Source organism: Brachyspira aalborgi (assembly GCF_008016455.1).
Taxonomy (GTDB): domain Bacteria; phylum Spirochaetota; class Brachyspiria; order Brachyspirales; family Brachyspiraceae; genus Brachyspira; species Brachyspira aalborgi.
Genome location: NZ_SAXU01000001.1, coordinates 1,903,162 through 1,960,832, shown reverse-complemented (window position 1 = coordinate 1,960,832; position 57,671 = coordinate 1,903,162). Strand labels below are relative to the sequence as shown.

At 27.8% G+C, this 57,671-nt stretch carries 55 protein-coding genes and 2 tRNA genes (2 of these 57 only partly in view); 31 read left to right on the top strand and 26 right to left on the bottom strand.

Annotated features, from left to right (window positions below; genetic code table 11):
• On the bottom strand, positions 1-270 hold the 5' end (the start) of the coding sequence (gene ligA, locus EPJ79_RS08820) for an NAD-dependent DNA ligase LigA (protein ID WP_147739211.1). 1,722 nt of this gene lie to the left of the window's left edge; the window shows 270 of its 1,992 coding nt (coding positions 1-270); it begins with the start codon at positions 268-270; its stop codon lies beyond the left edge, outside the window.
• A gap of 220 nt (positions 271-490) precedes the next feature.
• On the opposite strand from ligA, the gene EPJ79_RS08815 reads away from it, so the two are divergent.
• The 4 genes from EPJ79_RS08815 (at position 491) to ptsP (ending at position 4,849) form a co-directional block, all read left to right on the top strand.
• Positions 491-1,885, top strand: a complete 1,395-nt coding sequence (locus tag EPJ79_RS08815) for a CCA tRNA nucleotidyltransferase (RefSeq protein WP_147739210.1) — start codon at positions 491-493, stop codon at positions 1,883-1,885.
• Positions 1,886-1,889: 4 nt separating this feature from the next.
• Positions 1,890-2,663 (top strand): type III pantothenate kinase, encoded by a 774-nt coding sequence (locus tag EPJ79_RS08810; RefSeq protein WP_147526296.1) that lies wholly within the window; start codon positions 1,890-1,892, stop codon positions 2,661-2,663.
• 138 nt (positions 2,664-2,801) lie between these two features.
• Entirely contained in the window at positions 2,802-3,068 is a 267-nt protein-coding gene (locus EPJ79_RS08805; RefSeq protein ID WP_021958846.1) for an HPr family phosphocarrier protein, read from the top strand.
• Positions 3,069-3,085: 17 nt separating this feature from the next.
• Entirely contained in the window at positions 3,086-4,849 is a 1,764-nt protein-coding gene (ptsP, locus tag EPJ79_RS08800) for a phosphoenolpyruvate--protein phosphotransferase (protein ID WP_147739209.1), read from the top strand.
• A 104-nt stretch (positions 4,850-4,953) separates the two neighbouring features.
• On the opposite strand, the gene EPJ79_RS08795 is transcribed toward ptsP, so the two are convergent.
• Complete coding sequence (locus EPJ79_RS08795; protein ID WP_147739208.1) at positions 4,954-6,417, bottom strand: S41 family peptidase; 1,464 nt, start codon at positions 6,415-6,417, stop codon at positions 4,954-4,956.
• A 199-nt stretch (positions 6,418-6,616) separates the two neighbouring features.
• Between EPJ79_RS08795 and EPJ79_RS08790 the strand changes: the two genes are divergently transcribed.
• Entirely contained in the window at positions 6,617-8,170 is a 1,554-nt protein-coding gene (locus EPJ79_RS08790) for a bifunctional metallophosphatase/5'-nucleotidase (RefSeq protein WP_147739207.1), read from the top strand.
• A 330-nt stretch (positions 8,171-8,500) separates the two neighbouring features.
• Here the strand turns inward: EPJ79_RS08790 and EPJ79_RS08785 are convergent, their stop codons facing one another.
• Together EPJ79_RS08785 and EPJ79_RS08780 are read right to left on the bottom strand one after the other, a co-directional pair.
• Positions 8,501-10,189: an ABC1 kinase family protein gene (locus EPJ79_RS08785; RefSeq protein WP_147739206.1), complete on the bottom strand. Its 1,689-nt coding sequence runs from the start codon at positions 10,187-10,189 to the stop codon at positions 8,501-8,503.
• 46 nt (positions 10,190-10,235) lie between these two features.
• Positions 10,236-10,550 carry a phasin family protein gene (locus EPJ79_RS08780; protein ID WP_147527226.1) on the bottom strand — a complete coding sequence of 105 codons (315 nt, stop codon included), beginning with the start codon at positions 10,548-10,550 and terminating at the stop codon, positions 10,236-10,238.
• A gap of 207 nt (positions 10,551-10,757) precedes the next feature.
• On the opposite strand from EPJ79_RS08780, the gene EPJ79_RS08775 reads away from it, so the two are divergent.
• Positions 10,758-11,972 carry a DUF6175 family protein gene (locus EPJ79_RS08775; RefSeq protein WP_147527373.1) on the top strand — a complete coding sequence of 405 codons (1,215 nt, stop codon included), beginning with the start codon at positions 10,758-10,760 and terminating at the stop codon, positions 11,970-11,972.
• A 10-nt stretch (positions 11,973-11,982) separates the two neighbouring features.
• Positions 11,983-12,528, top strand: coding sequence for an epoxyqueuosine reductase QueH (locus tag EPJ79_RS08770; RefSeq protein WP_147739205.1), 546 nt, complete (start codon positions 11,983-11,985; stop codon positions 12,526-12,528).
• Between the two features lie 88 nt (positions 12,529-12,616).
• Here EPJ79_RS08770 and EPJ79_RS11680 read toward each other — a convergent pair whose 3' ends face one another.
• Positions 12,617-12,784 (bottom strand): hypothetical protein, encoded by a 168-nt coding sequence (locus tag EPJ79_RS11680; RefSeq protein ID WP_021959261.1) that lies wholly within the window; start codon positions 12,782-12,784, stop codon positions 12,617-12,619.
• Between the two features lie 156 nt (positions 12,785-12,940).
• On the bottom strand, positions 12,941-13,147 hold the full coding sequence (gene rpmE / locus EPJ79_RS08765; protein WP_021959260.1) for a 50S ribosomal protein L31: 207 nt from the start codon (positions 13,145-13,147) through the stop codon (positions 12,941-12,943).
• Positions 13,148-13,346: 199 nt separating this feature from the next.
• On the opposite strand from rpmE, the gene EPJ79_RS08760 reads away from it, so the two are divergent.
• From EPJ79_RS08760 to EPJ79_RS08695, 14 genes are all read left to right on the top strand, one after another.
• A complete protein-coding gene (locus EPJ79_RS08760) occupies positions 13,347-14,381 on the top strand; it encodes a hypothetical protein (protein ID WP_147739204.1) in 1,035 nt (344 codons plus the stop codon).
• Between the two features lie 4 nt (positions 14,382-14,385).
• On the top strand, positions 14,386-14,940 hold the full coding sequence (locus EPJ79_RS08755) for an NUDIX domain-containing protein (RefSeq protein WP_147739203.1): 555 nt from the start codon (positions 14,386-14,388) through the stop codon (positions 14,938-14,940).
• 522 nt (positions 14,941-15,462) lie between these two features.
• The gene (locus EPJ79_RS08750) at positions 15,463-16,233 is read left to right on the top strand and encodes a PorT family protein (protein ID WP_147739202.1); all 771 of its coding nucleotides are present in this window, start codon (positions 15,463-15,465) and stop codon (positions 16,231-16,233) included.
• A 264-nt stretch (positions 16,234-16,497) separates the two neighbouring features.
• On the top strand, positions 16,498-18,282 hold the full coding sequence (locus tag EPJ79_RS08745; protein ID WP_147739201.1) for a hypothetical protein: 1,785 nt from the start codon (positions 16,498-16,500) through the stop codon (positions 18,280-18,282).
• Between the two features lie 12 nt (positions 18,283-18,294).
• The gene (locus tag EPJ79_RS08740) at positions 18,295-20,337 is read left to right on the top strand and encodes a hypothetical protein (RefSeq protein ID WP_147739200.1); all 2,043 of its coding nucleotides are present in this window, start codon (positions 18,295-18,297) and stop codon (positions 20,335-20,337) included.
• A 23-nt stretch (positions 20,338-20,360) separates the two neighbouring features.
• A complete protein-coding gene (locus tag EPJ79_RS08735; RefSeq protein ID WP_147737033.1) occupies positions 20,361-20,627 on the top strand; it encodes a hypothetical protein in 267 nt (88 codons plus the stop codon).
• A 247-nt stretch (positions 20,628-20,874) separates the two neighbouring features.
• Positions 20,875-21,375: a zinc ribbon domain-containing protein gene (locus EPJ79_RS08730; RefSeq protein WP_158634365.1), complete on the top strand. Its 501-nt coding sequence runs from the start codon at positions 20,875-20,877 to the stop codon at positions 21,373-21,375.
• A gap of 114 nt (positions 21,376-21,489) precedes the next feature.
• Complete coding sequence (gene rsxC / locus EPJ79_RS08725) at positions 21,490-22,800, top strand: electron transport complex subunit RsxC (RefSeq protein WP_147739198.1); 1,311 nt, start codon at positions 21,490-21,492, stop codon at positions 22,798-22,800.
• 9 nt (positions 22,801-22,809) lie between these two features.
• Positions 22,810-23,907, top strand: a complete 1,098-nt coding sequence (locus tag EPJ79_RS08720; RefSeq protein WP_147739197.1) for an RnfABCDGE type electron transport complex subunit D — start codon at positions 22,810-22,812, stop codon at positions 23,905-23,907.
• Entirely contained in the window at positions 23,907-24,479 is a 573-nt protein-coding gene (locus EPJ79_RS08715; RefSeq protein WP_147739196.1) for an RnfABCDGE type electron transport complex subunit G, read from the top strand. The genes EPJ79_RS08720 and EPJ79_RS08715 overlap by 1 nt, the downstream gene beginning before the upstream one ends.
• A 21-nt stretch (positions 24,480-24,500) precedes the next feature.
• Complete coding sequence (locus EPJ79_RS08710) at positions 24,501-25,055, top strand: CD3072 family TudS-related putative desulfidase (RefSeq protein ID WP_147561931.1); 555 nt, start codon at positions 24,501-24,503, stop codon at positions 25,053-25,055.
• A 22-nt stretch (positions 25,056-25,077) separates the two neighbouring features.
• Positions 25,078-25,866, top strand: a complete 789-nt coding sequence (locus tag EPJ79_RS08705) for a substrate-binding periplasmic protein (protein ID WP_147739195.1) — start codon at positions 25,078-25,080, stop codon at positions 25,864-25,866.
• An 18-nt stretch (positions 25,867-25,884) separates the two neighbouring features.
• Positions 25,885-26,562, top strand: coding sequence for an amino acid ABC transporter permease (locus tag EPJ79_RS08700; RefSeq protein ID WP_147739194.1), 678 nt, complete (start codon positions 25,885-25,887; stop codon positions 26,560-26,562).
• Positions 26,550-27,272 carry an amino acid ABC transporter ATP-binding protein gene (locus EPJ79_RS08695; protein ID WP_147739193.1) on the top strand — a complete coding sequence of 241 codons (723 nt, stop codon included), beginning with the start codon at positions 26,550-26,552 and terminating at the stop codon, positions 27,270-27,272. The genes EPJ79_RS08700 and EPJ79_RS08695 overlap by 13 nt, the downstream gene beginning before the upstream one ends.
• 14 nt (positions 27,273-27,286) lie before the next feature.
• Here the strand turns inward: EPJ79_RS08695 and EPJ79_RS08690 are convergent, their stop codons facing one another.
• The 5 genes from EPJ79_RS08690 to EPJ79_RS08670 all read right to left on the bottom strand — a co-directional run bounded on the left by EPJ79_RS08690 (position 27,287) and on the right by EPJ79_RS08670 (position 31,974).
• Positions 27,287-28,360 (bottom strand): N-acetylmuramoyl-L-alanine amidase, encoded by a 1,074-nt coding sequence (locus EPJ79_RS08690; protein ID WP_147739192.1) that lies wholly within the window; start codon positions 28,358-28,360, stop codon positions 27,287-27,289.
• Complete coding sequence (locus EPJ79_RS08685) at positions 28,353-29,678, bottom strand: CHAT domain-containing protein (RefSeq protein ID WP_208745265.1); 1,326 nt, start codon at positions 29,676-29,678, stop codon at positions 28,353-28,355. Before EPJ79_RS08685 ends, EPJ79_RS08690 begins: the two co-directional genes overlap by 8 nt.
• Before the next feature lie 32 nt (positions 29,679-29,710).
• Positions 29,711-30,454 (bottom strand): NYN domain-containing protein, encoded by a 744-nt coding sequence (locus EPJ79_RS08680; RefSeq protein ID WP_147739191.1) that lies wholly within the window; start codon positions 30,452-30,454, stop codon positions 29,711-29,713.
• A gap of 119 nt (positions 30,455-30,573) precedes the next feature.
• Positions 30,574-31,725, bottom strand: coding sequence for a peptidase M30, hyicolysin (locus EPJ79_RS08675; protein WP_147739190.1), 1,152 nt, complete (start codon positions 31,723-31,725; stop codon positions 30,574-30,576).
• Positions 31,726-31,734: 9 nt separating this feature from the next.
• The gene (locus tag EPJ79_RS08670) at positions 31,735-31,974 is read right to left on the bottom strand and encodes a hypothetical protein (protein ID WP_147527653.1); all 240 of its coding nucleotides are present in this window, start codon (positions 31,972-31,974) and stop codon (positions 31,735-31,737) included.
• 145 nt (positions 31,975-32,119) lie between these two features.
• Here EPJ79_RS08670 and EPJ79_RS08665 point away from each other — a divergent pair, with 145 nt between their 5' ends.
• Positions 32,120-33,745: a peptide ABC transporter substrate-binding protein gene (locus EPJ79_RS08665; protein WP_147739189.1), complete on the top strand. Its 1,626-nt coding sequence runs from the start codon at positions 32,120-32,122 to the stop codon at positions 33,743-33,745.
• A gap of 70 nt (positions 33,746-33,815) precedes the next feature.
• Here EPJ79_RS08665 and EPJ79_RS11765 read toward each other — a convergent pair whose 3' ends face one another.
• The 8 genes from EPJ79_RS11765 to EPJ79_RS08630 form a co-directional block, all read right to left on the bottom strand.
• Entirely contained in the window at positions 33,816-34,016 is a 201-nt protein-coding gene (locus tag EPJ79_RS11765) for a hypothetical protein (RefSeq protein ID WP_208745264.1), read from the bottom strand.
• Positions 33,988-34,359, bottom strand: coding sequence for a hypothetical protein (locus tag EPJ79_RS08660; RefSeq protein WP_208745263.1), 372 nt, complete (start codon positions 34,357-34,359; stop codon positions 33,988-33,990). Before EPJ79_RS08660 ends, EPJ79_RS11765 begins: the two co-directional genes overlap by 29 nt.
• A complete protein-coding gene (locus EPJ79_RS08655; RefSeq protein ID WP_147529595.1) occupies positions 34,346-35,278 on the bottom strand; it encodes an SAM-dependent methyltransferase in 933 nt (310 codons plus the stop codon). The genes EPJ79_RS08660 and EPJ79_RS08655 overlap by 14 nt, the downstream gene beginning before the upstream one ends.
• A gap of 100 nt (positions 35,279-35,378) precedes the next feature.
• A complete protein-coding gene (locus tag EPJ79_RS08650) occupies positions 35,379-36,185 on the bottom strand; it encodes a hypothetical protein (RefSeq protein WP_147739188.1) in 807 nt (268 codons plus the stop codon).
• A 17-nt stretch (positions 36,186-36,202) separates the two neighbouring features.
• On the bottom strand, positions 36,203-36,658 hold the full coding sequence (locus tag EPJ79_RS08645) for a hypothetical protein (RefSeq protein ID WP_147739187.1): 456 nt from the start codon (positions 36,656-36,658) through the stop codon (positions 36,203-36,205).
• Positions 36,655-37,314 (bottom strand): hypothetical protein, encoded by a 660-nt coding sequence (locus tag EPJ79_RS08640; protein WP_147739186.1) that lies wholly within the window; start codon positions 37,312-37,314, stop codon positions 36,655-36,657. Before EPJ79_RS08640 ends, EPJ79_RS08645 begins: the two co-directional genes overlap by 4 nt.
• A gap of 95 nt (positions 37,315-37,409) precedes the next feature.
• Positions 37,410-37,482: transfer RNA gene (locus EPJ79_RS08635), tRNA-Lys, on the bottom strand.
• A gap of 72 nt (positions 37,483-37,554) precedes the next feature.
• Positions 37,555-37,628 (bottom strand) — tRNA-Ile (locus tag EPJ79_RS08630).
• 184 nt (positions 37,629-37,812) lie between these two features.
• On the opposite strand from EPJ79_RS08630, the gene flcA reads away from it, so the two are divergent.
• A complete protein-coding gene (gene flcA / locus EPJ79_RS08625; RefSeq protein WP_147739185.1) occupies positions 37,813-41,154 on the top strand; it encodes a periplasmic flagellar collar protein FlcA in 3,342 nt (1,113 codons plus the stop codon).
• A 77-nt stretch (positions 41,155-41,231) separates the two neighbouring features.
• Positions 41,232-42,254, top strand: a complete 1,023-nt coding sequence (locus tag EPJ79_RS08620) for a sugar kinase (RefSeq protein WP_147739184.1) — start codon at positions 41,232-41,234, stop codon at positions 42,252-42,254.
• A gap of 25 nt (positions 42,255-42,279) precedes the next feature.
• On the opposite strand, the gene mutS is transcribed toward EPJ79_RS08620, so the two are convergent.
• Entirely contained in the window at positions 42,280-44,937 is a 2,658-nt protein-coding gene (gene mutS / locus EPJ79_RS08615; protein WP_147739183.1) for a DNA mismatch repair protein MutS, read from the bottom strand.
• 427 nt (positions 44,938-45,364) lie between these two features.
• Between mutS and EPJ79_RS08610 the strand changes: the two genes are divergently transcribed.
• The 7 genes from EPJ79_RS08610 to EPJ79_RS08580 all read left to right on the top strand — a co-directional run bounded on the left by EPJ79_RS08610 (position 45,365) and on the right by EPJ79_RS08580 (position 51,160).
• Positions 45,365-46,366, top strand: coding sequence for an LPP20 family lipoprotein (locus EPJ79_RS08610; RefSeq protein WP_147739182.1), 1,002 nt, complete (start codon positions 45,365-45,367; stop codon positions 46,364-46,366).
• Between the two features lie 24 nt (positions 46,367-46,390).
• The gene (locus tag EPJ79_RS08605; RefSeq protein WP_147739181.1) at positions 46,391-47,029 is read left to right on the top strand and encodes a hypothetical protein; all 639 of its coding nucleotides are present in this window, start codon (positions 46,391-46,393) and stop codon (positions 47,027-47,029) included.
• A 69-nt stretch (positions 47,030-47,098) separates the two neighbouring features.
• On the top strand, positions 47,099-47,686 hold the full coding sequence (locus EPJ79_RS08600) for a hypothetical protein (RefSeq protein ID WP_147739180.1): 588 nt from the start codon (positions 47,099-47,101) through the stop codon (positions 47,684-47,686).
• A 22-nt stretch (positions 47,687-47,708) separates the two neighbouring features.
• On the top strand, positions 47,709-49,100 hold the full coding sequence (locus EPJ79_RS08595) for an ankyrin repeat domain-containing protein (RefSeq protein ID WP_147739179.1): 1,392 nt from the start codon (positions 47,709-47,711) through the stop codon (positions 49,098-49,100).
• A gap of 34 nt (positions 49,101-49,134) precedes the next feature.
• Positions 49,135-49,920 (top strand): zinc ribbon domain-containing protein, encoded by a 786-nt coding sequence (locus EPJ79_RS08590; RefSeq protein ID WP_147739178.1) that lies wholly within the window; start codon positions 49,135-49,137, stop codon positions 49,918-49,920.
• 31 nt (positions 49,921-49,951) lie between these two features.
• The gene (locus EPJ79_RS08585; RefSeq protein ID WP_147739177.1) at positions 49,952-50,608 is read left to right on the top strand and encodes a DUF4234 domain-containing protein; all 657 of its coding nucleotides are present in this window, start codon (positions 49,952-49,954) and stop codon (positions 50,606-50,608) included.
• A 3-nt stretch (positions 50,609-50,611) separates the two neighbouring features.
• Positions 50,612-51,160, top strand: coding sequence for a hypothetical protein (locus tag EPJ79_RS08580; RefSeq protein WP_147544572.1), 549 nt, complete (start codon positions 50,612-50,614; stop codon positions 51,158-51,160).
• A 92-nt stretch (positions 51,161-51,252) separates the two neighbouring features.
• On the opposite strand, the gene EPJ79_RS08575 is transcribed toward EPJ79_RS08580, so the two are convergent.
• From EPJ79_RS08575 to EPJ79_RS08550, 6 genes are all read right to left on the bottom strand, one after another.
• Positions 51,253-52,803 carry a pentapeptide repeat-containing protein gene (locus tag EPJ79_RS08575; RefSeq protein WP_147739176.1) on the bottom strand — a complete coding sequence of 517 codons (1,551 nt, stop codon included), beginning with the start codon at positions 52,801-52,803 and terminating at the stop codon, positions 51,253-51,255.
• Positions 52,804-53,100: 297 nt separating this feature from the next.
• The gene (locus tag EPJ79_RS08570; protein WP_147739175.1) at positions 53,101-55,257 is read right to left on the bottom strand and encodes a tetratricopeptide repeat protein; all 2,157 of its coding nucleotides are present in this window, start codon (positions 55,255-55,257) and stop codon (positions 53,101-53,103) included.
• Positions 55,241-55,564 carry a YggT family protein gene (locus tag EPJ79_RS08565; protein WP_147544566.1) on the bottom strand — a complete coding sequence of 108 codons (324 nt, stop codon included), beginning with the start codon at positions 55,562-55,564 and terminating at the stop codon, positions 55,241-55,243. The genes EPJ79_RS08570 and EPJ79_RS08565 overlap by 17 nt, the downstream gene beginning before the upstream one ends.
• A 9-nt stretch (positions 55,565-55,573) precedes the next feature.
• A complete protein-coding gene (locus EPJ79_RS08560; protein ID WP_147527575.1) occupies positions 55,574-55,906 on the bottom strand; it encodes an STAS domain-containing protein in 333 nt (110 codons plus the stop codon).
• Between the two features lie 81 nt (positions 55,907-55,987).
• On the bottom strand, positions 55,988-56,770 hold the full coding sequence (locus EPJ79_RS08555) for an exodeoxyribonuclease III (RefSeq protein ID WP_147739174.1): 783 nt from the start codon (positions 56,768-56,770) through the stop codon (positions 55,988-55,990).
• A gap of 189 nt (positions 56,771-56,959) precedes the next feature.
• On the bottom strand, positions 56,960-57,671 hold the 3' portion of the coding sequence (locus EPJ79_RS08550; protein ID WP_147526373.1) for an NCS2 family permease. It continues 599 nt past the right edge of the window; only the last 712 of its 1,311 coding nucleotides appear in the window; the start codon falls outside the window, past its right edge — the gene reads right to left on this strand; its stop codon occupies positions 56,960-56,962.

Here is a 57,671-nt window from a genome sequence, read left to right as displayed (position 1 = left end):
TTCATTCATAACATTTGAAAGAGAATACATTGCAATTGGATGCTCAAACTTTTCAAACTTTTCTAAAATCATTCCGCCGACTTTATTCGTAGGACTATTTTTATCTTTGAATTGTGGGAAATCTCTCTCCAAATTTTCAAGCTCTCTAAAAAGTTTATCGTATTGATAATCTTCAATTTCGGGATTATCGTCCGTGTAATAAAGTTTATTATGATAATTAATCTCTTCGGTTAATTTTTTTATTCTGTTTTTTGCTTCTTCTATATTCATAATTAATATTCGTCCTTAATTTTTTATACTTTTATTATATTAGATTAATTATTAGAATACAATATATAATCAATCTCTTATTTGTCGTTGAAAGACTATTTATATTACAAAGCAATCAAAATAAAATATATTTTTAGCTTTCTTTTATACTCTATTAATTTGTAATTAATGTAAAAATGTATATACTATATAGTTAAAAAGATTAATAGGGATTTATAATTTGGAGAAAATATTTAACAATATACCCGCACAGGTAAAAGAAATAGCGAGAATATTGAATACGAAAGGGTTTCAATGTTTTTTAGTCGGCGGTTCGGTTAGAGATTCTATTATGGGATTTATTCCAAAAGAATACGATATAGCCACGAATGCGAAACCTGAAGATGTTCAAAAAATATTTAAATATACCGTGCCTACGGGAATAAAGCATGGAACGATTTTAGTAATACTTGACGATATGCATGTAGAAATAACGACTTTCAGAAGCGATGGAAATTATAGCGATGGACGGCATCCCGATAAAGTAGAATATACGGCGAGCATTGAGGACGATTTGCCAAGAAGAGATTTAACTATTAACGCGATGGCTTATAATGTTTTAGACGGAAATCTTATCGATATGTTTGACGGAGTTAAAGACATTGAAAATAAAATTATTCGTTCGGTTGGAAATCCTTATGAAAGATTTTCAGAAGACGGATTAAGAATAATGCGAGCTATAAGATTTGCGACAAGATTAAATTTTGATATAGAGAAAGAAACTTTTGATGCAATATGTCATTCTACGGAAATGTTAACTTCTATAGCTTATGAAAGAATAAGAGAAGAGTTTAACGGAATTTTAGTTTCCGATAATCCTTTTAGAGGATTGGAATTATTAAGAAAAACGGGAATACTCAACTTAATAATGCCCGAACTTATGCAAGGTTTTGGAGTCTCTCAAAATAGATTTCATAAATACGATGTTTATTATCATATACTTCATACTATACAAGCGGTTGAGCCTTTAGAAACTGAAGAGTTAACTTTATTAGTTAGATTATCGGCTTTATTTCATGATATAGCAAAACCTATGGTTCAAAAAAAAGTTTCAAAACAAGAAGAGCCTGTTTATTATAATCATGAAGTCGTAGGTTCAAATATCGCTAAAAAAGTTATGAAGAGATTAAAATATTCAAATGCGGAAATAGATTTTGTCACTCTTTTAGTTAGGCATCATATGTTTTATTATCAGGATGAATGGACTGACGGAGCGGTTAGAAGATTTATGAAAGCGGTTGGAGTAGAAAATATAAAACCTTTATTAAAATTAAGAGAAGCGGACAGAATTGGAAGCGGAAACAGAAAGGAGAAAGAAAGCAGAGCGATACCTAAATTATTGGCAAGAATAGATAAGATAATCGAAGAAGAAAACGCTATAACGGTTAAAGATTTGAAAATCAACGGAAACGATTTAATGAAAGAGTTTAATTTAAAACCAAGTCCGATTGTAGGAAAGATATTAAATTATTTGCTTGAATTAATATTAGACGAACCAAATTTAAATAGTAAAGAATGTCTCATTGAAAAGACGAGACTTTTTTTAGAAGAAAATAATATAAAAAAAGAGGAATGAAAAAATGTATCTTATAGCCGATATAGGAAATACGAGAATGAAATTAGCCGTATTCGACAAAAGCCATAATCCTTTATATTTTAATGTGAATAGTTATAATATAAGGCATATACTATCGACATTAAAAGAAGTAAAAGACAATTACAAGATAGACAAAGTATTTTATAGCAGCGTTTGTTTTGATAGAAACGATATATTTGTCTCTTCAATAAAGGATGTTTTGAAAAAAGATGTTTATAGAGTAACTTATAAAGATGTAAAATTGAAAGGCAATTTATATGAGCCTAAAGACGCGGTTGGAATAGATAGACTTCTTGCAACATACGCTTCAATATGTTTTGAAGGTTATAATAAAAACGAAAGATACGCTTCGATAGTTGTCGATATGGGAACGGCAACGACTATAAGCGTTATGACTTCGGATTTTATATTTTTAGGCGGAATGATAATGAGCGGAACAAAAACGAGTTATAAAGCTTTATCGAGCAGAACTTCTTTGCCTTACCATGAAATTGGTCCTATAGAATCGATTCCTAATCCTTTAAATAATAATACTAAAGACGGAATTATGTCGGGAGCAATATACAATACTATTGGAAGCGTAAATTATGGAGTTAATGAAATTAAAAAAAATATAAAAGAAAAGTATAATTTAAAAAGCAAAATATTTTTAACGGGCGGAATATCGAATTTAAAATTACTTAAATGTAAAATATATCCTTATTTGGTAATGCAAGGAACTTATTTTAATATGGTTGATAAAAAATACGGTAGATAAAGAATTATAATAAAAAGAAAAATTTATAATTATTGTCTAAAGTAATCTTTAATATTATCAAATTTGACAAATAATAAAAAATGGTTATACTTTAAAATATAAAAAAAATATGATTGAATAAATCAAGGAGTATATTAAATGACTACGGGTAAATTTACAATACAAAATGAAACGGGACTTCATGCGAGACCTGGAAACGAATTCGTTACATTTATAAAATCGCTATCAGGATGCAAAGTGGAAGCTGAAAACGAAGCTGGAAAAAGAGTAAATGCGGCTTCTCTTTTAAAAGTTCTTTCTTTAGGCGTTAAAAAAGGCTCTGTTCTTACGATTTATTGCGATGGCGATAATGAAAAAGAGGCGTTAAAGAAAATAGAAGAATTTTTATCTAACTTAAAAGATTAATTTTTGGAATATATTTTATGGAAAAAAGAATTACTGGAATAGCCGTATCGCCTGGAATAGCAATAGGAAAAGTTTATTTATTTGAAAAAAAAGAAGTTGAAATAAATAAATGTCCTTGCAAAAATCCCGAAGAAGAAAAGGCAAAACTTATAGAAGGCAGAAATAAAACAAAAGAGCAATTGCAAAAAATAAGAGAAACTACAGCAAAAAAAGTTTCAGAGGAAAAAGCCGCAATATTTGACGCTCATATTACTTTGCTTGAAGATGAAGATTTGCTTCAAGAAGTAAACGATATAATAAACGATGAAAAAGTTTCCGCCGATTACGCTTTATCGAGAGGAATTGAAGTTTACAGACAAATATTAAGCGATGTTCAGGACGAATATTTGAGAGAGAGAGCGGGCGATTTAGCCGATATAGCGGATAGATGGATTAGAAATTTGCTTGGCGAGAAAATATTAGAATTATCCGAAGTTTCCGAAAATTCAATAATCGTAGCGAGAGATTTAACTCCTTCGGACACGGCGAATTTAAATTTAGAAAATACTTTAGGTTTTATAACAGAAATAGGCGGCAGAACTTCCCATACTTCTATTATGGCTAGGTCTTTAGAGATACCCGCGGTTGTAGGCATTGGAAGTATAATTAAAGAAATTAAATCTATTTCAAATAAAGGCAACGATTTAAGCATAATATTAAACGGAAATACGGGCGGAGTAATTATAGAGCCTACCGAAAAATCTATAGAAGAATGCAAAAAATTAAAAGAAGAATTTGATAAAAGCAGAGCGCTATTAAAAGAATATGCGCATAGAGACGCCATATCAAAAGACGGAACAAAAATAAGAGTTTACGCTAATATCGGCTCTCCTGCAGATTTGGGCGGAGCTTTAAAAAACGGCGCTGACGGAATAGGGCTTTATAGAACTGAATTTTTATTTATGGAAAATACCGATTTTCCTACCGAAGAAGAACAGTTTAAAGCTTATAAAGAAGTAGTTGAAGCTATGAGCGGACACACCGTTACAATTAGGACTATGGATATAGGCGGCGATAAACATTTGCCTTATTTGGATATGCCGACAGAAGAAAATCCAGCTTTAGGTTGGCGAGCTTTAAGAATATGTTTAGACAAACCAGCTATTATAAAAACTCAATTTAGAGCATTATTAAGAGCTTCCGCTTTTGGAAAAGTAAAAATAATGCTTCCTATGATAGTTTCTATAGAAGAATTGCGAAAGGCTAAAGCGATATTTAACGATTGCAAATTGGAACTTATAAAAGAAAATATAACTTTCAACGAATCTTTGGAACTTGGAATAATGATAGAAACTCCTTCCGTTATATTTAGAGCAGAAAGTTTTGCAAGAGAATCCGATTTCTTTTCAATTGGAACTAACGATTTGACTCAATATACTTTGGCTTCGGATAGAGGAAACGAAAAAATCGCCTCAATTTGCGACCCTTATAATCCTTCCGTTTTAATAGCTATAAAAATGGCTATAGACGGCGCTCATTCAAGCGGAATAATTATTTCAATGTGCGGAGAGCTTGCGGGAGATTTGCTTGCCGTTCCTTTGCTTTTCGGACTCGGATTAGATGTATTTTCTATGTCGGCGATATCTATTCCCGAAGTTAAAAAAATGATTATATCTTTGGATAAAGCGGAATGCGCTATGCTTGCAAAAAGAGTTCTTACTCTTTCAACTTCCGAAGAGGTTAAAGCGGAGTTATTGCGATTTATGGAAATACATGAAAGAGGCGATACTATAAGTTATTGATTTGATTTAATTTTATATAATTTAAAATTGTAGAGAGGCTATTAAATTTTTTAACAACCTCTCTATTTTATTATGATAAATGATAAATAATTGGCTAATTTATTTTATTCGCTTTCATTATACCAATTTTCTCTCGGCTCTTCTTTATCTTGCGGCGGTTCTTTTCCGTTTTCAAGATAATTTATAGCCGCTTTTAATTGTTTATCGTATCGCATATCTACTATTTCATTGTAATTACCTAAATTGCGTTCGTTATATATTAATCGCTCAAGCAAATAATCGCTCGGGATAATATTTTTATTTTTCAATTCTTCTTTAAATCTAGGCAAAGCCGTAGCGTCCGAATTTTCGTTAGGATATCTCTTAACATAAGAAGATATTTGTCCGCTCTTTCTCAATTCGGTTAATGCCGTGATATCTAAAGCGCTTAATTTTTCTTCGACAACCACATAATCGGGCGTTATTCCTTTTCCATGTAATCTTCTGCCGTTAGGAGTATAATAATGAGCTACGGTAAATTTGAAAGAAGTATTATCTCTCGAATCTAAAGGAAGCACATATTGAACGCTAAATTTTCCAAAAGTCGTCTCGCCCAAAAGTTTTGCTCTTTTATTATCCTGCAATGCGCCAGCAAGAATTTCGGAAGCCGAAGCGCTATATTGATTAACCAAAACAAGCATATCGCCTTTAGTCCATTCGTCTCCTTTTCTTGAAGCAAAATAATCTTGATTCTCGTTTTTCGTTCTTCCTCTCGTATAAACTATTTTTCCGTCAGATAAAAACTCTTCAACTATATTTATTGCCGTGTCTAATCTTCCGCCTGGATTATTTCTTAAATCTAAAATCAATTTTTGCATTCCGCTTTTCTTTAAATCTTTAAGCGCTATGTCAAGTTCTTTTGAAGTGTCATCACCGAAATTCGTAATTCTTATATATCCGATAATCTTATCAAGCATTCTATATTTTACGCTTTTTATTTCTATTAAAGCTCTCGTTAAAGGAAATTCTATAGAATCGGGAACTCCATCTCGAACTATAGTTAGAGTTATTTTAGTGCCTTCCTTTCCTCTCATTATATTTGCCGCCGTATCTACAGCCATATCTTTAGCGCTTTTGCCGTCAATAGCGATAATTATATCGCCTGGAAGTATTCCCGCTTTCTCTCCTGGTCCATCCTCTATAGGAGCTACAACCAAAAGTCCTTTATCGGGTTGTTTTGAAATTGAAAGTCCGACTCCTCCGTATTTGCCCGACATTTCTGTATTTAAAGCTTCGTTTAATTTTTCGTCAAGCAAAAAAGTAAAAGGGTCGTCAGTCGCTTCGAGCATTCCTTTTATAGCTCCATACATTAATTTTTTTGTAGTCACATTATTCGTATCTACAAAATTTTGTTGAAGCGTTGCAAAAACTTTTTGAAACAATCTGCTATAATAATAAAAATCATTATCCGACTGGGCTTTGCCTTGTTGAGCTATTGCCATTGAAGGACTTTTAAAATTGAAAAATGAAATTGCCAATACAAAAATTAGTAAAAATATCCATAAAGCTCTTTCTTTATTTTTTATCATAATCTACTTTCCTTTTTAATGAATTTAATAAGTTTTATATATAAAATAAATTATATCATATAATGTAAAAAAATAATATATAAAAATTATTATAAATTAAGAATTTTTAATTAATTTTACGGTTTTTTATTGACAATAATATTATATGAAATATACTTTAATCTATAATAAATTGAATATTTTTTTAAGGAGAATAATTATGATTAAAAAATTTATTTATGTTTTAATTTTTACTATTATATCTGCATTCGCTTTTTCATGCGGACAAACAAAGAAAAGCGATAACTCGGGAAATCTTACAATAATACACATGAACGACACGCATGGAAGAGACGAAGAAGAAATTATAATCACGAAAGGAGATAATCCTCAAACTAATCATAAATACGGAGCGGCAAGAAGAGCTGCTTATATAAAAGAAATCAAAGCGACAAACGATAATGTTTTAATTTTGCATGCGGGCGATACGATTACGGGAAGCGTTTATTCAACGGTTTTTAAGGGTAGAGACGAAGTCGATATAATGAATATGATTGGAGTTGACGCTGCGACTATAGGAAATCATTTTGTAGATTATGGGCTTGAAAATTTTACCGAAATAATGAAAGAAAGAAAATTTCCAACATTGTCGATTAATATAAAAAATAAAAATGATAATAGTTTATATGCTACGCCTTATATTACCACAAATATTAACGGTTTGAATATTGCAATAATAGGTTTAACTACAACCGATGCTGTTTATAATCCCGAATATATTAAAGATTTGATTTTTGAGGAAGAGATAAAAGCGTTAAAAGATTTTATTAAAAAGACGCCTTTGCATAAAACTAACGATATTACAATTCTTTTAAGTCATATCGGGCATGAAGCGGATAAAAAAGTCGCCGAAGCTATGCCAAACACTTTTGACATTATAATCGGAGGACATAGCCATACGGAATTAAAAGAAGCGGATATAGTTAAAGGAACTCCGATAGTTCAAACGGGTTATTATGGAATGAATTTAGGACATATTGATTTGTCTGTTTCAAACGGAATTGTAGATAAAGCAAATTTAATTTATAAACTAATTCCTATGGACGAAAATATAAAACAAGATAGCGAAATGTTAAAATTTATTGCCGAAATGAAAGGAACTATCGATAAAGAGTTTAAAGTAAAAATAGGTTCTTTGCCTTTTGAATTGCAACATGCGGGAATAAGGTCTAATTCGATGGCACTCGGAAATTTTGCATCCGATTTGGTAATAGATTCTTATCCTAATATAGATATAGTTTTAATGAATTCTGGAAGTTTAAGAACGCCTTTAAAAAAAGGCGATATAACATTGGGAAATATTCAAAACGAATTTTTTCCTTTCGATAATGAGGTTATAATAGTTTCGTTATCGGGAGCGGATGTTATTGAAATGTTAAAAATTTCAGGAAAAAAGAGAGGAGCTGGAGCTTTCTTGCAACTATCTAAAGGAATGGAAGTAAAATATAACGGCGAAAATGGAGATTTGATATATGCAAAATTAAACGGAGAAGATATAAATCCCGCTAAAGATTATAATATAGCTTTATCAAGTTTCGTATTTTTAGGAGGAGACGGATATACCGATAGCGAAGGAAACGCCATAGCGAAAAAAGGAAAAAATATAGTTATGACGGGAAACGATATAAGAGACGCTATGATTTCAAAAATAAAAGAACTTAATAATATTCCGCAATCTTATATAGACGAAAATCCGAGAGTTATGTTTGAATAAATTCTATTTTTATGTAATGTTAAAAATATGTATTAAATGTATTATTAAATTTAATAAAATTGCAAAAGTTTATAAATTTAAGAATTTTTTCGATTTTTTTACTTGATATTTACTTTAAAAGTTTTCATAATTTTAGGCGATTAAAAAGTTTGATTGTTTGCGATGTCGAGAAGTAGTAGATTGCTTCGGACTTTCTCCTATCAATTACGGGAAAAATTAATTGTTTCGGCAGAGCCTTGCAATAATGATAATACTACAAACCTTAAGTATTCCGTTTTGAATTCTATAGTGGATTTCTTCGTCTATAAATATCCTCGTAACGAAAATATATTAGTAATTATTCTTATTCCTATTAATATACTTCTTTATAAATCTGCTTATTATCATGATAAAACCCATTATTCCAGATATTACAAAACCAATAATTCCAATTATCGAAACGCCATGAATTAATGGAGGAATTTTTGCGCTTAAAATAAACGCGCTTGAAATTATCAATGAAGCCAAAACTATTGAATAGCTTAATCTATCAGCCAAACCGTCCAAAGTGCTTGATAATATATCGAGTTTTTTATGCTCAAGTTGAACTTTCACGCTTCCTTTTTTTACCATTTCAATAAAGTCGGATAAATCGGAAGGAATATTTTTCAATACTTTAGAATAATCCAAAATTAAATTTTTAGACTGCTTAAAGATATTGTCGGGTTTTAATCTGTCTTTAACATATCTTAAAGCGAAAGGTTTAATATGTTCTATTATTTTTAAACTTTTATCCAAATTTCTTGCCACGCCTTCAAGCACGATTAAAGATTTTATTAAAAGCATAATATTGCTTGGCAAACTCAATTTAAACTCTCTTATAATATATATAAGTTCGTTAAATATATCTTCCATATTTATATTATCTAAAGGCATATCTATATATTTGCTTATAAAAACAAAAATCGCCGTATTGAACTCTTCTATATTTGTTATTTCGTTATGATTGCATAATTCGAGTATCGATTTTGATAAAGTTAAATAATCGGCGGAGCTTATGCTAACAATAATATCCGAAAAAGCGTCTTTTGAATTCGGAGGAATAAATCCTATCATTCCAAAATCTATAAAACATAAAACATTATTTTCTAAAGCCATTAGATTTCCAGGATGCGGGTCCGCGTGAAAAAATCCAAGCATAAATATTTGCTCTAAAACCGCGTCTACTCCTATTGAAACGAGTTTTTTTCTATCGTATTTTGTATCGTCTGGCGATATATCCGAAATTTTTATTCCGTCTATATATTCCATAGTTAATATATTTTTCGTGCTGTAATCTTCGTATATTTTCGCTATTTTTACATTTTTATTTTTTTCAAAATATTTTGCAAATTTAATCGTATTGTTTTTTTCAAAATTAAAATCTAATTCCTGTAAAAGTTGTCCTTTAAAAGCCTTTATAAGTTTTTGAGGTTGCATAAAAGCGTATTCTTCGTTATGCTTTTCCAAAATATTTGAAAGCCATACTATAATTTCTATGTCGGTTAATATTTTATCTTCTATATCGGGACGCTTTACTTTTATCGCTACCTTCTCTCCGCTTTTTAAAACGGCTTCATGAACTTGAGATATTGAAGCACTTGCTTTAGGCGTTCTTTCAAAAGATTTAAAAGCTTCGTCTATAGTTTTTCCAAGTTCTTTTTCAATTATATTAATCGCTTCGTTTTCGTCAAAAGGTTTAACATGATTTTGTAGCTTGCTTAATTCGTCCGTTATATCTTTAGGAAGTATATCGTTTCTGTTTGATAAAATCTGTCCAAGTTTTATAAAAGTCGTTCCCAATTCTTCAAGAGCCATTCTTAATCTCTGCCCTCTGCTATATTTTCTTAAATCCAATCCTTTATATTTTATGTTGACTTTTGAAATTGGTTTATTGACTATTTTAAGTATTGGAGTTACGGCAATTATATCTCTGAAACCGTAAGCTATTATTATTGATATTATTTCTCTAGTTCTATTTATTGATTTTATATTAGCCACTTGAAAGTTTTCCTAATTATTTTATATATTGATAAAAATTAATATATTATTGGGCATTATTTTTATTTATAGAAGATTTTAATTCCTCTAATTCTTTTTTTATAGATTCGTATTCTTCTTTTTTGACATATCCCATTTTATCTATTGTCGTTTGCATTCTTTCGTCTAAATATTTGCCAACCTCTTCTCTCGTTTCATTTGCTTTTGACACCATATCTTTTACAAATTTTTCGCCTTCTTCCGCGTCCATATTAGCGTCTTTTATAAACTCTCTTGCAATCTCTTCAACTTTTTCTTTGCCTTTAAGCATTACGCCTATTCCCGCATAAAATCCTTTTTTTATATCGTCCGACATTCCCATATTATTCTCCTTGATTAATTTTTTATTTTTAATATTATTACCTTTAATAAAAAAGTCAATATTAAAAAACCGTTAGCATTTTAAAAGTAAAATAATTGTAATATAACATTTTCTATATTAATTATAATTTTTATTTAACAAATTATTTATTGCAAAATTATATCTTTAATTATAAAATTATAAAATCAAAAAATAGGTTTTTATTAAATGAAAAAAATATTAATTTGCATAATTATATCGATTATTTTTATTTCATGCTCAACGACTTCAAAAAGTAGCTCAAGCGGAGCTTATGTAGGCGAAGAAACGGGAGGAATAGGAATAGTAAATAATTGGAAAAATCCCGATTTCAAAGGCGGAAAAACTACAAAAATAACGGCGGAAGGTTTTGCTATGGCGGATGGCAGAGGAGATGCAAACGCTATAGAGAGAGCGATTGAAAGCGCAAAAAGAAACGCCGTAGAGCAAGCGGTAGGTTCTATAATTCATGGCGTGGCTTCTGTAGGAAATAATAAATTATTGGAATCAAAAATATACGAAAATACTACAGGTTATATTTCTTCTTATAAAGTGTTGGATATAAATAAAAATACTTCTATTTGGCATTCTAAAATAGAGGCTGTTGTCGGAGTCGATATGATTCAAGATAATTTGCAAGCTATGGGAATATTAATGGATAGAAAAAATATGCCTTTAATAGTAGTTTTGGTTATAGACGAAAACGGAGAGTTAAGCGAATCTTTTAATGTTCAATTAGAAAAAAATATGGGTGATAAAGGTTTTAAATTTGTAAGCGCAAGTTCTTTAAGAAAAATTATGAAAGGAGAAAATATAAATTATTCTGATAATTCTTCGGTAGCGATAAAAAAAATAGCCGAATCTACAGGAGCGCAAATAGCGATAGTCGGAAAAGCGAGAGCCGCTTATTTTACTACGATACAAGGAACTGCAATGAAAAGTTATAGAAGCGATGTCGCCATAACTGCAATTAATATTTCCGATTATTCAACTATAGCGAGAGCGACTCATCAAACGGGAGGAGTAGGCGGAAGCGATAAGGACGCTTATTCTATAGCGCTTGTAAAATCTGCAAATTCAATATCGGACGATTTTATTAATCAAATTGTAAATAAATGGCAAAGCGAAGTTCAAAACGGAACGGAATATACTATTTATGTTTCGGGGCTTGATTTTGACGATTCAATCGATTTTGAATACGCACTTAAAAAAAATATAGGCGATATTAAAAATGTTTATAATAGAGGAGTTTCGGGGGATTCCTCAAGATTTGTAGTTCAATATGTCGGCACAAGTAGAAATCTTGCAGTAGATATTAACGCCAAAGCAAAAAATATGGGCTATCAAATAATAATAAACGGTTTTGACGATAAAACAATTACTTTAAAAGCTTCTAAAAAATAAAGGCTATAAAATGAAACCAAAATTAGTTATTCATACATGTTGCGCGGTTTGTATGTGCTATCCAAAAACTCTGTTTGAAAATGAAAATTATGAAACGATATTTTATTTTTATAATCCAAATATTTATCCGATTAAAGAATACGAAAGAAGAAGAGACGAGTTTATAAATTATGCAAAATCTTTTAATATAGCCATTCATATAGAAGAAAATCAAAAATATATTGAGAAATGGTATAGCGATATAAAAGGTTTTGAAAAAGAACTTGAAAAAGGAGCGAGATGCAATATTTGTTTTAAGCATAGAATAAATAAAGCTTTTGAATATGCGAAAAATATAAACGCTCAATATGTGACAACCGTTATGACTGTAAGTCCTCATAAAAATAGCAAGGTTATAGAAGAGATAGGAAATTCTTTAGCCGAAAAATATTTTCCGATTAAATATTTGCATGTAGATTTTAAGAAAAAAGACGGATTTAAAAAAACTAATATGATAGCAAACGAAGTTGGACTTTACAGACAGAATTATTGCGGATGCGAGTTTAGTATGAGATAATATTTATAGTCAACATAATATAAAAATTATAGAAATAAAAAAACCAACTGCAAAAAGAATACAATTGGTTTTTTAATTAAAATAGAAATTAAACATATACATCCAATACATTCCCTATACTGTTATTTTGCTCTTTCGATATAATATTTGCTATTTTATCGCTTAATTGAGCAGAATTATAAACATTTAACCCCGCACTACGCATATGCCTAGTCAAAGGAAACATTTTAGATGAATAAATAGAGTTCACTTCCATGTTTAACCCTCCTAATAATTTATTCACTTAATTATTTTCGGAATTTTATTTTAAAATTTTAGTTTTATTGTAATATTTTTAATATAAATGAAATAAGCCTATAAAGAATCTTAAAGAAGCTTTATAGACTTTGAAACACGAATAAAGAAATTTACATTATTGCTTTTTAATACCGTATCGTTTATTAAATTTATCCACTCTTCCCGCAGTGTCGAGAATTTTTTGTTTGCCTGTAAAAAATGGATGGCAATTATGACAAATATCGACATGCAAATCTTTTTGAATGGAACGAACCTTAAAATTAGCTCCGCATGCGCAACTTACTTGAGTTTCATAATATTGTGGATGTATATCTTTTTTCATTTTATATTCTCCAAAATTTAATAATCAATCTTTTAATTTTATTAAAATAATGAATAATTATATTATTAATTTAATTTTATTGCAATAGCATAAATATTAAAAATTTCATACTCATAATAATTTAATTATATTATCTTGACAAAATTATTTTTTAGTTTATTATAACCGAAATACATTTTATTTTTTTAAGGACAGTATCGTGTTTAATTATTTTCAAAAGAGTAAGAGAAGAAGAAATATCTTAAATAAAATAAAATCAAATAGAATAATTATAAATAAATTTCAATCGCCGCTTGGAATCGTTCCGAGCAAATATGCAAAACCAAAAGAAGGATTTTATTTTGAATCAAAAGATAAAGAATTGTATTCTTATAGAATTTCCGTTTCTGCAAATAAAATTCCTTATTTATTTTTAAAATTAACAAAATTATTTCCGTCTTATTCAACTATGGTTATAGAAAGAATAAGCGAAGATATTAATAGAGATTTCGATATAATGATGAGCGACCCAGATATTTCTATGTCTGAAATAAAAAATATATTTAAAAGATATAAAGAATTATGGGTAGAATGCGGATTTGTCGGTTTTGGTATTATAGACGAAAGAACAGAATTTGAAGTTTTTATTAATTTAGATAAAGAAGTAATAATAAACACTCCTTACAAAAATGTAAATAATATTAATTTTATACTTGATTATTTTAATCTATTAAACGAATATCCTTCTTTTATTAGCGATTATGAACATTGGCATTATCCTTTATCTTCGGTAGTTTCTTATGAAGCGGTATCGGAAAGCGATGAATATGTATTTGATTATTACGATATTATAAATAATTTAAAGCATCTTTACGGATTTTCTACGATTAATTTTAACGAAAGAACGATAAGAAAACAGCCTAAATGGTGGAATGTTACCGTAAAATGTCTTGGCAAATGCAAAAAAATATCTTCAATTTCAACTTATTATATTGTGGCAAATACGATTGAAGAGATGGAAACATTAATAGACGAAAAAATGAAAACTATGAATATAGAAAATTATTATATATACGATTTTTATAATGTAGAACCTAAAGATTATAATTCTAATTGTTTTCATTTAATCGATATTAAAAATAACGATTTTGAAAAAGCGCCTTTTGGAATTTGGGCTGAATCGGATATCTTTATTTATAAAACTAAAAATATAACTTCTTATTTTATTAATAAAAATTATTCGATAGCTTTTTAATTTTATGGATAAACTTAATTTTAAAAAACTTGACTGCGCCGAACATATAAAACATCAATTTAAATATTGTCCTTTTTGCGGAGAGAAAGATTCTTTAATTTTTGATAATATAAAAATTTTTAACTGCGATAAATGTAAGAGAAGTTATTTTATAAATCCCGCTTCCGCCGTTGGAATAATAGTCGACACTCCAAAAGGAATAGTTTTCGTTTTAAGAAAATTTGAGCCTAAAAAAGATTTTATAGTTATGCCTGGAGGTTTTTGCGAACCTTACGAGAGAATAGAAGATTCGATTAAAAGAGAATTATTTGAAGAAACTTCGATAAAATTAGATAAAGTTAATTTTCTTATGAGCGGAAGCAACGAATATATTTACGAAAAAATAATGTATGTTACATCCGACATTTATTTTTATGCAAAATTAAATTATATTCCAAAAGTAAAACCTTCGGACGATGCCTCTAAAGTTATATTTATAAAAAAAGAAAATATAGATTTCGATAAAATAGCCTTTGAATCCTCAAAAGAAGCCTTAAATTTTTATTTTGAAAATATATAAAAACGCTTGATACATCTTTAAATTAAAAATATTTAAATTAATTATATTGACTTTATTTTTAAAAGATTGTATAATAGTTAATAAATATTTAAATTATTTTGTTGACAAAAATTTTTAAATATTTTATAATATTGTTAAATTAAATTAATCAATATTGAAAAAAAATTAAAATAAACTATTGACTAATTTTTTAAATGTTGTATAATTTAATTGTAAAAGTATTTGCCGAGAAATCGGTAAGGAAAGTTTGATATGAAAATCATAACAAATAACAATACTGTAAATTTGTTAAGCAAAGCAAAGCAAAGCAAAGCAAAGCAAAGCAAAGCCATAATTATATCTTAAATAATAATTTTAAATTTTATATATTTCAATTTTTAAAGGCATTTAAATTTTTAAGTGTCTCAATTTTATTGCATAATTTAGTTAAATCTTTTTTAACTTCAATCAACTTTGATAACTTATCGAAAAGCGATTTTCGTTTGGTTATAAATAAAAAATATTTTAAAAAGGAGTATTAGAATGAAAAAAATTAAAAAATTTCTTCTAACAATTGCAATGACGATGATTTTTAGCGTATCGGCATTTGCGGCAAGTGGGTTCGAGTTTTTGTTTCAGTTGGCTGGAGGAGCTGGAGTTGTAATTCCGAATAAGGAAGCTAAAGATTTGGGCATTAAGGGAACTTTAAGCGCCGATGCGGATGTCAGCGCTCAAATCGGTTATATGTTCCAAGTTAAAGACGGTTTTGGAATAAGCGTTTTGGGAGAATTGGGTTATAGCTTTGATGGATATTCAATGGGATATGGCTCTGGAGCAATATCTAGCGGTAGCGTTGGCGGCGGCAATACAACTTATAGCGCTGAAGCTAGTCTTTCTATTGAACAACTCTTTCATAGCTTCAAATTAGGACTATTGCCTAAATTCAATATTGGTTTTGGAGGAAGACATGGACTTGCTATAGGAATTGGCGGAGGAGTTAAAATTCCTCTTGCTGGAAATATGTCAATGACTTCTACTATTGCAGTAAACGATGTGGCTAGCGACGCAGGGATTAAAACGGAAGATAAAATTACCCTTTCAAGACAAGATATAACCGATTTGTTTTCGCCTTCAGTTATCGGATACATGAAAGTGACTTTTGATTATTATTTATTCTTTACGGATAATATAGCAATGAACTTTGGTTTATATTTAGGCGGAGATTTTGCTCCTAAACAAAAAGAAACAAAAATCGGAGGAGATGCATTTGATATTGGGCTTCAATTAGGATTTAGATTTGGTCCAAAAGCTTAAAAATCTTTTTCAAAATTTTTTATATAAATTCTAAAACACTTGATTTGCGGTTTATACTTAATTGTATAAACCGTTTTTTATGTATTAATTTCATTCTTTTTGAGAAAAGCGAATAAAAAATCAGCCTATAAAACTATGAAACTTAAAAAATTCAACTATTATTATAGCATAATAATCAATATAAAATATTTCAAGTTAGATATTCTTTTTACCGATAAATTATTATAATAGTGTTTTATAATTTTTAATAAGGTAGACTATTTTATGAATAAAAATCAGAAAATAATAAAAACAATTTTAAGTTTGATAATATCGTTTCTAATAATTTTTATAGTCGCAATGTTTGCAAGAGCGGCAAGCAATAGTATATTGCCTTCAAATAGTAAAGTTTCGGTTTTTATAAACGATTATCTTGATATGATGATGCAAATGATGGATAAAGCTGCGGTAAAAATGAATGTAAAAAGAAATACCGTTTCAGAATATCAAATTAATTTAATAAGTCAGTCAATTTCGGATTATGTCGGTTATAGCATGTATCAAACCGCCGATATTGTTAAAAATTATAATCCTAATAAATCATATTCTAAAAAAGAACTTGAAAAATATAAAAGCGATTATTATAAAATGACGGTTGAAAATCCTTATTTAAGAGGAATGACGGTTTTTGCAATAGACGGAAAAATGAGACTCAATTTATATTTGTCTAAAAATAAATCATGGCCTCTTGAACTTCAAGATAATTTAATTAAAGAGATAATAAAAAAAGGTTCTTTGGTTTTAAATGCGACAAACGAAAACGCTTTTTATATAATGGAATATATTAAAAATAATCATGGAGAGATTATAGTCGCCACAAGAAACGATTATTCTTATGTGTCGGATATTGCAATGTATTATCAGGTAGCGGATAAGAGATTATATGTAAGCGATTCGAGAAATTTAATTTATAATGTTAGAGAATCTATAGGCGACAATACTATAGAAAAAGTTTCAAGCGTTATAAATAGATTTGCATATTATAAAAAACAACCAAGCTTTATAGTTAATGATTCGCTTTCTGTTTCTATGATAGGCAAAGAATATCCAAATTATTTTGAGCTTATAGTTTTAGCTTTAACGGCGCTTATAATATTATTCTTTCAGTTAATCTTAAACGGTATAATTAATTTCTTTAAATATATTATGCAAATTAAACATAATAGAGATTATCTTAAAAATATTCAAGCGGAAGGAGAATTATTAGAAAATATAGACGAAAGCATAATAAATGTAAAATTGCCGAAATCTAATCCTCAAGAAGATATTCCCCCGATAGTTGAAAAAGTTTATTATAAAATCCCCGAAGAATATAAAGAAATTAATAAAGAAGATAAATTTAATATAAAAAAAGAAATATCTAATATAGTTTCAAATATAAAAAATGGAATTAGTAAAAAAGACATTGAAGAAAAAATTGAGGATAAAAAAGAAGACAACAATATTGAAGCGTTAATTCAAAACGAGGATATAAATATAGACAATATTAATTTATCCGAAGAATACAAATTAGAAAAAGAAAATTCTGAAAATAATTTAACTGAAATAATAGAAGATATTAGCGATATAAATAACGAATATCTTACATTCAAAGAAGACGGAATAATAGACGAAATTGAAGAAGAATATACTATAAATGAAGAATTTGAAGATTTGAAAATAGAAAATATTACTTGCGATAATTTGAGTTTAGAAGAAGAAAAAGAATTATATAGCTTAAAAAAAGAAATTGATAATGAAGAAAATTTAGAAAATAATTTTAATTCTGAAGAGATTATAGAAAATGTTGAAAATAAATTTGAAGAAAATAATAATGTCGATGAAGATATATTAAATTCATATAATAAAGTTTTATCTGATAACGAAGAAAAAACTTTTGACGAAAAATCTGCAGAAGAAAAAGATTATAAAAAAGATAATGTGGAAGATGTTTTTGCAGCTTTCGATAAAATGCTTTCTTCTATAATAAACAAGGCGGAAGAAGATGCAAAAAGCATAATTAAAAAGTGATAAGGTTATTCTATGTTTGATAAAAATAATAATGTTTCAATTTTTGTATATATAGCTATTTTATTAAACGCGATAATAATAGCTTTATTTATTGCTTTTGTATTCGGATTAAAAAAAGACGCTTTCGATGTCGACACTAAAAAATTAGATAGAAGTTCTTTAATATGTCAAAATAGCGTTCTTAATTTAGTTAATGAATACGATAAAAGAATTAATAAAATACTTGAAAGTTATCCTTTTGACGATTTTTTGCAAAGAATTATTTTAAGCGGAATAGATAAATCAGAAAGAGATAAAATAATTTCAATATTCAGAAGCGGACATTACGCTTTTGATACTGTGGCTTTATATTTGCCCGATGGAAAAACTGTTTTTTCATCGCCCGATAAAGCTAAAAGAATAAATATTTATAATTATAAAAATTTTGATAATTTGGTTTTCTTCGATAAAGATTATGACGGAGTTTATTTTGTTAAATCAATTTCTAACGAAAAAGGAATTAAAATCGGCTATATAGTCGCAAGCGTATTTAAAAAGATTTTTGAAAATACTTCATATAATTTAAACTTTGTAGTTTTGCCAAGCGGAGTAGTTTATTATAATCCAGCGATTGATATTAACAGCATTTCTCGAGATACTTTAACTCAATATATGGAAAAATCTAATTCAAAAACTATTAATATAGATAATTCTTCTTATCTTTTGCATTCAAGCAAAGTGAAAGGAATAGAAAATTTTTCTATAGGAATATTGGAACTTAATGTTCCGATTGTTCAAAAATATTTAAAATATGTTTTATTATTAATTTTATCATCTTCTTTTATATTTTTAATCGTTTCGGTTTTATACGATAGAAGAAAAATTATCGCTGAAAATCAAGGCGATATATACGATGAAGAAGAAGATTATAATATAAACAGTATCAATTTTAATGTCGATGAAAAAAATGAAAACGATTTTGAACTTTTAAGCGAAGACGATATTAATTATTTAAATAATATAAATCTTGAAGATATTTTTAAAGAAGAATACGAAGATAAAAAAGAAAATATTGAAGAGAAAAAAGAAGAAGAAAAATTAATATTAGACGATTTAGAAAATTTTGATATGCCAGAAGACGATAAATTCGATGAAAAATTTGACAATGAAAATAATAACGAAATTGAAAATAAAGAAGAAATAGAAGATAAAGGCGACAACGAAGAGATAAAAAATAACGATATAGATTTAGACGATTTGGAAGAATTATATAATCATTTGGAAGATATGGAAAAATTGGACGAGAGAGAAGATAATATTGCAGAAAGCATAGATGAAATTGAAGATATTATTAACGATGAGGAGGACATTTTGATAAGTCATGGTTCTATTATTGAAGATGAAATAACAAAAGAAGAAGACGAATATTTTTCTTCAAGCGAGGCTTTTAATATTCCTCTTAATAAAGATTTTCTTCTTGGCGATGAAATCGATTTAAATAATATTGATAATATTGACGAAAGTTATAACGGAGAAGTTGTAAAAAAAGCGAATGAAAACGATACTTTTGATAAAGAAGATTTAACGGACGAAGAATTATATAATCCCGAAGAAGTTCCTAAAGTTCCAGACGATTATTATAGAGAAGCGGAAGAAAAAGTTAGAGAAAATATGACGGCTTCTTGGAAGAAAGTATTAAAATCGATAAGAGGGAAAAAATTTGTCAATAAAAATATGAATGAAATTTTAAGTTGGATAAAAGAGCAGTCTGGATTAGATATAGTTCATTGCGCTATGCTTAATAAAGGCGAGGATGAAATTTATAGAGTTTCGGATTCTAAAAATTTATCCGATTCTACAAAAGAATTATTAAAGATAGACGAAAACGAAGGATTATTTAAAAAGATACTTTCGCATAACAGAACTTTGTATGTGTCAGACCCTTTTTCTTCAGATTCGTTAAAAGATAAATTTGATATTAGCGACAGAGAAAATATATATCATTTGATTTTTATTCCCGTTCAAGATGAAGAAGGAAAATTAAAATCGTTTTTTATAGGTTTATCGGTAAATTAAAATTATAATTAGAGGTTAGTAGAATGGAATATATTATAGTCGTTTCCGCTTTTATTGTAATTGGAATAATAGTGAGTTTAATATTTTATAAGATACTTCATTTAAAAGTATTCGGCGGATTTGTAATGATGTTTATAATAGCGACTGCGGGAGCTTTATTAGGTTCTTATTATATTCCGAGAATAAACGAGATTGTGGAATATATTAAAATAAATTTATCGTCTGCAATTTTAGGTTCTATAATTTTAATCATATTGCTTTATATATTTACTCCGAAATCATTAAAATAGAGTTGCCATGTTTATATAGCAAAACCGATTTAAAAAATAGTTAATAATATTTTTATAAATCAAAACGACTTATTTTAAAAAAGTTTTATCTTTACAAAATGCCTGACTTTCTTTACTGATAATAATTAATATATTTTTAAAAGCTATATTATATACTACTTTACTATTATATTTTTATAAAATAAATTTTGACAAATAAAAATATTCTGTTATAATATATTATAAATAATTAATGAAGGATTATATTATGTTTTGTAAAAATTGCGGTAATGAAATTAAAGAAAACTCTTCATTCTGTGATAAATGTGGAAATCCGATATCTGATACAAAAACGAATAAAAAATTTTTTAATAAAAAGGTTTTAATATTTTTTATTTGTGTTATAATATTGATTATATGTATTTGTATTATACCCGATTTTGTAAGAAGTTTTAATATAGGTTATAAACAATCTCACTATATTAGCACTATTAAAAATGGCGTATTTCTTGAAAATAGAGATGTTACTGTAGGGACTATGTTAGAAGCCATTCTTACAGATATAAAATGGGAGACTATAGTCGCTGCAGACAACAATTACTATGTTAATGTTAGTGGAAATTTGAATAACAACAATGTATTAATTCAATTTAAAATATTGCAAGATGACCATTGGGCTGTAAATGCTTTTGAAATGAACGGTAAAGCTCAGCCTGTGTATAATATACATAATGAGATGTATGATTTATATTTAAAAACTATTGAATAGATAATAAAGATTGTGAATTTAATAGTTTTTACTTATTTTTTAACCTAATAAAGAAGTAGTTTTTAGGTTCTTTCTACTACTAAAAAGGACAATTTTATAAAGAAGGATTATATTATGAAATTAGCGAAATTTCGTTTTGGCGGAGTGCATCCTCATGACAGCAAAAATACTGCTAATATAGTTTCCTCAAATATGGAAAATCCTCCGAAAAGCGTTCTTATTTCTATGGCTCAACATATAGGAGCGCCCGCTAAATTATTGAAAAATAAAGGCGATAAGGTTGAAAGAGGAGAACTTATAGGAGAAGCAAACGGTTATGTTTCGGGAAATGTTTCTTCTTCGGTTAGCGGTTCTGTAGCTTCGGTAGAAATAGCTCCGCAACCGCTTGGCAGAGGCGCTAACGCTTTGCTTATAAATGTAGAGCCTAACTCTTATAATTTGCCGTATGATGAGAAATCAAATTTTATGTCTTTATCTGCAGAAGAGATGTCGGATAAAATAAAAAAGGCTGGCATAGTCGGTATGGGAGGAGCTACTTTCCCTGCGAATGTTAAAGTTGATGGAGCTTCTAAAGGAATTTGCGATACTTTAATTATAAACGGTGTGGAATGCGAACCTTATATTACGAGTGATTATAGATTGATGCTTGAAAATACGGAAGATTTATTTAAAGGAATAGAAATATTAAGAAAAATAATTCCTTCCGTTAAACGAACGGTTATAGGAATAGAAGCGAATAAACCAATAGCAATAGAAGAAATGTCAAAAACTGCAAAAAATTATAATGTGGAAGTAATGGCTTTAAGATTAAGATATCCTCAGGGAGCTGAAAAAATGTTAATTGACGCTGCAACGGGCAGAGTCGTTCCCGTAGGAAAATTGCCTATGGATGTTAATGTTTTAGTCGTTAATGTAGCCACTTTATACGCTATTTATGAAGCTGTAGCGAAAGATAAACCTCTTATGGAAAGAATGGTTACAATTTCTGGAGATGCGATTAAAGAACATAAAAATTTATGGATTCCTTTGGGAACGCCAATTTCTACAATAGTCGATAATTGCGGAGGATTGACTGCAGAAAATGTTTTAATATTGGCGGGCGGTCCTATGATGGGAGCGAGTGTTCCAAGTTTGGAGCAATGCGTAAACAAAGGAACAAATTCTTTATTATTTTTTAATAAGGATAAAATGCCTAAAGAAGTTGAATATCCTTGTATAAAATGCGGAAGATGTTCGGATGTTTGTCCTTTAAAACTATCGCCTACGGAAATCGCTCATACGGCGAAATCGAAAATAAGCGAAAGATTAAACGATTTAGATATAGCGACATGTTTTGAATGCGGATGTTGTTCTTATATATGTCCTTCAAAAATTCCATTGGTTCAATGGATTAGATACGGTAAAGATTTATTAAGAAGATTTTAAGGAGATAATATGAATTTTTATACTGAATCGTCTCCTCATATAAAAGACGGAGATACTACACAAAAAATAATGTTAAGAGTTATCATAGCTCTACTGCCCGCTATCATTTATAGCGTAGTTATATTTGGTAATAGAGTTATAATTTTATATTTGACTTCTATTATAACCTGCGTATTATCAACTATAATAGTAAAAAAAGTTAGAAAAAAATCAATACTGCCCGATTACGCTTCTATAATTACGGCATTGCTTTTAGTAATGACTTTGCCGTCTACCGCGACTATTACAATGGTTGTTATTGGCGGAGTTATTGCAATAGTATTTGCAAAAGAAGTTTTCGGCGGTTTGGGTTCCAATATATTCAATCCCGCTTTGGTTGGAAGGGCTTTTTTACAAGTAGCTTTTCCCGCTCAAATGACGCAATATCCACTTCCTGTTCGAGTTCCTTTTTTAGATATTTTTGATAATATTGTTAAAGGAGTCGATTTAGCTATTTCGGGGGCGACTCAATCTATAGAAGCTGTCGGCGCTTTAACTTATGCGACTCCGTTAACATTTATGAAATTCACTTATGCAGAAAATATAAGTTCTTCGTTAATAGAGCAGATAAAATTTGAATCTCATTATTATCTTCAAATGTTTTTAGGAAGCACGAGCGGAGCGATAGGAGAAACTTCATTTTTGCTTTTGCTTATAGGAGGAATATTCCTTTTAATTACAAAAACTATAGATTGGAGAATTCCTTTGGGAATGTTTATTTCTTTAGTTATAACGAGTCTATTATTAAATTTGGCTATGCCTGGAAAATTTGCATCGCCTATATATCAAGTTTTAGCGGGAGGTTTCTGTTTAGGAGCTTTCTTTATGGCTACAGATATGGTTACATGTCCATCGAGTCATTTGGGAGCTTGGATATATGCTTTATTAATAGGATTGGTTCTTGCAATATTAAGGGCTTTTGGTTCTTCGCCCGAATATACAATGTATTCTATATTAATAGGAAATATGTTTATGCCTTTAATAGCTATGCTTACTCGTCCGATGCCTTTCGGAAAGAAAGAAGCTATTGAAATACAAAAATCTCAAAAAGACGGAGGAAAACAATAATGAAAAAAGAAGTTAGTTATAAAGCGGTTATTTCTGTTACGATTACGGCGTTAGTTTCTGGATTTTTGCTTTCGTTTGTATTTTCTTCTTTTGAAAAAGATATTTTAGCGAATAATGAAAAAACGGTTTTGGAAGGAGTTAAAGCAGTTATAACAGATTCCGATACTATCGAAGGTCCTTTAACTGAAAATTCAACTTTCACATATTATATAGGAAAAAAATCTGACGGTTCAATATCTGGTTATGCAATTATTTCTTCCGCAAAAGGCTATAACGGAGAGAATAAAATTTTGGTTGGATTTGACGCTGAAGTTTCAAAAGTTACGGGAATAGTTATTACGGAACAGTCGGAAACTCCAGGACTTGGCGCAAAAATAGTAGAAGATTCTTTTAGAAATCAATTTAAAGAGCAAAGTTCTGTAGTTCCTCTTTATGTCGTAAAAGGAATAAAACCTGAAGAAGCGGGAGATAGCGAGATAGCGGCTATAAGCGGAGCTACAATTTCAAGCGCGAGCGTAGTCGATGCGGTTAATATAGCGAAAGACGAAGCGGTAAGTTTGTTTTTGGAATAATACTATCATAAGAGTTATTTAATGAAAAGAGCTAAAAAAATTGTTTTAATATCTCATTGTTATTTAAATGTAAACGCCAAATTAGAAGGAATAGCTATAAATAGTTCGGCGTTGAAACAATTAATAAATATTTTAATGGAGAATGATTTTGGAATCATACAACTTCCATGCGTAGAGCAGCATGTATGCGGTATAAAAAGATGGAGTCAAGTTTGTAATCAGTTAGATAATCCACATTACAGAGAAGAATGCCAAAAACTTTTAAAACCTATAGTAGAACAAGTTATTGATTTTTATAATAATGGTTATATAATTGTTGGAGTTATAGGAGTAAACGGGAGTCCTAGCTGCGGAGTAAATTATACTTGCATAGGTGATTGGGGAGGAGAATTTGGTAAGGAATATGGTTTTGAAAATAAATTATCTTCTGTTAAAATGAAAAATAAATATGGCATAATGATGGATGAGTTAAAGAGACTTTTATTAAATGCAAATATAGATATTCCTTTTATTGGTTTAGACGAGCTTAATCCAGAAGATGCAAGAGATTTAATTTTAAAAGAATTTAATATATAAAATTAAAATTAGGAGAAATTTTATGAGCAAAAAAATTTTATTATTAATTATATTAACTGTAATTGGTTGTAATAAAACTAAAGAATCGAGCAAGGACAATTCTTTACAAAATGTTTTAGAAAAAGGAATATTTGGATATGGAAATTGTCCAGAATATCCTCCTTTTTCATTTATCAACGATAAAGGCAATATAGAAGGCTATGATGTCGATTTTGCAAGTTATATAGCGTCTAACATAGGGGTAAAATCGGAGGTTAATAATATACCATGGGAAAGTCTAATTGTTGCCTTAAATCAAAAGCAATATGACGCAGTAATTTCTGCCATAACGCCGTTAGAAGCTCAAAGTGCAGGCGAATTGGTTGACTTTACTATACCGTATATAACTTTAAATGAAATAATAATAACTAAAAAAGATAATAATGATATAAACGGAAAAAAAGATTTAGAAAATAAAATAATAGGAGTTCAAGATAGCACAAGTGCTTCTATAGCGGCAGATATGCTTTCGGAACAAGGGATTAAAGTTAAGGAAATAAAAAAATATGATAGAAATGCTAATGCGGTTGCCGATTTAAATAATGGCAGGATAGACGCTATAGTAGTGGGAGAAGCTTACGCAGCTACATCGGCTAATAATGATTCAAGTATTAAAATTATAAATGACCCAATAAATTCGGCGGATGTGGTTATTGTATTAAGAAAAGGAGATGAAGAATTAAAAAATGTATTGAATAACGCTATAGAACAATTTATATCAAGCGACTATAATAAAACAATATTAAAAAAATGGATACCTTTCAGGGATTAAATAAGTTTTTGCGTTTATATGTATAAATTAGATTTTTCAGTTATGATTCCTTTTATTCCTATACTTATAAGAGGATTGAGTATATCTTTATTAATAGGTATTTGTTCTTTTTTAATAGCAGCATTATTATCTATAATAGTCGGATTATTAAGATATAATAAACCTAAAAATATATTTATGATAATAATTTATTATATATTGGGGGCTTATATAGAGATTTTTAGAGGAACTCCTCTTTTAGTTCAATTATTTATATTTTATTTTGCTTTTCCTAGTATTGGCATAACGATACCCGCTATATTGGCAGCTATAATTGCTATGTCATTAAATAGCGCCGCTTATTATTCTGAAAATGTTAGAGCTTCTATAATGTCTATAGATAATGGGCAATATGAAGCCGCTAAAACTTTAGGTTATAATAAATTACAAACAAATCTTTATATTATATTGCCTCAAGCCATAAGAATAGCCATTCCTCCGTTTATGAACGGTTTTTCAACAATAATCAAAGAAACCTCCATAGTATCTACGATTCCTATAGTAGAACTTATGAGAACAGGAAATCAAATATATGCAAAAAACTTTAGGTCTTTTGAAATATATGTAACATTAGCATTAATATACTTTATGGTAAACTATCCTATTACTTTTTTAGCAAAACATATTGAAGCAAGGTTGTCTAAATGGATTTCTTAATAAGGATAGAAAATATAAAAAAATCTTTCGGAGATTTAAATGTATTGAACGATATATCGTTTAATGTTTCTAAAGGAGAATCTGTCGCTATAATAGGTCCTAGCGGATGCGGAAAAAGCACGCTATTAAGATGCATAATAGGATTAGAGAAAATAGAAAATGGAAATATATATATTAATAATCAAGAGATAAATTATAATAGGGAAAATAAATTAAAAATTGGACTTGTGTTTCAGCAATTTAATCTATTTCCTCATTATACCGTTGGAGAAAACATTTATAAGCCTTTGAAGGTGGTTTTAAAATATCCCAAAGACGAAGCTATAAATAAGGCTAGAGAATTATTAAAAAAAGTAAAATTAGAAGATAAATTTAACCAATACCCTAATATGCTTTCTGGCGGACAAAAGCAGAGAGTCGCTATTGCAAGGGTTTTGGCAATGGACCCTGAAATTATTCTTTTTGACGAGCCTACATCTTCGCTTGACCCAGATTTGACTAAAGAAGTGTTTTCGGCTATTAATCAACTTAAAGAGGATAATTTTACAATTATGTTGGTAACGCATCAAATAAGAGCTATAAAAAGTTTTGCTTCTCGAGTAATATTTATAAATAATGGAAAAATATCTGCGGACGGCAATGCTAAATATATTTTAAATGAATGCGATAAATACGATTTGAAAATGTTTTTAGAAAAAGTAGAGTTTTAAGACTAATTAGTATTTTATCTTCTAAAAAGATTATTATTTTTTATATAATCAAATTTATCATTTACAATATTATCCTCTATAAAAATATTTGTAAAAAAACTTTTCTGCAAGAAATTCTGCAATTTTTCCATATATTCCGCTTCATTCATTTTCTTAATTTTTTCATTCAAAGCTCTTATAATAGCAAAAGTTTCATTATCAATATTTCCGTCAATTTTTTTCGGTCTAAAATGGCATTGAAAAGCGTATAAAACTTTTCTCGATTCAAAATCCCATTTATTATTTGTAGGCATACTCGTATAACCGTATTTTATAAACTCTTCTTTAATGTCTTTTATTTTCGCTCTTCTAAATTTTTTATCATATAAAAATTTTCTATAATCTTTTTCGTCATACCACATTCCTAAATTATATTCGTCATATAATCTTTTCCAAGGAAATTTTGGTCCTGGGTCTATTTTTCTGTAAGGGGCAACATCCGAATGTCCTAATATGCGATAAGGTTTTATATCGTATTTTTTGACAAGTTCTTTAAGCAAATATGCTACTTTTTCTATTTGGCTTTCTTCATAATCTATATATTCATTATATGAAAGAAAATATCTATTCTCTCTCTGCCTTCTTGTCATTCTTCTTAATTGAGCGGGAGTATTTGTGACTTTTCTTTGAAAACCTAAATTAACTATTTCAATTCCGATTGAACTGTCGTTTATGCTTCCTCTATTTTCAAACATAGTTATTCCCGCATGCCAAGCTCTATTGCTTTCTTCAACAAGTTTATATATAGGTTCTTCTTCTTTAGTCGTTATTAAATAATGGGAAGAAACTCCATGTGAAGTTAATACTTTAAGAGAAAGCTCATCGTCTAAAGCCGTATAATGCAAAATAATATATTGTATTCTCAAATTATAAGCAGCCGATTTATAAATTGTAGATATTTTAATCGGATTATCAATTTCATTACTAGTATTTATCGTATTTATATTATTAATATCTTTTATATAATTTTTAGGGCGAAGTAAAAAAAATGAAATAGAAAATATTATTAAAATATATATTATAATTTTTTTAATAAATATATTAAACATAAGCGGGAACTCCGTTGAATCTATAACGCATAAAACCGTTGTAAAATTCTTTAATTTCCAAATACGCCAAATAATAAGCTTGCGCCGTATTTATTCTTGTATGTTTATGAAATAAATTTAAATAAAAACTTTTAATAAAATCGATATAGATTCCGTCCGCTAAACTTCCCGTTCCCGATATTACCGTCCTTACTCCAGAAGAAAGAAGAGATTGAATTAATTTATTATTATTTTCTTCCATATTGCAAGCGTTAATAAATATTAATGAAGGCGGATTTTCCAAAGCGTTTATAGAGTTTAAAATATAATCTTCGCTTAATTTTATTCCGTTAGAATATCCATGCGTTATTATATGAACGATATCGTAATTTTCCAAAACTTTAATAAAATCAAAATAATTATGCTCTTTTCTATATAAGTCAATATTTATATCTTTATTTAGTTTAAATGAATTAATTATTTCAATTTCATTTTTATCGTTTTTTATATTTTTATCGGGAATTGAGATTATAGCCATTTTATTATTATTTTTATTTTTCAAATTATTATTATGTAAAATATTAACGGCGTTTGTATAAGAAAAAATTATTTTTTCAGAAATAAATTTTTTATCATAAGCGAGTATTTCTAAAGGAATATTATAAGTCTTTTCGTCAAGATGCAAATAAACTATTCTAAAGCCTTCAAGCAAATGTTTTCTAAATTCTTTTTCGGGAATAAGCATATTCATTAAATAACTTCCGATTTCGATATATTTATCAGAATTATCGTTTTCGCTATTTGAAGTTTTTAATAATCTTAAATATTCTTTATAAATACTTTTATAAGCTTGATAATCAAATTTTTTCGTATATTCGGCAATATAAAGCGAAGGATAAGTTTCTATAGCTTTATATTTAAAAATATCGTTTTCTTCTAAATCATTTTCTACCTGACAAGAAAAAAAAGTTTGAGAGATATTTTCGTTTAATAAAGCAAGTCCGTTTTTTAATTTCAAAAAAGTTTTATTATCAATTTCGTATATAGAAAAATCTTTATATTTTTTATCTAATTTATAATAGATTCCTCTTCTTCTTTTATAGTTATCGGTTATTTTTATATATAAAAAATATTCATTATTTTTTTTATTCAAATCATTTAAATCAATTTCATAATATCCGTAAAGTTTATTTTTTTCTTCTTCGTATAAAAATGCGTTTATAATATTTCCGTTTTTAATTAATTTTTTTATTTCGGAGTTTTTTAATTTTATATATTCCGAATTTTTAGAAAAATATTCTCTATTTTGAGTTATTATATAAGATTTTATTTCTTTCATTTGCATTCTTTATAATTTTAAAATAATTAGATTTAACTAAAATTATTTCTCTTTAAAATATTTAAAATAAGTTTTTCATTTATTAGACCATCAATATGTTCTTCTAGTGAAGTTCCTATATGATTGCCCATTGGATTCAATATAAAATCTATACCTTCCCTTCTTGCTATTTTAGAAGCTGGAACAAAATCGCTATCTCCTGAAATTAAAACTATTTTATCAACTAATTTTTTATACGATAAAGAAGCTATATCTACCGCTATTTTCATGTCGATTCCAGACTGTTTTAAGTTTAAAATAAAATCTTCCTCGACTAAATCTTCAAATTTAATTGAAAAATTATCTTTTTCCATTCTAATATTTTTTATTATATTTTCAATTTTAGAAGGTTTTATAGTCCATCCATATTGTTTTTTTAATTTTCCAAGTCTCAAAGCGACTTTTCTATTTTTTCTTAATTCGTTAAATAACTCTATTTTAAATTCATATTCTTTTGTTTTTGAAAAATCTATACTTTTACCAGTTTTAGGATTATGCTCTTTATTATCGTATGGAAAACAATCGTAAAAAAATAATCTGTATAGATAACAACAATAATTTTCAGTTTTTTTTCTTTTTTCGTTTTTGCTTGCAAGAACTATAGAATATAAGTCTTTTACAACTTCTTTGGCATTATCTTTTGAAAAACTAAAACTATAATCTATTTTTTTTCTATAATATTTATATCTTTTTAGAAAAAAAGAACCATCTACCAAAACAGCTACCTTAATATCCATAATATAAAAAAGATTCAGGGTTTAGCTTTCCCAATATGTTTAGGAGCTTTTATACCTGAACCAGATAATATATTGTATATATTTTGACAAAAAAATCAATAACATAAATATAAAATTTTTTAATAATAAGAATTGACGATTAAATATCTGTCTTTTCCTTTAGCGTTAATATCGGGATTATAAACTATATAAATATTATCTCCAAGCTCTACATATCTTAAAAGTTTATCGTCAGAAATAAAATCGCCTTGCACATAAATAGCGGCTCCTGGCGACATAGAAAAATTATAAGCGGTAGTTATTATTTTAGGTTTTGTTTCTATTAATCCTTTATAACCGTATAATCCGACTTTATCGTTATTATAATTTGCCTTTAGCCAAGTCGCATAAAGTTCGCTCCAATCTTTAAACTCTTTTATATTTTTATTCGCCGCATACAAAATCGCTTTATAAGTTCCTCTATATTCTTCGGGAGCGTTTGCAATATCTTTGTAAATTTCAAAACCGTTTTTTGAATGAAGTCCAAGCCAATACATAAAAAGCGAAACTGTAGCATATTTATGAATCGTATAACCTCCGCTCCAATTTATAAAATAATCTCCTTTCGTTATCAAATACATCGAATCATTATTATAATAATTTAATCTATTATTTGGCAAAGTGCCTCTATAAGAAATAACCGCAGTTTCCGATAAAGCCTCGTCAACCCAAATATCGAAAGATTTATTATTTTCTCTTATCTTGCTATAATGTATAACATGTTGAAGTTCATGAGCTATAGTATTTATAACTGAATCAATATTTTCCCAACCGTTTATATAATCTAAAAATATAATATTTTTTTCTTCGTTAGTAATTCCGTCTAAAATAGAATAACCTTGCATATAAGGTTTATCTCCGCTAAAGCCTCCGTTAATATCCATTATCAATAAAATTAATTTGCCTTCAAGTTTGCCAAATAAATATTCTTCCATATCGTAAACTCTCATTGTTTCAAGCAGAATATTTTTTAATCCTTTATATTCAACTTTTAAATCGTTTTCCAAATATAAATCTATTTTTGAAGTGGAATATATATTTTTTGCTTTTATCTTTTCTTTAGAATAATTATTATTTATATATCTAACGGCGTTTAAAATTTTTTCTTTATTATCGCCCGAATAAATTTGATAATTTTTTTTATCGTTTAATATGTCGTTTAAATTAGAATGAAGAAGTAAACTATTTAATAATAGAATAAAAAATATAAATAACTTTCTACAATTTGGCATAGAATAAATTTAAGCTAATGCGCTAAAAGCTCTAACCGAAGCTATATCTATTCTTAATTGCAATATATATTTCTTTCCGTCTTTTCCGATTGCATAAGTATATCTGCTTGAAAGAGGCGACAAAGAGGAATTTTGATTTATATTTTGGCTCGTATTTTTAACCTGTTTTATAGTTTCAGTATTTGGTTTTGAAGCTAAAGATTGTATTTTTATAGCCGTATTATTTGAAGAAATATTATTTATAGTCATTTCAATACTCCTTTTTTATTTGGAATTATTAATATTATTAACGGAAATATAAAAAAACTCTTTATAATTTTTAATAATTTTTTATTGACTAATAATTTATTTAATTGTAGAATAATATTATAAAATAAAAATTAAGGATTTCATCATGAAAAAGAAAACTCTAATTTATTCGTTATTTATCTTCGTATCGTTTTTATCTTTAATATTATTATCTTGCGGAGATAAACATAGAGATGGCAAAGCGATTTATATTAATGTAGGTTCAGAGCCTAGAAGTATAGACCCCGCTTTAAATAACGCTGTAGATGGAAGCATATATATTCAGCATGCTTTTGAAGGTTTGGCTACAAGAGATAAAAATAATAAAATCATCGGCGGAGTTGCAGAAAGTTGGGATATAAGCGAAGACGGTTTAACCTATACATTTCATTTAAGAGAAAATGCAAAATGGGCGGACGGACAGAAAATAACGGCGGACGATTTTGTTTACGCTTGGAGAAGAGCGGTAGACCCTCTTACGGCTGCAGAATACGCTTATCAATATGAGCCTGTTCTTAACGCTATGGATATTAACGCGGGCAAAAAACCTTTGGAATCTTTAGGAGTTAAAGCTATAGACGAAAACACTCTTGAAGTTAAATTAGCTACTCCTACGGCTTATTTTATTGAGCTTGCGGCTTTTCCTACTTTTTATCCGATACGAAAAGATATTATAGAGAAATATGGAAATGATTGGACTTTATCGCCCGATTCTTATCTTGGAAACGGGCCTTTTATATTAACCGAAAGAAGAACGGAAGATAGACTCGTTATGGAAAAAAATACTAATTATTGGAATGCGGATGCAATAATTCCTCAAAAACTCGTATTTGTATTGATGCAAAATGAAACCGCTGCAATGGCTGGAATTAAAGGAGGAACAATACATTTTGCAAATAATCCTCCTCTACCTGATATAGAAACTTTACAAAATGAAGGATTAATGCATATAGCTCCGTATATAGGAACTTATTATTATTGCTTAAATTGGACAAATAAAATATTAAAAGATGTTAGAATAAGAAAGGCTTTGGCTTTAGCTATAGACAGAAATTATATAGTTAAAGAAGTCACAAAAGCTGGACAAATTCCCGCAGCGGCTTGGGTGCCAAACGGAATAAACGATATGGAGGATGCGGAAGGCGATTTTAGAAAAGTTGGCGGAGATTATTATAGCGTTAAAGAAGAAGATTTTCAAAAGAATGTAGAAGAGGCAAAGAGACTTTTAGCCGAAGCTGGATATCCCGATGGCAAAGGAATGCCGATTATAGAATTTAAGTCTAATTCTGGAAATCATATTCCTATATTTGAAGCGATTCAGCAAATGTGGAAAGAATATTTAAATATAGATTCAATAGTTTCTCAAGAAGAATGGGCTACTTTCCAAAATACAAGACTTAATAAAGAATTTGTAGTCGCTCGTCATGGATGGATTGGCGATTATAATGACCCAATGACTTTTTTAGGGGTGTTTTTAAGTTATAGCGCTCAAAATGACGGCGGTTATTCAAACAGAGATTACGATAATAATTTAAAAATAGCTATGTCGACTACAGACCAAAAAGTCAGAATGGAAGCTATGCATAAAGCGGAAACAATCTTAATGCAAGATATGGGACTTATACCAATTTACTTTTATACAGACCCGATAATGGTTAGCAAAAAGTTAAAAGGCGTGGTTTACGACCCTTTAGGCTGGCATAAATTTTTATACGCAGAGTTAGAGAAATAATTTGACGATTTTGTTTTTCATTGTAATAGGAAGCGGCTTTTAATTTAAGTCGCTTCTTTTTTATTTACAATCATAATAAATTTTCTTTTAATTCTTTAACAAAATTATCAATAGATTTTAAATCAGATAATTGTAAAGTTAATTTATAGTTAACCGAATTGCCAGGGTTCATTGCTACAAGTTGTCTTTCTTTTTCGTTTACTTTTAAAAAATATCTTCTCTTTTTATGATTGTAAGAAATTTTATCTTTTATTATTAAAATAATAAGCATTTTGATGCGTTAGCCCAATTACTATAATATAATCGTTATTGTAAGCGGGATTTATTCCGTTAAATTGAAAACTATTATTTTTTAATCCTTTTCTTGCAGTTTTTATTTCAATCTTAATTCCGTTTGATAAAATATCGTATTCATCATGAATTACTTTTTGTTTATTATCTATTTTAATATTTTCTTCTTTAAATATTGTTTTTACAAATTCCTCGCCTATCTGTCCGATAGCGTTTCCTTCAAAATAATCTATTTTAGAAAAAATGCCTTCGTTATCTTTTGAATAGCGCAATTCATTATATTTATTTTCAATTATATTTTTTAATATATCATTTATATTCATTTTTAAATCCCTTATCTTCCAACAATTTGTAAATATGAGATTTGCCAATATGTCTGCATCCGTTTGTGGCAATGCTTGAATATTTATTCCAATCGGCAGTTTTAAATAAAGCGTCTAATTTTTTTATTGTTCTGCCGTTTTGAGTTGTGTAAATAATCGCTATTCCGCTTTTATATTTTACAGAATCAAAATCTTTAACTACATTAATATCTTTAAAAAAAGTAGAAGATAAATAATAATTCGCTTTCTTATTAAAAATCCATTCTTTTCCGCATTCTCTATTTTTTGCCAAAGAAACCGTCACAACTTTTAATAAATTATTAAACGGTTCGGTTTTTTCTTTTTGATTATACCAACAGAATTCTTTTTTTAAATTGCTATAATTTTTACTCCATATTTGAAAACAGCATTTTATATCTTTTTCTTTATTTCCAATATAAAAAGAATTTTCGGGTAAAACTTCTTCGTATAATAAATTAAAATGTTTTACTCTATACCTTATTGAACCTTTGCCTAAACTTTGAAAAAACATAGGAAGTATAAAAGCTACGAATTCCGCTTTCTCTGAATGTTCTATAAATTTTAAAGCCAAAACTCCTCTATGTCCAAAAGGCGGATTTCCTATAACTATTAAAGGTTTTTCAGGAAGTTCATAATTTAAATAATCGGATAATATAGTTTCGTATTTTGTTTGTTTAATATCTATTCCGATTTTATTTTTCGGAAGCAATTTATAAAAACTTCCGTCTCCAACGCTCGGCTCAATCCAAGTATATTTATTTATGTTTTCGTATTTAGAAATAATTTCGCAAGTTTTTTTGTAGAGTCGTTCTGATATTTCGGGCTTTGTAAAATATTCGTCAAAATAATTTTTTGAATTCGACTTCATTATATTTCCGTTTACATATTTTAAGTTCATTTTAAATCCGATTAATTTACTGTAAAAATATTCTATAATGATTTGTTTGTTATGTCAAGTTAAATTATTATTTATAAATATTAAGATTTTACTATATAAATTAGAATTCTATTTTAACCTTAAACATTTTAGCAATTTTTATTTCCGAAGCACTAGATTTTTCCATATCGAAATTAAATTTACCTTTTATAAAAGTTGGAGCATGTTTAAAACCAACGGAAACTTTAACAAATTCGTTGTGAGAATTTATATTATGTTCTATTTTTATATCTTCACGAGTTATACTACCTTCATCTATTTTTCCTTCCTCAAAATATCTCTCAATATAAGGTCCTATTATATTATCAAATGCTCTAATATTAATTTTTTCATTTTCCAACCAAGAATTGAATTTTTCTTTTGACACTTCACTTTTACTCATAGACATATTTATGTCGCCTTCGGTTTTATTATATTCTTGAGAACTATCTTTATTATTTATATTTGCATTTGCTTCAACTTTTACAATCGGATGATTTACTTCTGCTCCTATAGTATGCGAATATTTTCCTTTTTTAGAATATTTTTCCTCATCGCTGTAAGATAAAGAAAAACTTTTAGCTCCTATCTTAAAAGAAATTTTATATAATAAAATATAATAATCTCTTTTATAGCATTCGTTAAACGAGTCTAGAGGATAATAAACATTATTATAAATTCCGCTATCTACTAAATAACAACATTTATTATATTCTTCTAACGGAATTAATTTATCGTTTTTATCTTTTACAAAATAACCTTTTAATTTTTCATCTCCAAATCTGCATAACTCAAAATTATTTGTAATTTCTTTTGTCGCCATTGGATTACGCTTAATATTAAATTCTGTTTGACTATCTACTAAAATTAAATTATCTCCTATACTCATTTTTATTTAATCCTTATCTATTTTTTTATCATTGATAAAGTTATGACTATTAAGCCAGCTGCCAACCCCATCCCAAGTCCAACTAAAAATATTAGTTGTTTTTTTTTATTTGATTTTCCTTTTTTTATTTTATTATATTCTTTATTAAACTTTATATAATCTTCATCACGAAATCCAATTTCTCTAATTGTTTTTTCTATAGTATCATCTTCCGTATTCTTATCCCAAACTATAAAAGCTATTCCCGTTCTTCCTGAAGCATCAACTTCTGGGTGTTTCATATAACAAAACCATTCTTTAGATTTAATTTTTTTTATACCAAAATCGCCAATAATTTCTATCCTGTTAATATGAAATTTATCATATATGTTGTTAATATATTCCTGTTGCTCTTTACCAAAAATTTTAACGCCATCCTTAACGGTAATATGCTTACCGCCTTTTTCATTTCCTTGAACGGTTGCAACTATCATAAATACTCCTTGAATAAAAATTCTATAACTTGCTCTACAGGTTCTTTTTTAAGTTCAAAAATAGAACATTTCATTCCCATACTCCTAACTTCATTTTCAATTTTTTCTTTGTCAACTTCATCTCCTCGAGTGCCTAAAGACATATATTTAATTCCTTTTTCTTTACATTCATCAATAGTATTTTGTATGCCAAATTTTATATTTTCAACATTATAAAAATCTCTTGCGTCAAATATATAACATCTAATATCATGAGAAAGTTTTTTCGCTTTCTCAGTGTCTTCCAAACTATGTTCTGAACCGCTTGTATTAATAATTTTTATTTTAATTTTATCTTTATAATTAATGTCTGTAGTTGCGTTTCCTATCGCTATAGTATTAGATTTATAACTTATTGTGGCTGCTATAGTATTAAATGCTGGAGTTTTTTCATGCTTTTCTAAAAACTTGCGAGTTTTTATTAATTCTATAACCGTATCTTTTCCTGCTTCGGTTTCTCCAATGAATAAAATAGTAACATCTGCTTTATCTTTATAGTTAGCTGGCTTTACTTTAACTTTAGCTCTACCTATATTATATACTATAGTTCCAATTATAGTCCCACCAACTAAAACACTAGAGGCAACTATAATTACTGGTATTAATGGGAATGGCATAATTAACCCCTATTTTATTATTTAATAATATATTATAATTATAAAGTAAAAAATGTCAACAAATTTTAAATATATATTTCAAAATAGTTCGCATTTGAGCTGGCAGGGGGTCGAACCCTGGACCTGATGATTAAGAGTCATCTGCTCTACCAACTGAGCTACCAGCCCTTTAATTAAGGTTTATACATAAAATTAATAAAAAAGTCAATACTAACAATTATTAAGAAAATAAGGGGAAATTGGGCCAGCAGGGACTTGAACCCCGGACCCGATGATTATGAGTCATCTGCTCTAACCGACTGAGCTACTGGCCCCTTTAATTTGATTTGCATATCATACAATAGATTAAAAAAAAGTCAATAGTTAAAAATTAATTATTATTAATAATTTATACTTTAAATAGCTATTGTAATTTTATTAATATCCGATAATTAAGTTGACATATTTTTTTAGATTAATATAATCGAATATGTAAAATAATTTTTATAGAAATTGTATATGCCTAAAATCGAAGATTTAGAAAGATTGGGAAGCGTTGCCCTTTTAATTGGTAATAAAAAGCTGCCCGAAGAATTATCAAAAAACGATTACGATGCTTTTAAGTCGGTTTTCACAAACGAATATATGGAAAACTCTAAACCAACGGAAGATAACGATTTGCCTTCAATAGACGAAATAGACAATTTATTATCAAATGACGAAGACAATATTATAAAAGATAATGATATAGACGATTTAGGTTTGCCTAACGATTTGGGATTGGAAGAAGACGATAAAATATTGAGCAATTTGGATGATTTGGGTTTGCCCGATAATCTTGGAGAAGAAAAAGAAGACGAAAAAATTTCAAGCGATATAAACGATTTGAATTTGGAAGAAAATAATTTAGAAGAAGGCGATTCAAATAAATTGCCCATTTTGGATGATTTGCCTTTGCCCGATAATTTGTCTGATACGAAAAATAGCAATAATACGAATGATAAAAATATTTCTAATGATTTAGGAATAAGCGATATTTCTCATTTGTCGGATTCGGGCGATTTTGATAATAATGTTATAGAAGAAACTTTAGAAGAAAACGATAACGATATTGAAGAAAACGATTTTAAAGAAGACAATGAAAATTTAGAAGAAATATTAGATAATGATAATTTGAAAATAGAAGAAGCCGAAGAGTCTAAAGATAGCTATATTGAAGATAACATAATAGAAGATAATTTAATTAAAGAAGATATATCTGAAGAAAATATATTAGATAATGAAGAAGAATTAAAAATTGAAAGCGATAAAGAAAAAGAAGACGAAAAGATTGAAGCTAAATCTGAAGAAGAAGATATTAATTTAGACGATTTAGAAAATATATTAGACGATGACAATTTAAAATTTGAAGATAATAAAGAAATTGAAAAATCGGAAAATAAAATTGAAGATGACGATTCTCATTTAGAAGACTTAGAAGGAATTTTAGAAGACGAAGAAGAGGAAAGCAAATCAAAAGAGTCTGAAAAAATTGAGGATAAAGCAGAAGAAGATGCAACTCATTTAGATAATTTGGAAGGCATATTAGACGATATAGAAGAAGAATCAAAAATTGAAAGCGATAAAGAAAAAGAAGACGAAAAAATTGAAGCTAAATCCGAAGAAGAAGATATTAATTTAGACGATTTAGAAAATATATTAGACGAAGAAGATACCAAGATTCCTGAAGAAACTGAAAACTATAAAGAACCTGAAAAAACTGAAGATAAAATTACAAAAGACGAAACTAAAGAAGAAATTGACGATTTGCCAGATTTGGATAGCATAGAAAATACTAACGAAATAAAAGAAGAAGCTCCCGTTCAAATTATGGAAGGCGGAACTTCATTGCCTTCTCCAGATACCGCCGATAAATTAGGCGCTTCAAGATACGAAAATGTAGATGATAATATAGACCATGATAAAGTAATTGACAGTATAAAAAATCTTTCGCCTTTAACGAGATATCATGTATTAGACGCTATTCTTAATGAAAAACTTGACCAAGCTTCAATGAGAGAATTATTAGAAGCTTTAGATAGCGAAAAATCTAACGAAGATATAACAGAATTAATAAATAGAGAATTAGGTTTAAGCATTAAAGAATATGGAAAAAGCGGAATATTGGAACTTATACCAATTCCTAATTCTCTTAAAGATTATGCTCATATAATAAGAGTAGCCGCCGTATTTCTAATATTATTCGTTGGAATAGTTTTATTGTCGTATCAATTTGTTTATAAACCAATTAAAGCAAACGAATATTTTAAGAAAGGTTTAGCAGATATATATAAAGGCGCTTATAATAATGCGGAAATAAATTTTGCTCAAGGCGATAAACTCAAACCAAAACAAATAAAATGGTTTAATAGATACGGAAAAGCCTATATAGAAAGAGAAAGATTTGACAGCGCTTTGGCTAAAATAGAAGGAGCTTTAAATATAAAACCGCGAGATTTTGACAGCAGAGTTTTATTCGGATATTATTATAGAAGCAAAGGCGAAAAACAATTATCCGAAGAAGACTATATTAAAGGCGAAGAACTTTATAACGATATGCTTTCTTATGTTACAAAGAAAAATCAATTAAAAACTGTTTATGATGAGCGCGGAATATTAATGATAAGCAGAGCAAAAAATTTATCTCAAGCTAATTATTACGACAACGCTTATAATAATTATATTCAAATGATAAATCTTTTTGGAGATAATGTAATTGCAAGAAAGAGAGCTATGCTTATAAGAATATATCAGGATAATTATAAGCAAGTTAAAGCGCTTCAAGAACATATAAATAATTTGAAAAGCGGATATATAGACGATGATGTTTATCCTAAATTGGCAAGATATTTATTAAACAATAATGATTTTTATGGCTCAAGAACTTTGCTTGAAAAAATCTTAAAAAAATATCCTTCTAATTTAGAAGCTATAATAGGATATGCAGATTATCAAGCAAGATTAAAACATTATGAGAAAGCGAGAGACATATTGATTAATACCGCTTTGCCTATGTTTGAAAATAATCCTTACAGAAGAGGAAAAGAATTCGTATATAATATGCTTGGACAAATTTATTATAATTTAGGAGAATTTGGAAATTCGATTAATAATTTCAACGCGGCTTTAGAAATAAATAAAACCTATCCAGATGCTAATTATAATTTGGCTAATTTGTATTTTTATCAGGATAAAGATTATGAAAAGGCAAAAGAACATTATCAACTTGCTTACGATAATTTGCCTCCAGAATTAAGAGGAGATAAGCTTTTATATAATTTGTCATGGATTTATTATTTAAATAACGAATTTGACAGAGCTTTTGAAGGATTTAACGCTTTATTTCAGAAAAATCCAAGCAATAGCGTTGTTTCTTATGCTTTAGGAAATTCTTTACTTCATTTGGATAGAGCAAATTTGGCGAACGGTTTTTACAGAAACGCTCTTAATCAAATTTTAGCAAGACGAGAAAAATTGGGCAGACTTGAAATGCGAACGGAAAGCGATTTTTTCCTTTTAAGTTATTTGGCGAGTCTTTATAATAATATGGGCGTTTCCTACGCTTATAATTCTACAATCGAAAATAACGCTCAAAACGAACGAGAAGCTTTTAAGAATTTCGTATTGGCAAGCGAATATTTTGACCAAATTAGAACTTCAAATATAGATTTGGAGAGAATGGAAAAAAGAACTATTATACTTGAAAATAACAATATAGGAGTCGCTACTTATAATGTTATGGCAATTCAAAGCAAAAGAAATCTTAAAGATGCGGTAATGATAGACGATTATATACCTAAAGATATTTATTATGTAAGATAAAAACAATTCCTTTAATATATTATTGAAATAATATAAATATAATATATTATATCGATATAATTATTAAAGGATTTATTATGGCTTCTGTTATTACTTTCGGCGAAATAATGCTTCGTTTATCTCCTCCTTCAAATTTGAGATTTATTCAAACCGATTCTTTTGATGCAAGATTTGGAGGCGGCGAGGCTAATGTTTCTTTAGCTTTATCAAATCTTGGTATAAATACGGCTTTTATCACAAAACTTCCAAATAACGATATAGGACAAGCTTGCATAAACGAGTTAAGAAGATATGGAGTTGATGTTTCAAATATAGTTATAGGCGGAGAGAGAATAGGAATATATTTTTTAGAGAAAGGCGCAAGTCAAAGAGGCTCTAAAGTAATTTACGATAGAGCAAATTCTTCAATTTCAAAAGCGAGTATAAAAGATTTTAATTGGGATAAAATATTTAATAATGCGAAATGGTTTCATTTGACGGGAATAACTCCCGCTTTAGGAGAAAATGTAGCCGAAATATGCATTGAAGCATGCAAAAAAGCTAAAGAAAAAAATCTTACCGTTAGTTTAGATTTAAATTTTAGAAAAAAATTGTGGACATCCGAAAAGGCAAATAAAACGATGAGCAAATTAATGCCTTATATCGATATATGCATGGCAAACGAAGAAGACGCCGAAAAAGTTTTTGGAATAAAAGCGAAAGACAGCAATATTATAGAAGGCAAACTTTCTCATGAAGGTTATAAAGAAGTCGCTAAAAAAATTGTCGATAAATTTAAAGTTAAAAAAGTCGGAATTACTTTAAGAGGCTCAATATCCGCAAGCGAAAATTTATGGTCTTGCATGCTTTATAACGGCAAAGAATATTTTTTTTCAAAAGAATATTTAATTAAAATTGTCGATAGAGTCGGCGGAGGCGATAGTTTTTCAGCGGGTTTAATTTATTCTTTTCTAAACGACAAAAACGATAAAGAGGCTTTAGAGTTTGCAACCGCATTAAGTTGTTTAAAACATTCTATTGAAGGCGATTTTAATCTTGTAAGCATTGACGAGGTTATGACAGTTTATAACGGAGACGCTTCGGGAAGAATACAGAGATAAAAATTTTATTTGTTTACTAAAAAAATTATAAATCCTTTTTCCACTTACTTATTAAATTAATCGCTTCAATCGGAGTAATTTCATTAATATTCAATTCTTTAATTTCTTTTTCAATTTCGCTTTCTTTTATAACGGTTTTTATTTCGTTATCATTATTATACAAAGGCAGAAATTCTAAAGATTTTTTATTTTTTAATTCTATATTTTCAAATTGAATGCCCGCTTCGTTTTCTAATTTTTTTAATATTTCAGACGCTCTTTTTATAATTTTATTTGGCGCTCCCGCTATTTTTGCGGCGTAAATTCCATAACTTGATTCCGCAGCTCCTTCAATAACTTTTTTCATAAAAATAATTTCGTCTTTATATTCTTCAACCGACACTTTATAATTTTTAACGCCGTCCAAATCTTCAAGCATTGTAAGTTCATGATAATGAGTTGCAAATAAAGTTTTTGACTTTTTATTTTCTTCGCTAGTCAAATATTCTACTATCGCCCAAGCTATTGAAAGTCCGTCATAAGTGGAAGTTCCTCTTCCAATTTCGTCCATAATTATTAAACTTTTATTTGTGCAATGATTCAAAATATAAGCGGTTTCATTCATTTCGACTAAAAAAGTGCTTTCGCCTCTTGCAATATTATCGCTCGCTCCTACTCTTGTAAATATTCTGTCGACTATAGATATTTTTGCGCTTGAGGCGGGAACAAAAGAACCTATTTGAGCGAGTAAAACTATTAAAGCGGTTTGTCTTAAATAAGTGCTTTTTCCGCTCATATTCGGTCCCGTTATTATAAGCAAATGTTCTTTATTATTATCTAAATAAATGTCGTTTGGAATAAAACTTTCGTCAATTAAATTCGCTTCAACTACGGGATGCCTGCCTTCTTTTATATCTATAATTCCGTCTTCTGTCATTATCGGTTTGGTATAATTATCTTCTTTTGCTAAAATTGAAAGCGAAGAATAAACATCTATTATTGAAATTATTTTTGCCATTTTTAATATTGAAGTTAAATAATCGCTTACTTTATTTTTAACTTCAGTAAATATTTCGTATTCTAAAGCGTAACTTTTTTCATTCGCTTCGTTAATTATTCTTTCGTATTCCATTAATTTTTCTGTTATAAATCTTTCGCCGTTTGATAGAGTTTGCCTTTTTATAAAATCTTTTGGAACTGCAGACACATTGGCTTTTGTAACTTCTATATAATAACCAATAATATTATTGTATCTTATTTTTAAGCTATTTATTCCCGTTTCAGATTTATAATTTCCTTCAAGTTCGCTTATCCAATTTCTGCTTTCTCTTTTAGCTTCGTTATACTTTTTTAATGTTTCATTATATTCGTCTTTTATTATATCGCCTTCGTTTGTAGTTATCTTCGGGTCTTCAAGTATCGCTCTTTCTATTAAATCGATTATTATTTTTATATCATTAACTTCTTCAAAATTCGCTTCTTCAAAATCGTTTATCGCAAGCTCCGTAATAGCTTCCAAAGATAAAATTAAAAATCTTTTTAAAGCGACTAATTCTTTAGGATTTATTCTGCCCAAAGCTAATTTTGAAGTAAGCCTTTCAATATCTCCTATATCCGTTAATATATCTCTAATTTTATAAGTTAATTTTATGTTTTTATAAAAAAAGTCAACATTATCGAGTCTTTTATTTATTTCGTTTATATTAAGCAAAGGCTCTACAATAATTCTTTTTAAATATCTCGCTCCCATAGAAGTTTTTGTTCTGTCTATAGTGTCGAATAAAGTCATTTTATAATTATCATTTCTTATAGTTGTAAGTATTTCCAAATTCGATATTGTCGCATAATCTAAAGTCATTGTAGCTTTTTTATCGTAAATTTTAATATTAGATATATGCTCTAAAGAATGTTTTGCAAGCTCGCTTATATAATGTATTGTAGAACCCGCTAAAGATATTAATAAATGTTTGTCTTCTATGCCAAAACTTTTTAAAGATAAAGTTTTAAAATGATTGATAAGAGTTTTATAAGCATAAGAATATTCTGCAAAATAATCGGGAGTATGGCTATAAAATATTTTTGAAAATCTTTTTTGTATCTCTTTTATTATTTCATTTTCTTTTAAAGAATCTATAGTCATTATCTCTTTCGGATAAAATTTTATTATCTCTTCGCAAACTTCTTCTATAATCTCTTTTAAGTTTTCGTTTTCTATTTCGGTAATATATAATTCGCCCGTAGAAACATCGCATATAGAAATTGCAACATTTTGTTGATTTTTTGAAATTATAATTGAAGCTAAATAATTATTGCTTTTCGATTGTAAATATTTATTTTCGGATATTGTGCCTGGAGTTATAACTTGAGTTACATCTCTCTTTACTATTCCTTTAGCTGTTTTCGGGTCTTCCATCTGTTCGCAAATCGCTATTTTTACTCCCGACTTTACAAGCTTCGATAAATATCCGTCTATCGCATGATAAGGAAATCCCGACATTGGAACATTAGCTCTTTTAGTTAATGTAATACTTAATATTTGCGCTAATTTTTCGGCATCTTCAAAAAAAGCCTCGTAAAAATCTCCCATACGAAAAAGCACAATGCTATCGGAATATTTATCTTTTATATCTCTATACTGTTTCATCATGGGAGTTAATTTTGAATTTTCTTCTTTTTTGTTTACAGTAAAAAAATCTTCTTCCATAAAATTATAATCCAAAATAAATAATTTTGTTAATTTTGATAGTATATGTTATTTTGTTAGTTTAATCAAATTCTTTTTTAGTTATAATTTTTTTTAATTTAACGCTTGACATTTATTTTTTAAAATGTTATAATTTCGTTTATGAAAGTAAATGGTAATAATATAAACAATAAATTCTGCGGCAGCTCAGCTCAGCTCAGCTCAGCTCAGCTCAGCTCAGCATCACTTTAAACTTTTTTCAAGTTTATGTTTACTTATTAATTATAAAATATTATTCTGTTTATATATTAAAAACTTATTCAAATTCTTTTTTGAATTTATTAATTTTTACACGGCAGAAAGCATTTATTTATTTAAATGTTTATTACGGAAATATAATATTTTAAGGGGCTTTTTTGTAGAATGTATTTTTAAGGAGATTTTTATTATGAAGAGATTATTTATTTGTATTTTATTATTAAATATTGGAATAAATCTTTATGGACAAAAACAACCAGAATGGATATTAAATCCTCAAAAAGTTTATGATAAAAATATTTACGAAGTAGGAGTTGGGCAGGGAATAAGCGAGAAAGAAGCGGAAGATAACGCTTATTCTATTTTAGCAAATATATTTGGAATGAATATTTCGGTAGATACTAAAGCTAATGAAAAATATATTGAAACTTCTTTAGGAGTAGAAGAAATTAGGAGTTTGGATAATAGCACTAAAATAGAAGCAAAGCATAATCTTATAAATGTAAAGATAGATTCAAGATATTATGATACAAAAAAGAATAAATATTATGTTATAGCCGTTTTAAATAAAAAAGAAACCGCATTACTTTTGAATAAAAAGATTAAGGACAATATAAAAATTATAGATTCTTATATATTAAAATCAAATAGCGAAAAAGATTTATTTGATAAATATTATACTTTATATATAGCTTATATATTTTCTGAAAAGAATGAAAATTTTATAAATCAATTATCAATATTAGATAACTCTTCAAAAATAGATGTTTTAGATAGTTATAGAATTGAAAGAATAAAATCGAGTATGGAGAGCGTTAAAAGAAAAATATCTTTTGGAATTGAAGCTTTTGATATTACTCCAAATATAGAATCGGCAATAGAACATTCTATAAGCGATTTAGGATTTAAGATTAGTTCAAATCCAAGTTATATTTTTAGAGATAAATTTACTTTTGACGGAAATGACACGGGATATGGAATGTATATTATGAATTATACTTTAATTTTAGAACTTATAAATTATAACGGAGAGAGAATTGCCTCTTTTAAGTATAAAGGAAAGGACGGCGGAGCTTCAGAAAAAGACGCTAAAAAAGTAATAATGAATAAATTAGTTAAAGATATTAATTCAAATTTATCGTCTCAATTATCTAATTATTTAGACGGCAGATTTGAAAGAATAAAATATTAAAAAAATTAATTAAGGAGTTAAATTATGTTTAACACTAACAAAAAACTTATTTTCGTATTCGCGTTTATATTTGTAAATGCGTTATTCTTTTCGGAAAATGTTTTCGCCCAAAGGAAAAGAATAAAATACGATATCATCGACCAAAGGGGCGGAAAAAAAGCTAAACAGCCTAAATGGATGTTTAAGGGAACTACGGCTTTAGAAAAGGACTATCCTAACAAGATGGCTTTTATCATAAGCGGACGGGGTAAGAGTTTAAACTTTGTGGAAAGCTGGGCTAAAAGGGTAAATTCTTCAAGCGAGGTTGCAAGATATTTATCGCAATCAATTACCGATATGACGGCGGCGTCCGAATATGGCGGAGATGAGAGTTTTCAAAGAACTATGGAAACTCTTACGACTTCTGTATCTAAAGTAAAAATATCGGGCTTGAGAAGAGAAGACGATTGGTGGATATTGAAAGAGTATAAAGACGGTTCTAAAAAAGGACAACAGGAATACGAATATTATGTTTTGTATCTTATCGACTCGGATATAATGAAGAGAATAATTAATAACGAAGTCGAAAAAGCAATATCGGGCGAAAATGAAGAAACTAAATCTCGAGTAAAATCCGCTATGGATAAATTGACTTATGAATATATAGAAAACAATGAAGAATAATTAATTTTATGGGGTAATTATGTTTTAAATAATTATCCCATGACTTATATAATTTAATGAGGTTAAATAATGAATAAAAAAGGATGTTTTACAAAAATAATAATCTTCATAATTATAGTTTTCGTATTATATAAAATCGGTTTTTATATATTAAATATGAGATTTGAGGATATAGACGAAGATTATATGCTTGGTTTGTGGGTAGGCAAAATAGCAATATCTGAAAAAATTAATGGTTATAAAATTACATATCTACATAATATAGCTTTATATTTTAATGAAAATAATCAATTAGGATATTCGGCATTTACTTATGATGCGGATTTAAATACGGATAATGACTATTATGGAGGCATTATTTCGGATAAATTGAGGAATAATTTAATAAATGCAATTAAGATTTCAACTAGTAAAAATGCTGGAAGTTGGAAAGTAAAAAATAGTAGATTATTTTTAAATATAGGTAATGAAGAATATAAAAGCAAAGGTAAAGAAAAGAAATTAGCTATATTTTCTATAAAAAATCTATATTTAATTGATAATAACGATGAAGTATTTAAATTTAGCGGTAATTTCTTTAAATTCACGGATAAAGATGGAAAGAGGATAAAACATAATAATCCTGCTTATGATTGGATAGTTAAAAATATTTATTAATGTAAATTTTAAGGATTTGATTATGATAAAGAAAATATTTATATTATTTATAGCCTTATTTAGTTATAATTTGTTTTCGGCAGAGAAAATAACTGTTGCGGTTTTGCCTTTTTCAAGCGTAAATGGAGAAGAAGAAGGAGATACATTAGCCTCTATGTTTGCAAACGAATTAAGCAAAAGAAAGGTTTATAAAGTTCTTACTAGAAATAGTCAACTTGAAAAAGTCATGAAAGAACATAACTTTCAGAGAAACGGTTTGACGGACGAAACTACAAGAATAGTAATAGGACGCGCTTTAAATGCTCAATATGTCTTGGCAGGCGAAGTAAAGAAATTGGGAAGGAATAATATTCTTATAGTAAGTATGATAAATGTTGAAACTTTTGAAAATATTACGGGCGATAGTAAATCGTTTAGGAATATAGAAGATGTTATTCAATTTATTCCTCAAATAATTAATGAAATAACGGGAACGAGAGGAAGGACAGTAGTCGATATTGATATTTTCGGAGATGAAAGCTATAAAAATGTTGTTACTTCTGGAGATAGAGCCGCTTTAGAGAGAATTATAAAGAAAAGAAGCGGTGAAAAATATATTAAAGATATAGAGGCAGCCATTTTAATCGATATAAATCGTTATATAAGAATATACGAATATAATGGTTATTATACAAATTCCAGAGGGCGACAAATATATACTATTATAAATAATAACGAATATTTAACGCCATTAATGATAGCTTCGGCATTAAAATATAACGATTTATTAAAAGCTTTAGTAAGCGCTGGTGCGGATTTAAATTTGCAAGTTAAATCTTATGGTGTAAATATTGCTACCGCTTTAACCTATTGTATATTATCTGGCAATATAGAAGGAGTTTCTATACTTCTTAATGCTGGAGCAAGTATAGATAACAGGGAAGATTATTTACATACAGCTATACGAATAGGAAATGTGAATATAGCTAAACTTCTTATAAATAAAGGCGTGGATATAAATCAATTACCTAAAGACAATGGAAATGATACTGATTATAAGGGAAAAAGCGCATTAGTTTATTCTGTAATTAAAAGAAATGTAGATATAGTAAAATTACTTTTATTAAATAACGCCGATATAACCATAGATAAAGAGCCTATTCTATATACCGCTTTAATTTACTATGAATATAGAATTGTAAAATTATTGTTGGATGCTGGCGTAGATATAGATGTTAGGGACGGATGGGGACATACGCCTTTAACTATAGCATGTGAGAAAGGATATATTGACGCAGTGAAATTATTAATAGAATACGGAGCGGATGTTAATTATGCGGATAAAAAAGGGAAAAAGCCTTTATATTACGCTATAAATAGCTCAAAGAAGAATGAGATAATAAAACTTTTAGTAGACGAAGGAGCTACTGAATAATTTAAATATATTTTTAAAAAAAAGGAGAAAAATTATGTTTTGTGCAAATTGCGGAAAAGAAATTAAAGAAGGAATGAATTTTTGTTCTTCCTGCGGAGGTAAAATCGAACCAACTAATAAAGAAAAAATTAATAATATTAGTAGTTCGGAAAACAATACTAATTATATTGATATAAAAGATATTAAGAATGATAGTAATTCAACTTCTGATTTTTATATGGATATAAAAGGAATAAAATCAAGATTTGACCACGGATATAATATTATGCAAATAAATGTAGTTCTTATATCTATGGTTATCGGGGGAGCATTTTGGTATATAATTTATAGTAATACGCCAGTTCTCATATTCTTTTCTTTTTTACTTGTGGTAATTTTTACTATAATATTTCCTTTAGTTATGCTAATAATAGCTACTAAACTTAATCCTCGAGGAGTATTTATAGACATGCAAAATGGAGTTCTAATTAAAAATAATAAAACAAAATTTAGTTTTTTAAAGGATGAACTTCATTTAAAAGAAGTGTTTGCAATTCAAGTTAAAAGCTTTAAAATAGACGCTCTACCATGTCCTAAAGGCACTTTTAAATATAATAAAAATATATTTCTTAATACTCTTTTAGCAAGCGGAGAGTTCTACAAATTTACATTTTTTGATAAAAATGGAAGTCCGCTATTAAATATACATTTAACTAATAAAAACGATAGAGATAAACTTATTGAAGCTCTTAAAACCGTTTTTAATATATTAGGCAAGTATGATGTTCAAATAGAAGTAAATAATTCCGTAAGTAGAGATTTTGACGAATTGGCTATGTAAATAAATTAATATATTTTTTAAGGAGTAAATTATGTTATGTCCAAAATGTGGAAATCAAATTAACGATGATGCAAAATCTTGTGATTTATGCGGTTCTTCAATTAGCAGTCTTTCTGTGAATAATCAAGGAGGGCTTTTGAGTAGAAGAAAAAGAAAAAACGAAGAATTAGATAATAATATCGATAAAATATCAGAAAATAATAATGATATTAAACAGTCGGAAAATTTATCTAGTAATGAAAACAATATAAATATTGTTAAAGAGGTTGATATAATCCAAAATAATGAAACAGTAGATTTTTCAAAAATAAAGAAAAATAGAGATTTTGTTATATATCTTATATTAACTTTTCTAACGGGAGGGTTATATATGGTATATTTTTGGTGGGGTTTTATAAAAGATATGAACCTTATTTGCGGAGAAGAAGGAGAAAGTCCAAATTCTATTTTAGTATTAGTATTTTCCGCTATGACTTTTGGGCTTTATTATTTTTATTGGATATATAAGCATTCTGAAAGGATAAAAAATGCAGCAGCTCGTTATAATGTTATAATAAAACAATCAAGCGGAGTTATTTTATTATGGACTTTAACATCACTTTTTACCGCTGGAGCTGGTATATTTCTTGGTCAGTATTTTATGATAACTAATTTTAATAAATTAACAAACGCTATAAAAGGAGAGTAAATTATGGGATTATTTTCAGATTTCATAGAAGGTGCTATTAATTCGGCTATAAATTTTAACGATAAAGACCATTTATTAAAAATTTTATGCCTTGTAATTTATGCCGATAGTGGTAATGCATCTGCACAAGATATACAAATGGCAACGGAACTATATAATACCATGTTTCCTAATGAGAGCATGATTGCAGTTCAAATTCAGAAAAAGTTAAAATTAGCATATCAAGATATATGTAATTCTAATAAATCTCCTGAAGAGATTATTAAAGATATAGAAACGGGTAGAATAGATAGAAATAAACTTAAAATATTTTTTATATGCGCATGTTGCACAGCTTTGGTAAATATGGAAGTTGAATTAAATAATAAAAAATTATATATGGTTTATTTAATTAAAGTAGGATTTAATTTAACGGACGATGAAGTTAATGATGCATATTTATTTGCAAAGAATAATTTTGGTTTAAATAATATGATGTATCAAAATATAGTGACCGCTCTTGAAGAAGCATTTGAATATTTTGATAATAATGATTTTGACGAAGAAGATTAAAATTATTAAAAAAATATTTATAGGGGCGGTTTAATAACTGCCCCTTATTTTTATTATAAAAATATATGCTATTTTATTTTTAATTTATAGTTTCATTCTTTTTTGCTAAATTTTCTAAACGCTTGAACCGTTTGAACCGAGCCATACCAAAAAGCTATTTTGCCTAAAAAATATAATATTCCTTTAAATACTATTTCTATAAAACATATTATTTTTATATTACTTTTGCAATCGTATATATAACTTAAATATTCTTTATCATATAATATTTGAGAAAAATTAGTTGGAGCTATAAAACTAAATAATTCTTTTATAACATAATCAATATTATTATAACCTTCAAAATAAATAAATGAAAATACTATTGAAACTATTATATAAATAATTGCAGAAACAAATATATGATTTAAAATATTTTTATTATAAAGCAAAACATATAAAATAGAAATAAAAGCAATTGTAAATATAGGAATACATGAAATATTATATGACATTGTGAAAAATAAAATTGAAAATAATATTGTGCATAAAAAAGATTTAACCCAATTCAAACCGTTATCGCTATATAGAGAACTTAAATAAATAGAAAATATATCCCCAAAATCTTTAAGAGTTTTATTTGGTTTATTTATTAATTCTTCTTTATACAATTTTATTTCTTCGGCATGGTATTCTAAAGCTTTTATAGTATTAGATTTTTTATATTCTTCATGTTTAAAAATTCTTGCAGTTTGCCAATTTGAGAGATTATCATATTCACAATTTATATCTGAAAAATCTCCGATTATATTTGTTCCTTGTAAATTAATATTTTTAATTTTAATATTATAAAAGTTTATTCTCCCATTCATGTATATACCTTTTAAACTAACGCTCTCTATTGTGTTCGTTACATCTTTTATTGATAATAAAGATTTTGAATTTTCAAATGATATATTATCTAAATTAATTATAGAGGCAAAATTATCTTCTTTATTTTTATTAAATTCTATAATTTCTAAAGCATCTATAATATTTAATTTAGATAGATTAAATTCTAAATTAGAATTTATATTATAAAATAATAATTTATTTTTCCAATGTAAATCTGAAAAATCGACTTTATTTTTAAAAATCACATCATTAAATACTATATTTTTACCACAATCAAAATTTACTCTATCAAAATAAACGCCTTTAATAAATTTTAAAGCAAAGAAATCTACTTCATTATAGAATGTAGTATTAACAAAACTAACAATTTCTTCAAATATTGTACCATAAAATCGTATGATTGTTGCCTCAAAAATGCAATGGCTAATATTAACTTTAAAAGGGCATATTAAATATTGAAAATTGTTTTCTTCTTCTATTATTATTATATATTGCTCTTCTATGTTAAAATGTTTAAGAATATTTTCCAAAATCAAGTCAAATCTAATAAAACAGTTTATATATTTAGTAATATTTCCACCTTGTAGCAGTTTTTCATTTTCTTTGATTGGTATTTTATTATTTCCAAAATTTAAAACAAGTTCTTTATATTTAACCTCTTTTATATCAATATTTTTACTTTTTGCTATTTCTTTTCTCTGTTCTTTTAAATCATATTTAAGCCATTTAATTAAATCTTCTTCTGTATTATAAACTTTTGGTTGTTCCATTTTTTATATTTCCAAAATTAAAGTAATAACAAATTATAACAAAAAATTTAATAAATTAAAAGTAAATTAATAAAATAATTATTCAAAAAAATCTTATTATAAAAATTAAATTCTATTTCAAAAATAAAGAAACTTTCCATAAACTAAAAAAGCTACCAAATTAATCCCGATAGCTTTTATTATTTTCTATTTCTTAAAAAGCTCGCTATGTGAACCTACAGCCTGAATTTTTTATAAATAAAAAATATTAATAAAATATCCAACAAATATATCAAATCAATTTATAACAAAGAATTGTTAAAAAGGAATCGGATAAAAATTCTTAAAATTCTTAATATAATTTCTTAAATAATTTAAATTAAACTCTCCCGTTCTTTTTAAAGTTTCCGCTTCGATTTTAATCATTCTTTTAACATCTTTATTTCTGCCTAATTTTTTATACAATCTTTTTAGCGTCATAACGACTGATAAATCGCTATAATGAGTCAAAGTTTGATTAAATAAAGATAGAGCTTTTTTCAAATCAAATCCTTCAAAATTATTGAGAGCGAAATAAGAATATAATAAAGCTATATGGCTATGAGAAAATCTTCCTCTCGTTTCGGCTATTTTTTTTACTATGCTTAAAGCTTTAGATTGATTTTTTTTAACTCCTATTCCGTTATAATAACAGTGAGCCAAAGCGGCTTTTGAGCATGAACATTTTGAATTATTTATTTTCGCTATTTCGTTAGCTTTACAATATATTTCAAAAGCTTTATTTTCATTTTTTTCAACTCCTCTGCCAAGCTCATAACCTCTTCCCATTATAATATAAGCGCATTCCAAATTTGCATCCAATTCTATTGAATTATTAGCAAGTCCAATTGCAAGCTCGGGGCAAGGCGCTATAATATTTCCGTAAAATAATTCTTTAGCGTATAAATAATAAGATAATGCATCGTTTAATTGCATCGATAATTTTAAATTTTCAATTCCTTCCAAATAATATTTATAATCCATATTATACATCATTATTTTTGCAATGCTTCTATATATTAAAGCTTTATCTAAAGTTTCATCGTTAAGACAAATTTTATAATTTTCAACTATCAAATCGTAATTATTAGAGCCAATCATTTGCAAAGAATACGCGTAAATAAATCTTATATAATAAATATTATTTTCTTCAATATCTTCAAAATCTTTATTATTATTTAAAGATAAAAATCTATTTAAAAACTCTTCGCATATTTCAACTATTTTTTTGTAATTTTTTAATTCGTAATTTACAAATATCATTAAATTATAAATTGAATTTTTTTTATCTTTAATCTTTTCCAAATATTCTAAAGATTTTTTATAATCGTCTTTGTTTTCTGCATAATTATAATAAAACTCGGAAATTCTCTGATAAAGCCAATCGTCTATATCTTTTATCTCTTTAATAATTTTTTCAAATTCTTCTTTCGCTTTATCTATCTCGCCTTTATAAGAATATAAATTTCCTTTATAATATTTATATTGAACGCTCTTTATATCGTCTCCTAAAATTTCAATAACTTTATCAATTAAATTAAAAGCTTCATCCAAATCTTTATTTGTTTCTTCATTTTCTTTATATTCTCCGCTTTCAATAATCATATCATGAAACGCTTGAGTTTTTCCAAGCAAAGAGGCTAAATTATATTTATTTTTACTTTCAAGCAATTTACCGTAAGTTTCAATAGCCTTTCTATAATTTTCTTTTTCAAAATGCCATTCCGCTATTTCATACAAAGCGTTATAATTTTTATTATTTAATTCAACCGCTCTATTTAAAAAGAAAATTGCATCTTCAAAAAAATCAGAATTGATTGAGTTTTTAGATAATGCGATTCCTTTCAAAAAATAAGCATCGTCATACATTGGAAAATCTTCAATGAGTTTATTCGCTTCCGCATCGGCTTTATTTAAAATATCCAAATTATAATAACAAAGTCCTCTTTCAAATCTCGCCATTTTGCTATCTTCAATATCGACTCTTTTAATAAAATCATCGTAAAAACCGATTGCTTGATGAAAATCCGATTCGTCTTTTCCATTGTTTAAATAACTGCTCGCTAAAATAAGCAAAGCATCGATTGAAGTTTCTTTAGATTTTTCCAAAAGAATTTGAGCAAACTCTCTCTCTTTATCTACATTTCTTACGACTCTATTTAAATACATTAAGCCTCTATATGCGTCTATTATATTTGGGTCTATTTCTATAGATTTATTTAAATCATGTTCTATAGTAGAATATATTAAAGATTTTGTAGCTTCCAAACTATTATCGTATTTTTCATTTTGTATTTCTATAAACGCCGATTTTCCTCGCATATAAAAAGCTATGGCGTTATTCGGTTCTTTAGATATTATTAAATCTAATTCTTTTATAGCTTTTCTAAAATCGCCTTCGCTCATATATTGTTTTATTTTATCTAAAGAATTCATAATAAATAGAAATATATATAAATCTTATTATCTGCGGTAAAACCATAGTAATTATTAAAAGAAAAATCAAAGGCGATATATCTATTACGCCGATTATAAATTTACTTCTAAAATCTCCAAATATTCTGTCGATTATTCCATCCGTTATATTATAAAAAAATCTAACAATCGGATTATAATAATCCAAATTAATCGCTCCGAATGCGGTTAACCAACTTATGATAATCCAAATAAACCATATAAAAGAATAAAGTCTTAAAGTTTGTATTATCAAAACATATATAAAATCAATAATCCGTATAAGCATATAAATCCATTAATCTATTTTATTTAAAGCCTCTTCAATATTAGCGGCTGTATTTACTATATTCAAAAATTTCATAGCTTCAAATAATTTTTTTAACTGACTAGTCAAAGAACAAAAATAAACTTTTCCTCCTTTCTCTGAAGAGATTCTTAAAATTGAGGCGATTAAACCCAAAGCTGAAGAACACATATATTCCGTTTTATGAAAGTCAAAAATAAAATTTGAAACTCCTAAATTTTTTATATAAGATAATTTATCTTCAAGTATATCGACATTTTCCGATATAATATTTTTTTCTATATGTATAATAGCCGTTTTATCTTCAATTATAGTTCTTACCAATTGAAATCTCCTTTAATTAAAATAACGGATAAATTGCAATATATTATATATAATAAAAAAATCAAGTATTTATTATGCGCTTTATTTTTTCCATTCTATTAAAATTGGACAATGGTCGCTTCCCATAACTTCGCTTAATATATCCGCTCTTTTAATATCTTTTGCAATCTCGTTATTAACAAAAAAATAATCTATTCTCCAACCTACATTTGTCTCTCTCGACCTAGTTTTCATGTCCCACCAACTATAATGTCCGTTTTCTTTAACAAACATTCTAAATGTGTCGGTAAATCCTTTGCTTAAAAATTTTGTTATAAGCGCTCTCTCTTCGGGCAAAAAACCTATGCTCTTTTCATTTTCTTTTGGGCGAGCTAAATCAATAGCCTCATGAGCGATATTCATATCTCCGCATAAAATAATATTGGTTTCGTTTTTCAATTTGCTTAAATATTTAATAATCTCTTTGTAAAAAGTTAATTTATATTCAAAATGCTTTTCAGACTTTCCGCCATTTGGAAAATAAACATTGAATATAACAAAATCGTCAAACTCTAAAGATAATATTCTTCCTTCTCTATCCGTGAATTGATTTCCTATTTTATTTTTAATTTCTTTATTAGGTTTTAATTTTGAATAAATCGCTACTCCGCTATATCCTTTTTTAATTTCTGGGTCGGCAGGATTAAGAAATAATTTATAACCTTCTATATTTTTTAAGTCTTCGGGAAGCTGTTCTTCAAAAGCTTTCGTTTCCTGCAAACATATAATATCGGGATTTTCTTTTTTTATAAAATCAACGAGTCCTTTTTTATAAGCCGCTCTTATTCCGTTTACATTCCATGATATTATTTTTAAATTTTTCATTAATTAATTTTCCTTAATTTAATAAATATATTTTTTAAATTATAATATATTATCAGTAATAAAACAATCTTTTTTATAAATCGCATATTTAAATTTAAAATATTGATTTTATAATTTTAAATTATTCTTAAAATAAATAATTAAAAAGGCAAGGGATTTTTTATAATCAACCTCGCCTTAATAATTTTTCTAATTAATCATTTTTTGTATTATTGGCATAAATATTTTTAAGAGTAAGAAAGCCGACAATATCCAAGTGAATAACGAAATTTCTTTAATTTTTCCCGATACTAATTTTAAAAGAGTAAACGATAAAACTCCGAAAGTTATTCCTTCGGCTATGCTATAAGCAAAAGGCATAAATATTATGCATATAAAAGCGGGAATAGATTCCGTATAATCTTCAAAATTAATTTCGAGTATCGGCGTCATCATAAATAATCCGACTATTATTAAAGCGGGAGCGGTTGCAGCTGACGGTATTGATAAAAATATATTTGATAAAAATAACGAAATAAACATTAATGCTGAAAACACTAAAGAAGTTAATCCCGTTTTTCCTCCTTCTGCGACTCCAGAAGCGCTTTCTACAAAAGTAGTTACAGTCGAAGTTCCCAAACATGCGCCAGCCACAGTTCCTATAGAGTCGGCAAATAAAGCTTGTTTACATCTTGGCACTTCTCCGTCTTTTGTAAGCATATTCGCTTTTGTGCATACTCCGACTAAAGTTCCAACCGTATCGAAAATATCTACAAATAAAAATGTAAATATTACTATAATCATATTTGGGCTTAATATATTTATAAAATCAAACTTAAAAGCTATAGGCTCTAAAGAAGGAGGCATAAAACTTCCATGCGGAGATAATTTTGTTATTCCCATTGGAATTCCTATTATAGAA

Coding starts and splice junctions, on each gene's coding strand:
- EPJ79_RS08570 (WP_147739175.1), bottom strand. CDS start 55,257: ATGAATTCTTTAGATAAAATAAAACAATATATGAGCGAAGGCGATTTT.
- EPJ79_RS08750 (WP_147739202.1), top strand. CDS start 15,463: ATGAAAAAAATTAAAAAATTTCTTCTAACAATTGCAATGACGATGATT.
- EPJ79_RS08810 (WP_147526296.1), top strand. CDS start 1,890: ATGTATCTTATAGCCGATATAGGAAATACGAGAATGAAATTAGCCGTA.
- EPJ79_RS08770 (WP_147739205.1), top strand. CDS start 11,983: ATGAAACCAAAATTAGTTATTCATACATGTTGCGCGGTTTGTATGTGC.
- EPJ79_RS08685 (WP_208745265.1), bottom strand. CDS start 29,678: ATGAAAGAAATAAAATCTTATATAATAACTCAAAATAGAGAATATTTT.
- EPJ79_RS08580 (WP_147544572.1), top strand. CDS start 50,612: ATGGGATTATTTTCAGATTTCATAGAAGGTGCTATTAATTCGGCTATA.
- ptsP (WP_147739209.1), top strand. CDS start 3,086: ATGGAAAAAAGAATTACTGGAATAGCCGTATCGCCTGGAATAGCAATA.
- EPJ79_RS08755 (WP_147739203.1), top strand. CDS start 14,386: ATGGATAAACTTAATTTTAAAAAACTTGACTGCGCCGAACATATAAAA.
- EPJ79_RS08780 (WP_147527226.1), bottom strand. CDS start 10,550: ATGGGAATGTCGGACGATATAAAAAAAGGATTTTATGCGGGAATAGGC.
- EPJ79_RS08565 (WP_147544566.1), bottom strand. CDS start 55,564: ATGCTTATACGGATTATTGATTTTATATATGTTTTGATAATACAAACT.
- EPJ79_RS08555 (WP_147739174.1), bottom strand. CDS start 56,770: ATGAAAAATTTAAAAATAATATCATGGAATGTAAACGGAATAAGAGCG.
- EPJ79_RS08640 (WP_147739186.1), bottom strand. CDS start 37,314: ATGCCATTCCCATTAATACCAGTAATTATAGTTGCCTCTAGTGTTTTA.
- EPJ79_RS08690 (WP_147739192.1), bottom strand. CDS start 28,360: ATGTTTAATATATTTATTAAAAAAATTATAATATATATTTTAATAATA.
- EPJ79_RS08595 (WP_147739179.1), top strand. CDS start 47,709: ATGATAAAGAAAATATTTATATTATTTATAGCCTTATTTAGTTATAAT.
- mutS (WP_147739183.1), bottom strand. CDS start 44,937: ATGGAAGAAGATTTTTTTACTGTAAACAAAAAAGAAGAAAATTCAAAA.
- EPJ79_RS08695 (WP_147739193.1), top strand. CDS start 26,550: ATGGATTTCTTAATAAGGATAGAAAATATAAAAAAATCTTTCGGAGAT.
- rsxC (WP_147739198.1), top strand. CDS start 21,490: ATGAAATTAGCGAAATTTCGTTTTGGCGGAGTGCATCCTCATGACAGC.
- EPJ79_RS08790 (WP_147739207.1), top strand. CDS start 6,617: ATGATTAAAAAATTTATTTATGTTTTAATTTTTACTATTATATCTGCA.
- rpmE (WP_021959260.1), bottom strand. CDS start 13,147: ATGAAAAAAGATATACATCCACAATATTATGAAACTCAAGTAAGTTGC.
- EPJ79_RS08805 (WP_021958846.1), top strand. CDS start 2,802: ATGACTACGGGTAAATTTACAATACAAAATGAAACGGGACTTCATGCG.
- EPJ79_RS08730 (WP_158634365.1), top strand. CDS start 20,875: ATGTTTTGTAAAAATTGCGGTAATGAAATTAAAGAAAACTCTTCATTC.
- EPJ79_RS08610 (WP_147739182.1), top strand. CDS start 45,365: ATGAAGAGATTATTTATTTGTATTTTATTATTAAATATTGGAATAAAT.
- EPJ79_RS08575 (WP_147739176.1), bottom strand. CDS start 52,803: ATGGAACAACCAAAAGTTTATAATACAGAAGAAGATTTAATTAAATGG.
- EPJ79_RS08650 (WP_147739188.1), bottom strand. CDS start 36,185: ATGAGTATAGGAGATAATTTAATTTTAGTAGATAGTCAAACAGAATTT.
- EPJ79_RS08590 (WP_147739178.1), top strand. CDS start 49,135: ATGTTTTGTGCAAATTGCGGAAAAGAAATTAAAGAAGGAATGAATTTT.
- EPJ79_RS08700 (WP_147739194.1), top strand. CDS start 25,885: ATGTATAAATTAGATTTTTCAGTTATGATTCCTTTTATTCCTATACTT.
- EPJ79_RS08680 (WP_147739191.1), bottom strand. CDS start 30,454: ATGGATATTAAGGTAGCTGTTTTGGTAGATGGTTCTTTTTTTCTAAAA.
- EPJ79_RS08670 (WP_147527653.1), bottom strand. CDS start 31,974: ATGACTATAAATAATATTTCTTCAAATAATACGGCTATAAAAATACAA.
- EPJ79_RS08645 (WP_147739187.1), bottom strand. CDS start 36,658: ATGATAGTTGCAACCGTTCAAGGAAATGAAAAAGGCGGTAAGCATATT.
- EPJ79_RS08775 (WP_147527373.1), top strand. CDS start 10,758: ATGAAAAAAATATTAATTTGCATAATTATATCGATTATTTTTATTTCA.
- EPJ79_RS08660 (WP_208745263.1), bottom strand. CDS start 34,359: ATGAATATAAATGATATATTAAAAAATATAATTGAAAATAAATATAAT.
- EPJ79_RS08665 (WP_147739189.1), top strand. CDS start 32,120: ATGAAAAAGAAAACTCTAATTTATTCGTTATTTATCTTCGTATCGTTT.
- EPJ79_RS08710 (WP_147561931.1), top strand. CDS start 24,501: ATGAAAAGAGCTAAAAAAATTGTTTTAATATCTCATTGTTATTTAAAT.
- EPJ79_RS08715 (WP_147739196.1), top strand. CDS start 23,907: ATGAAAAAAGAAGTTAGTTATAAAGCGGTTATTTCTGTTACGATTACG.
- EPJ79_RS08705 (WP_147739195.1), top strand. CDS start 25,078: ATGAGCAAAAAAATTTTATTATTAATTATATTAACTGTAATTGGTTGT.
- EPJ79_RS08720 (WP_147739197.1), top strand. CDS start 22,810: ATGAATTTTTATACTGAATCGTCTCCTCATATAAAAGACGGAGATACT.
- EPJ79_RS08735 (WP_147737033.1), top strand. CDS start 20,361: ATGGAATATATTATAGTCGTTTCCGCTTTTATTGTAATTGGAATAATA.
- EPJ79_RS08745 (WP_147739201.1), top strand. CDS start 16,498: ATGAATAAAAATCAGAAAATAATAAAAACAATTTTAAGTTTGATAATA.
- EPJ79_RS08655 (WP_147529595.1), bottom strand. CDS start 35,278: ATGAACTTAAAATATGTAAACGGAAATATAATGAAGTCGAATTCAAAA.
- EPJ79_RS08620 (WP_147739184.1), top strand. CDS start 41,232: ATGGCTTCTGTTATTACTTTCGGCGAAATAATGCTTCGTTTATCTCCT.
- EPJ79_RS08740 (WP_147739200.1), top strand. CDS start 18,295: ATGTTTGATAAAAATAATAATGTTTCAATTTTTGTATATATAGCTATT.
- EPJ79_RS08675 (WP_147739190.1), bottom strand. CDS start 31,725: ATGCCAAATTGTAGAAAGTTATTTATATTTTTTATTCTATTATTAAAT.
- EPJ79_RS08605 (WP_147739181.1), top strand. CDS start 46,391: ATGTTTAACACTAACAAAAAACTTATTTTCGTATTCGCGTTTATATTT.
- flcA (WP_147739185.1), top strand. CDS start 37,813: ATGCCTAAAATCGAAGATTTAGAAAGATTGGGAAGCGTTGCCCTTTTA.
- EPJ79_RS08795 (WP_147739208.1), bottom strand. CDS start 6,417: ATGATAAAAAATAAAGAAAGAGCTTTATGGATATTTTTACTAATTTTT.
- EPJ79_RS11765 (WP_208745264.1), bottom strand. CDS start 34,016: ATGCTTATTATTTTAATAATAAAAGATAAAATTTCTTACAATCATAAA.
- EPJ79_RS08600 (WP_147739180.1), top strand. CDS start 47,099: ATGAATAAAAAAGGATGTTTTACAAAAATAATAATCTTCATAATTATA.
- EPJ79_RS08585 (WP_147739177.1), top strand. CDS start 49,952: ATGTTATGTCCAAAATGTGGAAATCAAATTAACGATGATGCAAAATCT.
- EPJ79_RS11680 (WP_021959261.1), bottom strand. CDS start 12,784: ATGGAAGTGAACTCTATTTATTCATCTAAAATGTTTCCTTTGACTAGG.